Annotated in this window: 58 protein-coding genes and 2 tRNA genes (2 of these 60 only partly in view); 28 read left to right on the top strand and 32 right to left on the bottom strand. The window is 67.9% G+C overall.

The annotated features are described in order from the left end of the window. The 7 genes in view from MRBLWO14_RS14305 to MRBLWO14_RS14275 are tightly spaced (at most 43 nt apart) and all read left to right on the top strand, a layout consistent with a single transcriptional unit that may run on beyond the window. A protein-coding gene (locus tag MRBLWO14_RS14305) for a polyprenyl synthetase family protein (protein WP_341933789.1) crosses the window boundary here: on the top strand, window positions 1-159 show its final stretch. The gene continues 933 nt to the left of window position 1, outside the view; the window shows 159 of its 1092 coding nt (coding positions 934-1092); the start codon falls outside the window, past its left edge; its stop codon occupies window positions 157-159. Further along, window positions 156-1061 (top strand): squalene/phytoene synthase family protein, encoded by a 906-nt coding sequence (locus tag MRBLWO14_RS14300; RefSeq protein ID WP_341933788.1) that lies wholly within the window; start codon window positions 156-158, stop codon window positions 1059-1061. The genes MRBLWO14_RS14305 and MRBLWO14_RS14300 overlap by 4 nt, the downstream gene beginning before the upstream one ends. Further along, entirely contained in the window at window positions 1058-2653 is a 1596-nt protein-coding gene (crtI, locus tag MRBLWO14_RS14295; RefSeq protein ID WP_341933787.1) for a phytoene desaturase family protein, read from the top strand. Before MRBLWO14_RS14300 ends, crtI begins: the two co-directional genes overlap by 4 nt. After that, a complete protein-coding gene (locus MRBLWO14_RS14290) occupies window positions 2653-2997 on the top strand; it encodes a lycopene cyclase domain-containing protein (RefSeq protein ID WP_341933786.1) in 345 nt (114 codons plus the stop codon). The genes crtI and MRBLWO14_RS14290 overlap by 1 nt, the downstream gene beginning before the upstream one ends. After that, the gene (locus MRBLWO14_RS14285; protein WP_341933785.1) at window positions 2994-3338 is read left to right on the top strand and encodes a lycopene cyclase domain-containing protein; all 345 of its coding nucleotides are present in this window, start codon (window positions 2994-2996) and stop codon (window positions 3336-3338) included. Before MRBLWO14_RS14290 ends, MRBLWO14_RS14285 begins: the two co-directional genes overlap by 4 nt. Beyond that, window positions 3335-4213 (top strand): prenyltransferase, encoded by an 879-nt coding sequence (locus tag MRBLWO14_RS14280; protein ID WP_341933784.1) that lies wholly within the window; start codon window positions 3335-3337, stop codon window positions 4211-4213. Before MRBLWO14_RS14285 ends, MRBLWO14_RS14280 begins: the two co-directional genes overlap by 4 nt. A 43-nt stretch (window positions 4214-4256) precedes the next feature. Then, window positions 4257-6473, top strand: a complete 2217-nt coding sequence (locus tag MRBLWO14_RS14275; protein WP_341933783.1) for an MMPL family transporter — start codon at window positions 4257-4259, stop codon at window positions 6471-6473. A gap of 11 nt (window positions 6474-6484) precedes the next feature. Here the strand turns inward: MRBLWO14_RS14275 and MRBLWO14_RS14270 are convergent. The 4 genes from MRBLWO14_RS14270 to MRBLWO14_RS14255 form a co-directional block, all read right to left on the bottom strand. Further along, window positions 6485-6558, bottom strand: a tRNA-Arg gene (locus MRBLWO14_RS14270). Between the two features lie 35 nt (window positions 6559-6593). Beyond that, a complete protein-coding gene (locus MRBLWO14_RS14265) occupies window positions 6594-7091 on the bottom strand; it encodes an HNH endonuclease (protein ID WP_251587150.1) in 498 nt (165 codons plus the stop codon). 325 nt (window positions 7092-7416) lie between these two features. After that, window positions 7417-8289 (bottom strand): M23 family metallopeptidase, encoded by an 873-nt coding sequence (locus MRBLWO14_RS14260; RefSeq protein ID WP_341933782.1) that lies wholly within the window; start codon window positions 8287-8289, stop codon window positions 7417-7419. 204 nt (window positions 8290-8493) lie between these two features. After that, window positions 8494-9195 (bottom strand): metal-dependent transcriptional regulator, encoded by a 702-nt coding sequence (locus tag MRBLWO14_RS14255; protein WP_096713836.1) that lies wholly within the window; start codon window positions 9193-9195, stop codon window positions 8494-8496. Window positions 9196-9294: 99 nt separating this feature from the next. Between MRBLWO14_RS14255 and serC the strand changes: the two genes are divergently transcribed. Further along, entirely contained in the window at window positions 9295-10407 is a 1113-nt protein-coding gene (gene serC, locus MRBLWO14_RS14250; RefSeq protein ID WP_341933781.1) for a phosphoserine transaminase, read from the top strand. Window positions 10408-10473: 66 nt separating this feature from the next. Here the strand turns inward: serC and MRBLWO14_RS14245 are convergent, their stop codons facing one another. Together MRBLWO14_RS14245 and MRBLWO14_RS14240 are read right to left on the bottom strand one after the other, a co-directional pair. Then, entirely contained in the window at window positions 10474-11157 is a 684-nt protein-coding gene (locus tag MRBLWO14_RS14245) for a DUF3027 domain-containing protein (RefSeq protein ID WP_341933780.1), read from the bottom strand. Beyond that, window positions 11141-11521 (bottom strand): cold shock domain-containing protein, encoded by a 381-nt coding sequence (locus tag MRBLWO14_RS14240; protein ID WP_341933779.1) that lies wholly within the window; start codon window positions 11519-11521, stop codon window positions 11141-11143. Before MRBLWO14_RS14240 ends, MRBLWO14_RS14245 begins: the two co-directional genes overlap by 17 nt. 157 nt (window positions 11522-11678) lie before the next feature. Here MRBLWO14_RS14240 and MRBLWO14_RS14235 point away from each other — a divergent pair, with 157 nt between their 5' ends. From MRBLWO14_RS14235 to MRBLWO14_RS14210, 6 genes are all read left to right on the top strand, one after another. Then, window positions 11679-11954, top strand: a complete 276-nt coding sequence (locus MRBLWO14_RS14235; protein WP_341933778.1) for a multidrug ABC transporter ATPase — start codon at window positions 11679-11681, stop codon at window positions 11952-11954. A gap of 10 nt (window positions 11955-11964) precedes the next feature. Beyond that, window positions 11965-13674 carry a helicase-associated domain-containing protein gene (locus MRBLWO14_RS14230; protein ID WP_341933777.1) on the top strand — a complete coding sequence of 570 codons (1710 nt, stop codon included), beginning with the start codon at window positions 11965-11967 and terminating at the stop codon, window positions 13672-13674. A gap of 11 nt (window positions 13675-13685) precedes the next feature. Further along, complete coding sequence (locus tag MRBLWO14_RS14225; protein ID WP_341933776.1) at window positions 13686-15326, top strand: DNA repair helicase XPB; 1641 nt, start codon at window positions 13686-13688, stop codon at window positions 15324-15326. Window positions 15327-15382: 56 nt separating this feature from the next. Beyond that, window positions 15383-16069, top strand: a complete 687-nt coding sequence (locus tag MRBLWO14_RS14220; RefSeq protein ID WP_096714949.1) for a response regulator transcription factor — start codon at window positions 15383-15385, stop codon at window positions 16067-16069. A 51-nt stretch (window positions 16070-16120) separates the two neighbouring features. Next, the gene (locus MRBLWO14_RS14215; protein ID WP_341933775.1) at window positions 16121-17824 is read left to right on the top strand and encodes a HAMP domain-containing sensor histidine kinase; all 1704 of its coding nucleotides are present in this window, start codon (window positions 16121-16123) and stop codon (window positions 17822-17824) included. Window positions 17825-17945: 121 nt separating this feature from the next. Continuing rightward, window positions 17946-18233 (top strand): WXG100 family type VII secretion target, encoded by a 288-nt coding sequence (locus MRBLWO14_RS14210; protein ID WP_341933774.1) that lies wholly within the window; start codon window positions 17946-17948, stop codon window positions 18231-18233. Between the two features lie 68 nt (window positions 18234-18301). Here the strand turns inward: MRBLWO14_RS14210 and groL are convergent, their stop codons facing one another. The 4 genes from groL to MRBLWO14_RS14190 all read right to left on the bottom strand — a co-directional run bounded on the left by groL (window position 18302) and on the right by MRBLWO14_RS14190 (window position 21937). After that, complete coding sequence (gene groL, locus MRBLWO14_RS14205; RefSeq protein WP_341933773.1) at window positions 18302-19921, bottom strand: chaperonin GroEL; 1620 nt, start codon at window positions 19919-19921, stop codon at window positions 18302-18304. A gap of 111 nt (window positions 19922-20032) precedes the next feature. Continuing rightward, window positions 20033-20608, bottom strand: coding sequence for a LytR C-terminal domain-containing protein (locus tag MRBLWO14_RS14200; protein ID WP_341933772.1), 576 nt, complete (start codon window positions 20606-20608; stop codon window positions 20033-20035). A 69-nt stretch (window positions 20609-20677) separates the two neighbouring features. Continuing rightward, on the bottom strand, window positions 20678-20935 hold the full coding sequence (locus tag MRBLWO14_RS14195) for a DUF3263 domain-containing protein (protein WP_341933771.1): 258 nt from the start codon (window positions 20933-20935) through the stop codon (window positions 20678-20680). A 9-nt stretch (window positions 20936-20944) separates the two neighbouring features. After that, window positions 20945-21937 carry a DUF2332 domain-containing protein gene (locus MRBLWO14_RS14190; RefSeq protein WP_341933770.1) on the bottom strand — a complete coding sequence of 331 codons (993 nt, stop codon included), beginning with the start codon at window positions 21935-21937 and terminating at the stop codon, window positions 20945-20947. Window positions 21938-22007: 70 nt separating this feature from the next. Between MRBLWO14_RS14190 and msrB the strand changes: the two genes are divergently transcribed. Both msrB and MRBLWO14_RS14180 read left to right on the top strand, forming a co-directional pair. Beyond that, window positions 22008-22412: a peptide-methionine (R)-S-oxide reductase MsrB gene (gene msrB, locus MRBLWO14_RS14185; RefSeq protein ID WP_341933769.1), complete on the top strand. Its 405-nt coding sequence runs from the start codon at window positions 22008-22010 to the stop codon at window positions 22410-22412. After that, the gene (locus tag MRBLWO14_RS14180; RefSeq protein ID WP_341933768.1) at window positions 22409-22975 is read left to right on the top strand and encodes a nitroreductase family protein; all 567 of its coding nucleotides are present in this window, start codon (window positions 22409-22411) and stop codon (window positions 22973-22975) included. Before msrB ends, MRBLWO14_RS14180 begins: the two co-directional genes overlap by 4 nt. Here the strand turns inward: MRBLWO14_RS14180 and MRBLWO14_RS14175 are convergent, their stop codons facing one another. Next, window positions 22976-23914: a DMT family transporter gene (locus MRBLWO14_RS14175; protein ID WP_341933767.1), complete on the bottom strand. Its 939-nt coding sequence runs from the start codon at window positions 23912-23914 to the stop codon at window positions 22976-22978. 69 nt (window positions 23915-23983) lie between these two features. On the opposite strand from MRBLWO14_RS14175, the gene MRBLWO14_RS14170 reads away from it, so the two are divergent. From MRBLWO14_RS14170 to MRBLWO14_RS14150, 5 genes are all read left to right on the top strand, one after another. Further along, window positions 23984-24610, top strand: a complete 627-nt coding sequence (locus MRBLWO14_RS14170; protein ID WP_341933766.1) for an SOS response-associated peptidase family protein — start codon at window positions 23984-23986, stop codon at window positions 24608-24610. 123 nt (window positions 24611-24733) lie between these two features. Continuing rightward, complete coding sequence (locus MRBLWO14_RS14165) at window positions 24734-25645, top strand: ATP-binding cassette domain-containing protein (RefSeq protein ID WP_341933765.1); 912 nt, start codon at window positions 24734-24736, stop codon at window positions 25643-25645. Continuing rightward, window positions 25642-26451: an ABC transporter permease gene (locus tag MRBLWO14_RS14160; protein ID WP_341933764.1), complete on the top strand. Its 810-nt coding sequence runs from the start codon at window positions 25642-25644 to the stop codon at window positions 26449-26451. The genes MRBLWO14_RS14165 and MRBLWO14_RS14160 overlap by 4 nt, the downstream gene beginning before the upstream one ends. A gap of 25 nt (window positions 26452-26476) precedes the next feature. Continuing rightward, window positions 26477-27742, top strand: a complete 1266-nt coding sequence (locus MRBLWO14_RS14155; protein ID WP_341933763.1) for a histidine kinase — start codon at window positions 26477-26479, stop codon at window positions 27740-27742. Then, complete coding sequence (locus MRBLWO14_RS14150; RefSeq protein ID WP_341933762.1) at window positions 27739-28440, top strand: response regulator transcription factor; 702 nt, start codon at window positions 27739-27741, stop codon at window positions 28438-28440. Before MRBLWO14_RS14155 ends, MRBLWO14_RS14150 begins: the two co-directional genes overlap by 4 nt. Before the next feature lie 66 nt (window positions 28441-28506). On the opposite strand, the gene MRBLWO14_RS14145 is transcribed toward MRBLWO14_RS14150, so the two are convergent. From MRBLWO14_RS14145 to MRBLWO14_RS14125, 5 genes are all read right to left on the bottom strand, one after another. After that, window positions 28507-29460, bottom strand: a complete 954-nt coding sequence (locus MRBLWO14_RS14145; protein WP_341933761.1) for an aldo/keto reductase — start codon at window positions 29458-29460, stop codon at window positions 28507-28509. Between the two features lie 290 nt (window positions 29461-29750). Beyond that, window positions 29751-30221 carry a hypothetical protein gene (locus tag MRBLWO14_RS14140; protein WP_341933760.1) on the bottom strand — a complete coding sequence of 157 codons (471 nt, stop codon included), beginning with the start codon at window positions 30219-30221 and terminating at the stop codon, window positions 29751-29753. Continuing rightward, window positions 30214-30603 (bottom strand): helix-turn-helix domain-containing protein, encoded by a 390-nt coding sequence (locus MRBLWO14_RS14135; protein ID WP_341933759.1) that lies wholly within the window; start codon window positions 30601-30603, stop codon window positions 30214-30216. The genes MRBLWO14_RS14140 and MRBLWO14_RS14135 overlap by 8 nt, the downstream gene beginning before the upstream one ends. Continuing rightward, window positions 30563-31264 (bottom strand): hypothetical protein, encoded by a 702-nt coding sequence (locus MRBLWO14_RS14130; protein ID WP_341933758.1) that lies wholly within the window; start codon window positions 31262-31264, stop codon window positions 30563-30565. The genes MRBLWO14_RS14135 and MRBLWO14_RS14130 overlap by 41 nt, the downstream gene beginning before the upstream one ends. Then, the gene (locus MRBLWO14_RS14125) at window positions 31261-34041 is read right to left on the bottom strand and encodes a phage tail tape measure protein (RefSeq protein ID WP_341933757.1); all 2781 of its coding nucleotides are present in this window, start codon (window positions 34039-34041) and stop codon (window positions 31261-31263) included. The genes MRBLWO14_RS14130 and MRBLWO14_RS14125 overlap by 4 nt, the downstream gene beginning before the upstream one ends. Window positions 34042-34576: 535 nt before the next feature. Here MRBLWO14_RS14125 and MRBLWO14_RS14120 point away from each other — a divergent pair. Together MRBLWO14_RS14120 and MRBLWO14_RS14115 are read left to right on the top strand one after the other, a co-directional pair. After that, the gene (locus MRBLWO14_RS14120; protein WP_341933756.1) at window positions 34577-35107 is read left to right on the top strand and encodes a hypothetical protein; all 531 of its coding nucleotides are present in this window, start codon (window positions 34577-34579) and stop codon (window positions 35105-35107) included. A gap of 98 nt (window positions 35108-35205) precedes the next feature. Continuing rightward, entirely contained in the window at window positions 35206-36300 is a 1095-nt protein-coding gene (locus MRBLWO14_RS14115; protein WP_341933755.1) for a three-Cys-motif partner protein TcmP, read from the top strand. Here MRBLWO14_RS14115 and MRBLWO14_RS14110 read toward each other — a convergent pair. The 6 genes from MRBLWO14_RS14110 to MRBLWO14_RS14085 all read right to left on the bottom strand — a co-directional run bounded on the left by MRBLWO14_RS14110 (window position 36297) and on the right by MRBLWO14_RS14085 (window position 41117). Then, the gene (locus MRBLWO14_RS14110) at window positions 36297-37052 is read right to left on the bottom strand and encodes a phage Gp37/Gp68 family protein (protein ID WP_341933754.1); all 756 of its coding nucleotides are present in this window, start codon (window positions 37050-37052) and stop codon (window positions 36297-36299) included. The genes MRBLWO14_RS14115 and MRBLWO14_RS14110 overlap by 4 nt on opposite strands. A 153-nt stretch (window positions 37053-37205) precedes the next feature. After that, the gene (locus MRBLWO14_RS14105) at window positions 37206-37481 is read right to left on the bottom strand and encodes a hypothetical protein (RefSeq protein WP_341933753.1); all 276 of its coding nucleotides are present in this window, start codon (window positions 37479-37481) and stop codon (window positions 37206-37208) included. Beyond that, window positions 37478-38350, bottom strand: a complete 873-nt coding sequence (locus MRBLWO14_RS14100; protein ID WP_341933752.1) for a hypothetical protein — start codon at window positions 38348-38350, stop codon at window positions 37478-37480. The genes MRBLWO14_RS14105 and MRBLWO14_RS14100 overlap by 4 nt, the downstream gene beginning before the upstream one ends. Before the next feature lie 400 nt (window positions 38351-38750). Further along, window positions 38751-39062 carry a hypothetical protein gene (locus MRBLWO14_RS14095; protein ID WP_341933751.1) on the bottom strand — a complete coding sequence of 104 codons (312 nt, stop codon included), beginning with the start codon at window positions 39060-39062 and terminating at the stop codon, window positions 38751-38753. Between the two features lie 1390 nt (window positions 39063-40452). Continuing rightward, complete coding sequence (locus tag MRBLWO14_RS14090; RefSeq protein ID WP_341933750.1) at window positions 40453-40917, bottom strand: ImmA/IrrE family metallo-endopeptidase; 465 nt, start codon at window positions 40915-40917, stop codon at window positions 40453-40455. Then, window positions 40917-41117 (bottom strand): helix-turn-helix domain-containing protein, encoded by a 201-nt coding sequence (locus tag MRBLWO14_RS14085; protein WP_341933749.1) that lies wholly within the window; start codon window positions 41115-41117, stop codon window positions 40917-40919. Before MRBLWO14_RS14085 ends, MRBLWO14_RS14090 begins: the two co-directional genes overlap by 1 nt. Window positions 41118-41372: 255 nt before the next feature. On the opposite strand from MRBLWO14_RS14085, the gene MRBLWO14_RS14080 reads away from it, so the two are divergent. Next, window positions 41373-41921, top strand: a complete 549-nt coding sequence (locus MRBLWO14_RS14080; RefSeq protein ID WP_341933748.1) for a hypothetical protein — start codon at window positions 41373-41375, stop codon at window positions 41919-41921. A 76-nt stretch (window positions 41922-41997) separates the two neighbouring features. After that, window positions 41998-43137, top strand: a complete 1140-nt coding sequence (locus MRBLWO14_RS14075) for a tyrosine-type recombinase/integrase (RefSeq protein ID WP_341933747.1) — start codon at window positions 41998-42000, stop codon at window positions 43135-43137. Window positions 43138-43208: 71 nt separating this feature from the next. Here the strand turns inward: MRBLWO14_RS14075 and MRBLWO14_RS14070 are convergent. Both MRBLWO14_RS14070 and MRBLWO14_RS14065 read right to left on the bottom strand, forming a co-directional pair. After that, window positions 43209-43281: transfer RNA gene (locus tag MRBLWO14_RS14070), tRNA-Thr, on the bottom strand. Window positions 43282-43323: 42 nt separating this feature from the next. After that, window positions 43324-44274 carry a thioredoxin domain-containing protein gene (locus tag MRBLWO14_RS14065; protein ID WP_341933746.1) on the bottom strand — a complete coding sequence of 317 codons (951 nt, stop codon included), beginning with the start codon at window positions 44272-44274 and terminating at the stop codon, window positions 43324-43326. A 232-nt stretch (window positions 44275-44506) separates the two neighbouring features. Between MRBLWO14_RS14065 and ugpC the strand changes: the two genes are divergently transcribed. After that, window positions 44507-45610: a sn-glycerol-3-phosphate ABC transporter ATP-binding protein UgpC gene (gene ugpC / locus MRBLWO14_RS14060; RefSeq protein WP_341933745.1), complete on the top strand. Its 1104-nt coding sequence runs from the start codon at window positions 44507-44509 to the stop codon at window positions 45608-45610. Between the two features lie 85 nt (window positions 45611-45695). Continuing rightward, window positions 45696-46997 carry a DUF4032 domain-containing protein gene (locus tag MRBLWO14_RS14055; protein ID WP_341933744.1) on the top strand — a complete coding sequence of 434 codons (1302 nt, stop codon included), beginning with the start codon at window positions 45696-45698 and terminating at the stop codon, window positions 46995-46997. 10 nt (window positions 46998-47007) lie between these two features. On the opposite strand, the gene MRBLWO14_RS14050 is transcribed toward MRBLWO14_RS14055, so the two are convergent. From MRBLWO14_RS14050 to MRBLWO14_RS14025, 6 genes are all read right to left on the bottom strand, one after another. Then, window positions 47008-47649, bottom strand: a complete 642-nt coding sequence (locus tag MRBLWO14_RS14050) for an NAD(P)H-binding protein (RefSeq protein ID WP_341933743.1) — start codon at window positions 47647-47649, stop codon at window positions 47008-47010. Window positions 47650-47660: 11 nt separating this feature from the next. Continuing rightward, window positions 47661-48665: a 23S rRNA (guanosine(2251)-2'-O)-methyltransferase RlmB gene (rlmB, locus tag MRBLWO14_RS14045; protein ID WP_341933742.1), complete on the bottom strand. Its 1005-nt coding sequence runs from the start codon at window positions 48663-48665 to the stop codon at window positions 47661-47663. Next, the gene (cysS, locus tag MRBLWO14_RS14040; protein ID WP_341933741.1) at window positions 48658-50061 is read right to left on the bottom strand and encodes a cysteine--tRNA ligase; all 1404 of its coding nucleotides are present in this window, start codon (window positions 50059-50061) and stop codon (window positions 48658-48660) included. The genes rlmB and cysS overlap by 8 nt, the downstream gene beginning before the upstream one ends. A 54-nt stretch (window positions 50062-50115) precedes the next feature. After that, complete coding sequence (locus MRBLWO14_RS14035; RefSeq protein ID WP_341933740.1) at window positions 50116-50709, bottom strand: short chain dehydrogenase; 594 nt, start codon at window positions 50707-50709, stop codon at window positions 50116-50118. After that, window positions 50706-51938, bottom strand: coding sequence for a 2-C-methyl-D-erythritol 4-phosphate cytidylyltransferase (gene ispD, locus MRBLWO14_RS14030; RefSeq protein WP_341933739.1), 1233 nt, complete (start codon window positions 51936-51938; stop codon window positions 50706-50708). The genes MRBLWO14_RS14035 and ispD overlap by 4 nt, the downstream gene beginning before the upstream one ends. 70 nt (window positions 51939-52008) lie before the next feature. After that, window positions 52009-52491: a CarD family transcriptional regulator gene (locus MRBLWO14_RS14025; protein ID WP_050722636.1), complete on the bottom strand. Its 483-nt coding sequence runs from the start codon at window positions 52489-52491 to the stop codon at window positions 52009-52011. Window positions 52492-52626: 135 nt separating this feature from the next. On the opposite strand from MRBLWO14_RS14025, the gene MRBLWO14_RS14020 reads away from it, so the two are divergent. After that, window positions 52627-53163: a DNA modification methylase gene (locus MRBLWO14_RS14020; RefSeq protein WP_341933738.1), complete on the top strand. Its 537-nt coding sequence runs from the start codon at window positions 52627-52629 to the stop codon at window positions 53161-53163. Between the two features lie 63 nt (window positions 53164-53226). Here the strand turns inward: MRBLWO14_RS14020 and MRBLWO14_RS14015 are convergent, their stop codons facing one another. Both MRBLWO14_RS14015 and MRBLWO14_RS14010 read right to left on the bottom strand, forming a co-directional pair. Further along, window positions 53227-53910 (bottom strand): response regulator transcription factor, encoded by a 684-nt coding sequence (locus tag MRBLWO14_RS14015; protein WP_096714925.1) that lies wholly within the window; start codon window positions 53908-53910, stop codon window positions 53227-53229. Beyond that, window positions 53907-54924 carry the 3' portion of an ATP-binding protein gene (locus tag MRBLWO14_RS14010; protein WP_341933737.1) on the bottom strand. 200 nt of this gene lie beyond the right edge of the window, so only the last 1018 of its 1218 coding nucleotides appear in the window; its start codon lies off the right edge, out of view — the gene reads right to left on this strand; it ends in the stop codon at window positions 53907-53909. The genes MRBLWO14_RS14015 and MRBLWO14_RS14010 overlap by 4 nt, the downstream gene beginning before the upstream one ends.

Genomic DNA, 54924 nt, shown 5'->3' with positions numbered 1-54924 from the left:
GCCTGCGGGGCCGAAGCCTTCGTCACCGACCTCGTCGGCGATCAGCTCGACGCCGTGCACACCCTGCTCGCCGACGCGCAGCTGACGGGTGAGATCGGAGCGGATGCCGCGCACACGATCCTCTCGACGGTCTCCCGCCTCGAGGGTCGCCGCGCATGACCGCGATCCCGAGCGGGCAGGGCGACGAGAGCCTCGGCCGCTTCAGCCGCGCCGCCGACACGGCATCCACCGAGGTCATCCGCACCTATTCCACGTCCTTCGGACTCGCGACGAAGCTGCTCGGCGCTCGTCACCGTCAGCACGTGCGGAACATCTACGCCATGGTGCGCATCGCCGATGAGATCGTCGACGGAGTGGCCGCGCAGGCCGGACTGGACAGCTCCGCGCAGACCGAGGCGCTCGCGTCGTATGTCGCGGCGACCCACCGCTCGATGGCCGTGGGCTACAGCACCGACCTGATCCTGCATGCGTTCGCCAGGACCGCGCGCGAGTGCGGGATCGGCGAGGATCTGACGCAGCCGTTCTTCGACTCCATGGCCGCCGACATCGCGAGCGCTGCCGACTTCACCGCCTACGACGCCGAGGCCCACGAGCGCTACGTGTACGGCTCCGCCGAGGTCGTGGGGCTGATGTGCCTGCGTGTCTTCCTCCGCGAGGAGTCGCGCACCGAGGAGGAGCTGGCAGTCCTCACCCACGGCGCCAGGCAGCTCGGCGCCGCCTTCCAGAACGTGAACTTCCTCCGCGACCTCGCCGACGACACCGATCGCCTGCAGCGCGGGTACCTCGGCGGCTCGGGGCGCCTCACCGATTCCGACCGCGACGAATGGGTACGCACCGTGACCGTTCAGCTCGACGACGCCCGTCGATCGATCCCCCTGCTCCCGAAGGACGCCCGCGCTGCCGTGCGCAGTGCCCTCGCGCTCTTCGAGGCGCTCATGCGGCGCGTGGCCAGGACTCCGGCCGCGCAGCTGTACGAGCGTCGTGTCCGCGTGCCGGACCCGGTCAAGGCTCTGCTCGCCGCGCGAGCCGTCGCCGTCACGGCTCTGGAGCGTGACCGATGAGCCGCGTCGCCGTCATCGGCGGAGGAGTGGCCGGTCTCGCGACAGCGGGCCTTCTCGCCCGCGACGGACACGAGGTGACGGTCTACGAGAAGAACTCGCGCATCGGCGGCCGAGCCGGCACGATCGAGCGCGACGGCTTCCGCTTCGACTCCGGCCCCTCGTGGTATCTGATGCCCGAGGTGTTCGACCACTTCTTCGCGATGATGGGATCGTCGACCGAGGAGCAGCTCGATCTCACCCTGCTCGACCCCGGCTACCGGGTGTTCCAGGAGCCGGGCACCGACGGCCCCTCCCAACCGATCACCGTGCCCAGTGGCCGCGCAGAGGTCGCGAAGCTGTTCGAGGCGCGCGAGCCGGGTTCTGCGGCTCGTCTGGACGAGTATCTCGATTCCGCGCACCACGCCCGCGACATGGCCGAGCGGTACTTCCTGTACAACCCGTTCACGAAGTGGAGCACGCTCGCCACGAAGGAGGTGCTCGGCGCCGGTCCGCGTCTCGCGACACTGCTCGGGACGCGTCTGGAGTCCTTCGCCGCCCGGCGCTTCCAGGATCCGATCCTGCGTCAGCTGCTCGGATACCCCGCCGTCTTCCTCGGCACGGACCCGCGCAGCGCGCCGGCGATGTACCACCTGATGAGCGCACTCGACCTCGACGAGGGCGTGAGCTATCCGCAGGGCGGGTTCTGGCGGGTCGTCGAACGCATCGCGCACCTGGCCGAGCAGGCGGGCGTCACGGTCGTCAAGGATGCCGACGTGACGGCGATCCGCACCGCACGACGCTCCGGCACGACCGCAGCCACGGGCGTCGAGTGGCGGGATGCCGACGGCACCGCCCACGTCGCCGAGGCCGACATCGTGGTCTCGGCCGCCGACCTCCACCACACCGAGACCGTCCTGCTCCCGCCCGAACTCCGGACGTACCCGGAGAGCTGGTGGCAGCGTCGCACGAGCGGTCCCGGAGCGGTGCTCGTGATGCTGGGCGTGCGAGGCGAGCTCCCGCAGCTCCCGCACCATTCCCTGTTCTTCACGGACGACTGGGATGCGAACTTCGACGCGATCTTCGGCGACAGCCCGGCTGTCCCCTCCCCCGCGTCGACCTACGTCTGCCGGCCGAGCGCGAGCGACGACAGCGTCGCCCCGGAGGGCCACGAGAACCTGTTCGTGCTGGTCCCCGTCCCCGCCGACGTCGAACTGGGCGGCGGCGGTTCCGACGGATCGGGCTCGCCGGCGATCGAACGTGCCGCCGACGAGGCGATCGACCTCATCTCGACCTGGGCCGGCGTCCCCGACCTGCGCGACCGCATCGTCGTGCGCGAGACGAAGGGGCCGGCGGACTTCCGCGACGATTACAACTCGTGGCGCGGAGGGATGCTCGGCCCGGCTCACATCCTGTCGCAGAGCGCCATGTTCCGCGCGCAGAACGTCTCGCGCAAGGTCTCGGGCCTTTACTACGCGGGCGGCACGACAGCACCGGGCGTCGGCGTACCCATGTGCCTCATCAGCGCCGAGATCGTGTTGAAGCGCATCCGCGGCGACCATTCCGGGGGGCCGCTTCCGCTGCCGTCCGCCGCGCCCGTCGAGGACGCCGTGTGATGGGCGTCGTCTACCTCGCGAGCCTGCTCGTGTCGCTCGGCTGCATGCTCCTGCTCGATCGGCGGTTCCGGCTCTTCTTCTGGAGGGACGCGCTCTCGGCATCCGTCGTCACGGTCGTCGGCCTCGTGTTCTTCCTCGTCTGGGATGTCGCGGGTATCGCCGGGGGCATCTTCTTCCGCGGCGAAGGGGCGATCGCCACGGGGATCGTGCTCGCTCCCGAAATGCCGCTCGAGGAGCCCGTCTTCCTCGTCTTCCTCGTCGTCTGCACGATGATCCTCTACACCGGCGCCGTGCGCGTGCTCGGCGCCCTCCGCCGACGCCGGCGAGCGGAGCGGGCGTCATGACCTACCTGCAGCTCGCAGCCTGGTTCGTCGGTGCAGCCGCGATCGCGGCCGTGGTCCTCATGGTCCTCACGCCTCGCGCGCGGCGTCCGCACGCCGCCGCCCTGGCGATCGCCGCCGTCGCCCTGATCGTGCTCACCGCGGTGTTCGACAGCATCATGATCGCGAGCGGGCTCTTCCACTACTCCCCCGACCATCTGCTCGGGGTGCACATCGGGCTCGCCCCGCTCGAGGACTTCGCCTACCCGGTCGCGGGCGCGCTGCTGCTGCCGGCTCTGTGGGCCCTCCTCAGGGCGCGACGGGACCACGGGTCCGCGAACAGCTCAGGGGAGGCCGACGCATGACCTCCACGACGCTCGGGAGCGACGTCCGCCAGATCGTGCTCTCCTCCAGACCCATCAGCTGGATCAACACGGCGTTCCCGTTCGCCGCCGCCTACCTGCTGGCCACGCGCGAGATCGACCTCACGCTGGTCCTCGGGACGCTGTACTTCCTCGTTCCGTACAACCTCGCGATGTACGGCATCAACGACGTGTTCGACTACGCGTCCGACCTCGCGAACCCGCGCAAGGGCGGCATCGAGGGAGCGCTGCTCTCCCCTCGCATCCACCGGGCGACGCTGTGGGCCGCCGCGGTCACGAACGTGCCCTTCCTCGTCTACCTCTTCGCCGTCGGCAACCCGGCATCCTGGATCTGGCTCATCGTGAGCGTCTTCGCCGTGATCGCCTACTCCGCCCCCGGTCTGCGGTTCAAGGAGCGCCCGTTCCTCGACTCCACGACGTCGAGCCTGCACTTCGTGACGCCGGCGATCGTCGGACTCGCCATCGCCGAGGCCTCCGTGACGCCGACCCTCGTGATCGTGCTCGTCGGGTTCTTCCTGTGGGGCATGGCCGCGCACGCCTTCGGAGCGGTGCAGGACATCGCTCCCGACCGCGAGGCCGGCATCGGATCGATCGCCACGGTCATCGGAGCGCGATCCACGGTGCGCCTCGCGATCGTCCTGTGGTCGCTCGCCGGGATCGCCATGCTGTTCACCTCCTGGCCCGGTCCTCTCGCCGCCGTGCTCGCGGTGCCGTACATCGTGAACGCAGCCCCCTGGTGGTCGGTGACCGACGAGACGTCCGCCGGGACCAACCGCGCCTGGCGCCGCTTCATCGCCCTCAACTACATCGCGGGCTTCCTGGCGACGATGATCCTCATCCTCGCCTGGGTCTCCTGACCCGCGCGATCACGTCCACCGAGTCCTTCCCGAAGGGAGACCGATGTCCGGTCCTGAGCACGCCGCGGCCCCGAGCACGGCGGAACGGAAAGCGCCGCCGCGAGAGACGCGGGAGCGGACGAGGCGCCACTCCTGGGCGCGCGTGCTGATCCCCGTCGCCCTGATCCTCGTCTGGCTCGTCGGCGCGGGACTCGGCGGCCCCCTGTTCGGCAAGGTCGACGAGGTGTCGTCGAACGACCAGACGAGCTACCTGCCCGAGTCCTCGGACGCGACCCGGGTGCAGCAGCTGCTCGGAGAGTTCAGCGACAGCGACGCCATCCCGGCCATCGCCGTCTTCGTGGCCGACGGCGAGCTGTCCACCACACAGCTCGACACGATCGCGGATGCCGTCGCCGATGCGCCGTCGGTCGACGGCGTCGGCGACGACGTGTCACCGGCCCTCCCCTCGGACGACCGCCTGGCCGTGCAGGCGTTCATCCCGATCGATGAGGATGCCGAACTCGCCGACACCGTCTCGGCGCTCGGCGACATGCTCCGCTCCGCCGCCCCGGACGGCGTCACCGTGTACATCACGGGCCCCGCCGGCTTCAGCGCCGACCTGGTCGCGGGCTTCGCCGGCATCGACGGACTGCTGCTGGGCGTCGCCCTCCTCGCGGTGCTCGTGATCCTCGTGCTCGTGTACCGGTCGCTGCTGCTGCCGATCGTGGTGCTGTCGACCAGCCTGTTCGCCCTCTGCGTCGCTCTCCTGGTCGTCTGGTGGCTTGCGAAGTTCGAGGTGCTGCTGCTCAGCGGCCAGACGCAGGGCATCCTGTTCATCCTCGTGATCGGCGCAGCCACCGACTACGCCCTCCTCTTCGTCGCCCGATTCCGTGAGGAGCTCCGGGTCGCGCAGGACAAGGGCGCTGCTCTCCTCGCCGCCTGGAAGGGCTCGGTCGAACCGATCGTCGCCTCGGGCGGCACGGTGATCGCGGGGCTGCTCTGCCTGCTGCTCAGCGACCTCAAGTCGAACAGCACGCTCGGCCCGGTGGCGGCGATCGGCATCGTGTTCGCGATGCTCGCGGCGCTGACGCTCCTCCCGGCCCTCCTGCTGCTGTTCGGTCGCGCGGTGTTCTGGCCGCGTCGTCCGCGATTCGAGCCGGAGGTCGTCGCCGAAGAGCACGGTATGCGCACCACGGGCCTCTGGGCGCGCCTCGCCGGACTCATCACGAAGCGACCGCGGGTGATCTGGATCCTCACGACTCTCGTACTGCTGGCCGGAGCGTCCGGCGTGCTGCAGCTCGACGCCTCCGGGGTTCCTCAGTCGGATCTCGTGCTCGGATCGTCGGAGGCGCGCGACGGTCAAGTGGCTCTCGGCGAGCACTTCCCCGGTGGCTCGGGCAGCCCGGTCTCGGTGGTGGTGAGCGAGGATCGGCTCCAAGACGCTGCCGACGTGATGCTCGCCGACGACGGCATCGACGGCGTCTCGGTCACCGCCGCCGATTCGCCCAGCGGCTCGGCGCCCGTGACCGCCGACGGGATCACGGCGGTCGGACCGCCGGGGACCCCTGCGCCGGCGCCGACCGTCGTCGACGGGAACGTGCTCCTGCAGGGGACGCTGACGGATGCCGCCGACTCGGATGCCGCGGGCGACACCGTGCGCGACCTCCGCTCGTCGCTGCACGAGCTCGACGCGCTCGTCGGAGGAGTGACGGCCACGGCCATCGACACGAACGACGCCTCCATCCACGACCGGAATCTCATCATCCCGGTGATCCTCGTCGTGATCATGCTGATCCTCATGCTGCTGCTGCGGTCGATCCTCGCGCCGGTGCTCCTCATCATCACCACCGTGCTGTCCTTCGGCACAGCGATGGGCGTGTCGGCACTGGTCTTCTCCGGAGTCTTCGACTTCCCCGGCGCCGACCCGGCCGTGCCTCTCTACGGCTTCGTGTTCCTCGTCGCGCTCGGCATCGACTACAACATCTTCCTCATGACGCGGGTGCGCGAAGAGTCGCTGGCACACGGCACGCGGGAAGGTGTACTGCGAGGGCTGTCGATCACGGGCGGGGTCATCACGTCGGCCGGACTCGTGCTGGCCGCGACGTTCGCCGCTCTGTCGGTGATCCCGATCCTGTTCCTCGTGCAGCTCGCGTTCATCGTGGCGTTCGGCGTGCTGCTCGACACGTTCGTCGTGAGATCGCTGCTCGTGCCGGCGCTCGCCTACGACCTCGGGCGTGTGATCTGGTGGCCGTCGAAGCTCTGGCGGCGCGGTCGCCCGTGACGACCGGAGAGTGCCCTCGACTGGATTCGAACCAGCGACCTGCCCTTTAGGAGAGGGCTGCTCTATCCTGCTGAGCTACGAAGGCGTGGGCTCCAGTCTACGGGAACGGTCTCGTCCGGCTCACGCGGCGAGCGCGAGGTACGGCTCCCAGCGCGGATCGCTTCGCTCGCTCCCCCGCACCGTCCAGGCGGTGCCGTGCGGCGGTCGCGGCGTGATCCGCAGTTCCCAGCGCATCTCCTGCGGCGTGCGGTCGCTCTTGACGTTGTTGCAGCGCAGGCAGCAGGCGACGAGGTTCTCCCACGAGTCCGCTCCGCCTCGCGAACGCGGCAGCACGTGGTCGATCGTCGAGGCGGCCTTTCCGCAGTAGCCGCAGCGGTGGTTGTCGCGCCGCAGCACTCCGCGCCGGGTCACCGGCACCCGTCGGCTGGACGGGACGCGCACGTATCTCGACAGGATGATGACGGCCGGCCGATCGTAGACCCCGTGACTGCCCCAGACGGGATCGTCCTCGACGTGCTCGATCACGGTGGCCTTGTCGTTCATGACCAGGACCAGTGCTCTCTTGAACGACACGATGGCCAGAGGCTCGTATCCCGCGTTCAGTACCAGTGTGCGCATCAGCATCCTCTCGATCCGCCGGGACGGCTTCCCGGCACTCTCGACTCACACGAGGTCGCGCGGACGCGAGCGTTCGCAGGGACGAAAAAAGGCGCTGTCTAGTGACAGCGCCTTCTTCGCACGGCAGCACCGTGGTGTCCCTGCGGCCGATGCTGAAGGACATGACGACCGAGGGCATCCATGGTGCGGATGCTCGGTATTCGGTCCATCAGCTTCTCCCGCCTGTGCGACAACGGGTTCAGGCTAACCCATCGAGCGGGGTGCGCGGCCCAACTCCGGGTGAACGCTCGGAGGCGTGTCCGGTGAGGGGCGAAGCGGTGACGGCTCAGCCGGCGTTCGCGGCGAGCCAGGCGATCGGCTCGAGGAGGCCGCCGTTGACCCACACCTCGAAGTGGAGGTGGTTGGCGGTCGAGCGGCCGGTGCTGCCGACGAAGCCGATGAGCTGGCCTGCGGCCACGCTCTCGCCGGCCTGGACCTGGCGGGATCCGTACGTCATGTGGCCGTAGGTCGTCTGCACACGCTGGCCGCCCACGACGCTGTCGATCATGACGGCGACGCCGTATCCGCCGATGCTCTCAGCGGACTGGCGTACGACGCCCGCGGCGGCGGCGTAGATCGGCGTGCCCTGCGGCGCGAGCATGTCGGCGCCGTTGTGCGCGCCGCCGACGGTTCGGCTGACACTGTACGAGCCCTGCGGGAGCGGATAGCGGACCTCACCCGAACCGGGCGAGACGAGCGCGTAGGCGCCGATGTCGAAGGTGCGACCACCGGTCGAGGCGGATGCCGTGGAAGCGGCTGCGGCGGCGCGGGCCGCTGCGGCCTCCTCCGCCTTCTTCTTCTCGATCTCGTCGGGCGTGGTGGCGGTGAACGTTCCGCGGTCGAGCGGGGCCGACGTGGCCTGCGAGGCGACGACGAGCGACTGCGCGTCGACGGCGGCCATCTGCTGCACGGTCGTCGCGGCGTTCTCGGCCGGCTTCGACGCCGCGTAGGCGGGGAGCGCGACAGCGGCGACCAGGGCGCCCACTGCTCCGAAGATGGCGACGGATCGCAGCGGCTTCACCACGGTCCGCGCGCTGACCCGTGCGGTCGTGCGACGGGCGAGGGGTCGATCTTCAGGTGTGTTCGCGGACTGGATGTCTTTGACCAAAACGTGATCCTCCTGCGCCTGCACGCTCGGGTAGCGCTGGCTCGTCGGCACTCTGCTCTCGTGGCACGAATGTAGCTCGGGTACTTTGTGCGTTCTTACCGGGAGGACGACGAGCCTGGAAGGCGAATCCTCTCGGCTATCGTCAGCGGGCTTCTTCGCCGACGACTTCACCGAGGTTACCGGAAGATAACGATCCTGTCACCCTGCCAACCTGGCAATCGTCGGGGAGCAGAAGAATCCCCGGTCAGAGCGGATTCAGACCGGCTCGCCGACGAGGAAGATGTGGGAGGCGAGCTCGACCGGGAGCTCGAGGCCCTCGTCCTTGCCCTCCATCTGGATCAGCACGTAGCCCTCGTTGAACCGGTAGTCGCCCTTCGCTCCGGGCACGACTCCGGCGTCGCGGAGCTGCTCCAGCAGCTCGGGGTCGACCTGCGCCGGCTCGGCGAGACGACGCACCGTGCCCTCGATGGGAGCACCGGCCGCGTTGAGCTTCTGCACGAGGCCGATGACGCCCTCGTCGAACGTCCGAGCGGGGGCGTCGCCGAGCTGGTCGAGCCCGGGGATCGGGTTGCCGTAGGGCGACTCCGTCGGGTGCCCGAGGAGCTCGACGAGGCGGCGCTCGACCTGCTCGCTCATGACGTGCTCCCACCGGCAGGCCTCGTCGTGCACGAACGCCCAGTCGAGACCGATGACGTCGGAGAGCAGCCGCTCGGCGAGACGGTGCTTGCGCATGACGTCGACCGCCTTGCGCCGCCCCGACTCCGTGAGTTCCAGCGTGCGGTCCTCCGACACCACCACGAGGCCGTCGCGCTCCATGCGTCCCACCGTCTGCGAGACGGTCGGACCCGAGTGACCGAGGCGCTCGGAGATGCGTGCGCGCAGCGGGACGATGTTCTCCTCCTCGAGCTCGAGGATGGTGCGGAGATACATCTCCGTGGTGTCGATCAAGTCGGTCATGTGGCCCTCCGGGTCTTCTTAGGCAAGCCTACATTCCCGCACCGACATCGGGGCGTCACGCGGGCGGTCAGGCGGGAGGCCACGCTCTAGACTCGACGCATGCCGATCGAGATTCCCCGTGACGTCCTGCCCGCCGACGGCCGCTTCGGATGCGGCCCCTCGAAGGTGCGGAGCGAGCAGCTCGACGCACTCCTCGCCGCCGGCCCCACGCTGCTCGGAACCTCGCACCGCCAGGCGCCGGTGAAGAACCTCGTCGGCAGCGTGCGCGAGCGCCTCGCCGCTCTCTTCCGTCTGCCCGAGGGCTACGAGATCATCACCGGCAACGGCGGGTCGACCGCCTTCTGGGATGCCGCGGCCTTCGGCCTCATCGAGCGGCGCAGCCAGAACATCGTGTTCGGCGAGTTCGGCGGCAAGTTCGCCGCCGCAGCCGCCGCGCCCTGGCTGGACGCACCGGACGTGCGCAAGGCGGAGCCGGGGTCCCGCGCGGCTGCCGAGGTCGTCGACGGCGTGGACGTCTACGCATGGCCGCACAACGAGACGTCGACCGGCGTCTCCGCTCCGATCACGCGCGTCGCCGCCGACGGCGCCCTCACCGTCATCGACGCCACGAGCGCCGCCGGAGGCATCGACTTCGATGCAGCGCAGGCCGACGTCTACTACTTCGCACCGCAGAAGAATCTCGGCTCCGACGGCGGACTGTGGTTCGCGGCTGTGTCCCCCGCCGCGATCGACCGCATCGAGCGGATCGCCGCCTCCGACCGCTACATCCCGGAGTTCCTGAGCCTGAAGAACGCCGTCGACAACTCGCGCCTCAACCAGACGCTCAACACCCCGGCGCTGACGACCCTGCACCTGCTCGACAGCCAGCTCGGGTGGATCCTCGGCAACGGCGGCCTCTCCTGGGCCGGTGCGCGCACGGCCGAGTCATCCGGCATCCTGTACGACTGGGCCACGGCATCCGATGTCGCCACCCCGTTCGTGACGGCAGAGGCCGACCGTTCCCCGGTCGTCGTCACGATCGATTTCGACGAGTCGATCGATGCGGCCGCCATCGCGAAGACGCTGCGGGCCAACGGCATCGTCGACACCGAGCCCTACCGCAAGCTGGGCCGCAACCAGCTCCGCGTCGCGACGTTCGTGTCGATCGAGCCGGACGACGTGCGGCAGCTCACCCGCGCACTCGACTACGTGCTCGAGCACCAGGGCGCCTGACGGCGCCAGCCACGATGAAGGGGACCGCGCGATCCGCGCGGTCCCCTTCGTCGTGCGGGGGGAAGATCACTCCTCGTCGTCAGAGGCGTCCTCATCGGAATCGTCGTCGTCCGAGTCGTCGTCGGAGTCGTCGTCGTCGGGGTCGTCGTCGGACTCGTCGAGCTCGTCGATGTCGACGCCGTCGAGGTCGCCGCCGTGCACAGGCCGCGGTTCGCTGGTCAGCTCGTCGTCGTCGAGATCATCGTCGTCATCGTCATCGTCATCGTCGTCGTCGTCGTCGAGGTCGTCGTCCTCGTCGGAGTCGTCCTCGAGGTCTTCGTCCTCGTCTTCGTCGACGTCGTCGAGGTCGTCGTCCTCGGCATCGTTCTCGGCGCTCGCATCGGCGTCGTTCTGCTCGGCAGCCGCAGCCGCGGCCTGCTCGGCCAGCTCGGCCTGGTGCGCCCGGTACTCGGCCAGTCGCTCGGCCCACGGCACCCACTCGGGCGCGAGGAGCGCGCCGTCTCCGGGCAGCAGTTCCGTCTCGAGCACCGTCGGCTCCTCGTCGTCGACGCGCGCGACGGTCACCGTCCAGTACCAGCCGGGGTAGCCGGCCAGCCGGTTCTCGAAGCGCAACGAGACCGAGCCGTCGTCCTCCACGAGGTACCCGGCCGCGGGGCCGATCGTCGACGCGGGCGTGATCTCACGCAACGCCGCGAGTGCGAGGTCGTGCGCGTCGAGCAGGCGCTCGTCGGCGTCAGGCTTCGAGGTCATCGGCTACCTTGCGGAGGACAGCCGCGATCTTGCGGCCGTGACCGGACGACGGGTAGCGGCCACGACGCAGGTCGCCGCCGATGCCGTCGAGGAGCTTCACGAGGTCCTCGATGATGATCGCCATGTCGTCGGCGGGCTTGCGCTTCGCCTTGGCAAGGCTCGGCGGAGCTTCGAGGACGCGCACCGAGAGCGCCTGCAGACCGCGCTTGCCGTCGGCGACACCGAACTCGACGCGCGCGCCGGCCTTGACGGCCGTGCCCGCGGGCATCGCGGAGGCGTGCAGGAAGACGTCCTGGCCGTCATCGGTGGCGATGAAGCCGAAACCCTTGTCTTCGTCGTAGAACCTGACCTTGCCGGTGGGCATGGGAGAAACCTCGCTGAGTCGGTGTGGAGCTGGACGGCCGCGCAGGATGCGACCGTCTCCAGCCTACCGGTGAGCGGGATCGGGCGCGGGGAGCACGGCGGAATGCAGTGGCCGCGCGCGAGGCCGAGTTTCCCGCTCAGCGACTAGGCTGAGCGGGATGAGCAGTCAGAGTCCCGAACCCGACGTGCCCGTGCGCCGCGTCGATCGCATTCTCGCGTTCACCGCGCTGGGGCTGGCCGCGGCATCCATCGTCTGCTTCTTCGCGATCATCATCGGCACAGCGACCGGCATGCACCAGGAGGACTTCGGCTCCGGCGTGTGGCCGGTCGTCGCGGCGATCCCCTACTGGGGCCTGCCCGCGGCGTTCGTGATGATCATCGTGCTGCTGGCGATGAGTTTCATCCGGAAGGGTCGCGCGGGATCGCGGCCCTGAGGCACCAGGCATGAGCACGCACGCCCGACCGCTGGCCGAACACCTGGCCGCGATGAGCGATGCCGACCTGGCCGAGCTGTTCGCGGCGCGCGGGGTGCGTCCCGACATCGGATGGCAGGACTTCTTCGACGCTGCCGAGGCTCTCCTCGAGCCGTCGTCGCTCGCCAAGGCCCTCCCCCGTCTCACGCTCTCGGAGGCGACGGCCCTTCGCCGGATCGCCGCGGGAGAGGAGGTCGCCGATTCCGCCGACCTGCACGCCCTGCAGCGCCTCGCGCTGGTGCGCCCCGACGGCGGAGTCGTTCCGCCCGTCGCCGCAGCCGTCTCGGAACGCCCCGCTCCCTCCGCACCCGCATCGGAACACCAGGAGACGGCCGGAGACAGTGCGGCAGCGCACGCCGCGGAGCGTGCGTTCACCACCGTCGCCACGGTCGCCGACCTGCTGCTCGCGGCCAAGGACCGGCCGTTCGCCCTGCTCGCGGGCGGCACGCTCAGCGCGGGCGAGAAGCGGCAGCTGACCGAGTCCGGCGTGGCGACCGATGCCGTCGACGACCTCGTGGCGATCGCGTCCACCGCGGGGCTCGTCGCGGTCGGGGATCGGCGGCTGCACACCACGGGGGGAGCCGACGTCTGGCTCCGCTCCTCTGTCTCGCAGCGGTGGAGCGAGCTCGCCCGCGCGTTCCGCGATGCGCTCCCCCGCGGTGTCCGCTCGGATGAGGGCGGGTGGATCCCGCTCTCGGCCTGGGCGCAGGCCCACCCGTGGGATCCCGCCTGGCCCGAGCGCAGCACGGCACTGAGCGAACGCGCGCGGCTGCTCGGTCTCGTCGCCGACGACGGGACAGAGCCCGCCTGGGCGACTCCCCTGCGCGACGGGCTCGATGCCGATCCCGCCGCCCTCACGGCGCTGCTGCCCGCCGAGGTCGATCGGATCTTCCTCCAGAACGACCTCAGTGCGATCTCTCCCGGACCGCTCGCCCCCGCTCTCGACGTACGGCTGCGCACGGTCGCGGCGCGCGAGTCCGCAGCGCAGGCGTCGACGTACCGGTTCACGCCGGAGTCCGTCGCGCGAGCCCTCGTGGCCGGGGAGACCGAGGAGTCGCTCGTCGACTTCCTCGAGAGCATCTCGCTCACCGGCATCCCGCAGCCGCTCCGCTATCTCGTCGCCCAGACCGCCCAGCGTCACGGACTCGTCCGCGTGTCGACGGACTCCGAGACCGGACGCACGCGGATCGAGAGCGCTGATCCGCACCTCATCGAGGCCATCGCGGTCGACCAGGCGCTGCGACCGCTCGGCCTCGCCACTCACGTCGGCTCACTCACCACCCGCGTCAGTCGCGACACGGTCTACTGGGCGCTCACGGACGCCCGTTACCCCGCGACCCTCGTCGACGAGGACGGCACCGTCCTCACCGGCGAACGGCACGCGGCCGCACCGAGCCCGGCGGATGACGCACCCGACTACACGTCGCTCATCGCCGCGCTCCGCTCCCACCAGGGGCCGGATGCCGACGCCGCCTGGCTGGACCGAGAGCTGGAGGCGGCGGTGCGCGCGAAGGCCGTGCTCCAGGTGACCGTGGGGATGCCGGACGGCAGCACGCGCGAGCTCCTGCTGGAGGCCACCGGTCTCGGCGGCGGGCGGCTGCGCGGGCGCGACAAGGCGGCGGACGTCGAACGCACGCTGCCGGTGTCGAGCATCCGCGCCGCGACCGTGATCGCCCAGTAAACTGGACAGCTATGTCTGATGGCCCCCTGATCGTGCAGAGCGATCGCACCGTGCTGCTCGAGGTCGCCCACGCCGATGCCGAGAGCGCCCGCCACGAGCTGGCGATCTTCGCCGAACTCGAACGCGCTCCCGAGCACATCCACACCTACCGGATCACCCGTCTCGGGCTCTGGAACGCCCGGGCCGCAGGACACAGCGCCGAGGACATGCTCGAGACCCTCGACCGGTGGTCGCGCTTCCCGGTGCCGCCCTCCGTCGCCGTCGACCTGCGCGAGACGGTCAACCGCTACGGACGCCTCGTGATCGAGCGCGACGACGAGGGGACGCTGATCCTCCGGTCGACCGACCCCGCCGTGCTCGCCCAGGTCGCGAACAACAAGCGCATCCAACCGCTGCTGATCGGTCACCCGAGCCCCGACACCTACGTGGTCGACGCGTGGGCGCGCGGCCAGATCAAGCAGGAGCTGCTGAAGATCGGCTGGCCGGCCGAAGACCTCGCGGGGTACACCCCCGGCACTCCGCACGAGATCGAGCTGGACGAGGGCACGTGGCAGATCCGTCCGTACCAGCAGGATGCGGTCGATGCGTTCTCGAAGGACGGATCGGGCGTCGTCGTACTGCCCTGTGGCGCGGGCAAGACCATCGTCGGCGCCGGCGCCATGGCCGCGACCAAGACCACCACGCTGATCCTCGTCACGAACACCGTGTCCGCGCGCCAGTGGCGCGACGAACTGCTGAAGCGCACCAGCCTCACCCCCGAGGAGATCGGCGAGTACTCCGGTCAGGCCAAGGAGGTCAAGCCGGTCACGATCGCGACGTACCAGATCCTCACGGCCAAGCGGAAAGGCCAGTACGCGCACCTCGCGCTGCTCGACGCGCTCGACTGGGGCCTCATCGTGTACGACGAGGTGCACCTGCTCCCGGCACCCGTGTTCAAGCTCACCGCCGACCTGCAGGCACGCCGTCGCATCGGTCTGACCGCGACTCTCGTGCGCGAGGACGGCCGTGAAGGCGACGTGTTCAGCCTCATCGGGCCCAAGCGCTTCGACGCACCCTGGAAGCAGATCGAGGCGCAGGGGTTCATCTCCCCCGCCGTCTGCTACGAGGTCCGCGTGGATCTGCCGCCGAGCGACCGGCTCGAGTACGCCGCGGCGACCGACGACGAGCGGTACCGCCTCGCGGCATCCGCCCCCGCGAAGATCGACGCCGTGCGCGAGCTCATCGCCAAGCACCCCGACGAGCAGATCCTCGTGATCGGTCAGTACCTCGATCAGCTGGACACGCTGTCCGAGGCGCTGAACGCCCCGCAGATTACGGGCGCGACGCCCGTCGACGAGCGCGAGGAGCTCTACCGGCAGTTCCGCGAGGGAGAGATCCAGCTGCTCGTCGTGTCGAAGGTCGCGAACTTCTCGATCGATCTGCCCGAGGCGTCCGTCGCGATCCAGGTCTCCGGATCCTTCGGCTCACGACAGGAGGAGGCTCAGCGCCTCGGGCGGCTCCTGCGACCCAAGCAGTCCGGGCACACCGCGAGCTTCTACACGCTCGTCGCCCGCGACACGGTCGACCAGGACTACGCGCAGAACCGCCAGCGTTTCCTCGCCGAGCAGGGCTACAGCTACACGATCATGGATGCGGATGCGATCGCGGCGTGACCGCCGCTCCGACGGATAATCAGCATCCGCATGGTCGGAGTCACCATAATGGGGACATGACTGATGCGCGCATCCTGGTCGTCGACGACGAACCCAACATCCGCGACCTCCTCTCCACGGGACTCAGCTTCGCCGGGTTCCAGGTCAAGACGGTCGCCAACGGCGCCGCGACGATCTCGGCGGTGCTGGAAGAGGAGCCGGACCTCATCATCCTCGACGTCATGCTGCCCGACATGAACGGCTTCAGCGTCACCAAGCGCCTGCGGGGCGCGGGTTTCACCGCCCCGATCCTGTTCCTCACCGCGAAGGACGGCACCGACGACAAGATCGAGGGCCTGAACGCCGGAGGCGACGACTACGTCACGAAGCCTTTCAGCCTCGACGAGATCGTCGCCCGCGCGCAGGCGATCCTGCGCCGCACGATGCAGGCTGACGAGGAGTCGATCATCCGTGCCGGCGAGCTGTCGATGGATCAGGACACCCACGACGTGCACGTCGGCAAGGAGCCGATCGAGCTCAGCCCGACCGAGTTCAAGCTGCTGCGCTACCTCATGCTCAACCCGAACCGGGTGCTGTCGAAGGCGCAGATCCTCGACCACGTGTGGGAGTACGACTTCAACGGCGATGCCGGCATCGTGGAGAGCTACATCTCGTACCTCCGTCGCAAGATCGACCCGCATACCGAGGAATCGGTCATCCAGACCAAGCGCGGCTTCGGCTACATGCTGAAGGTCGGCAAGTAGTCGTCGCCCTGGCGCCGACGACGCGCGCACCACGACCGGAGGGAGGGCCGCATGGCGCACAAGCCTGACGCGGTCACCCGCTGGTGGCGGGCCATCAGCCTGCGCGCGAAGGTCACGGGCGTCACGGTCGCGGTGCTCGCGCTCGGCCTCCTGCTCGCCGGGATCGGCACGGTCCCCATCCTGCGCAACTCGCTCGTCGGGAACATCGAGGCACAGCTTCCCGCGCTGGTCTCGGCCGACCTCGCGCCCCGCTACTTCGACATGTCGATCGAAGACGGCAAGACCGTCTACGCCCCTCGCGAATCCCCCAGGGACTTCTTCGTCGCGATCTACGACGGCGAGGGGGTACTGCAGACCACGACCGGGACGTCCGGGAACGGCGGGAAACCCCTCTTCCCCTCGACGTACACGCTGCTGGACGCGCAGAACGCCGGCGACGGTGTGTTCCCCCTCGGCGGCACGAAGGGCGAGGACTTCCGCGCGGCCGTCGCGCTGCTCCCGGGAGACGGCGACGGCGCACTGCGGATCCAGATGGTGGCGATGCCCCTCGACTACGCCGATCGCATCATCAGCCAGTTCTTCGGCATCTACATCACCGTCGCGCTCGTGACGATCCTCATCGCAGCGCTCCTCACCCGGGGGCTCGTGACGCTGACCTTCCGTCGCCTGGGCCAGGTCGAGTCGACCGCCATGTCCATCGCGAAGGGCGACTTCAGCCAGCGCCTGACCGACCTCGAGCCGACCACCGAGGTCGGGCGTCTCAACACGGCGATCAACACGATGCTCGACCGGGTCGACGGGTCGCTCGCCCAGCGCGACCGCACCGTGCAGCACATGCGGCGCTTCATCGGCGACGCCAGCCATGAGCTGCGCACGCCCCTCGTGAGCGTGCGCGGCTACGCCGAGCTGTACCGCATGGGCGCGATCAAGGGCGAGGAGGACACGGCTCGCGCCATGGAGCGCATCGAGAAAGAGGCCATCCGCATGGGCGTGCTGGTCGAGGACCTTCTGGCCCTCGCCCGTCTCGACGAGGAGCGCGAGCCCGAGATCGAGGCGCTCGATCTGCGCCCGATCGCGCGCGATGCCGCCCTGGATCTCCGCGCTGCCGCTCCTGGCCGCACGGTCACCGTGGTCGACCGCACGGTGGACGCGCCGCTCATCGACGTCACGACGCGGTCGACGCCGGTCGTCCCCGAGCCACAGACTCCCGCACCGCGCGGTGGTCTCTCCCGCGCCACGCTCGGACGCCTGCGCCGACGGCCGCGCACCTCCGCCGTCCCCCAGGTAGCCGGGATCGACTTCACGGAGGCCACGGACGTGCCGGTCCGCACGCCCCCGATCGTGTTGGGCGAGGAGAACAAGGTGCGGCAGGTCGTGACGAACCTGCTCGGTAACGCGCGGCGGTTCTCGCCTGCCGACAGCCCGCTCGAGATCGTCGTCGACGCGGACCGCGTGCGCGGAACCGGGAGCATCTCGATCGTCGATCACGGAGAGGGCATCCCCCCGCAGATCCGTGATCAGATCTTCGAGCGGTTCTGGCGGGCCGACACCTCGCGCGCTCGGGAGACGGGCGGGTCCGGTCTCGGACTGGCGATCGTCGCGTCGATCATGAAGGCGCTCCGCGGCGGTGTCGCCGTGTCGGAGACGCCGGGCGGTGGAGCGACCTTCACGATCACTCTGCCGCTGGCCCCCTCGCGTGCGACGCCGGCGCACCTGCTCGAGGACACGCAGCCGATCGACCCGCTCGCCCTCTGACCACTCCTCCACCGCGGGGCCGGTGCGCGGATTGTGCACAGCGCGGGTGATCGGTGGGCCGGACGCCGGATGCCGCACGCGCTGCGCTCCTATCGTCGGAATCCCATCGAGAGGAGATTCCATGTCCGTCATCACCGTCGACACCGAGGCCGTGGGTGCGGCCCACACGGCTGCGCTCGCCACCATGGAGCGTCTGCACGTCGAGGCCGCCACCCTCATGAGCCAGCTCACACAGCTGCAGTCGTCATGGGTCGGGAACGCGTCGAACGCGTTCCAGTCCTGCGTGGAGCAGTGGCGAGGAGCCCAGATCGGCCTCGAGCAGACGCTCGAGTCCATCGGGCACTCGCTGGGCAGCGCCGCCGCCCAGTACGCCGAGGCCGATCAGTTCTCGGCGAGCCTGTTCCGCTGACCGCCCCCCATGAAGGAAAAGAGACGCCCCGACCGTGAGGTCGGGGCGTCTCTGTCAGTGCGTCCGGATCAGAAGTCCATGCCACCCGTCGGGTCGCCGGCCGGAGCCGAGACCTTCTCGGGCTTGTCGGCGACGACGGCCTCGGTCGTCAGGAACAGACCGGCGATCGACGCCGCGTTCTGCAGAGCCGAGCGGGTCACCTTGGCCGGGTCGATGATGCCCTGTGCGAACATGTCGCCGTACTCGCCGGTCGCGGCGTTGAGGCCCTGACCTGCGGGGAGCTCGGAGACCTTGTTCGCGACGACACCGGGCTCGAGACCGGCGTTCAGCGCGATCTGCTTGAGCGGAGCCTCGATCGCGACGCGGACGATGTTCGCGCCGGTCGCCTCGTCGCCCGAGAGCGTGAGAGCGTCGAGGGCCTTGGTGCCCGACTGGATGAGTGCGACGCCACCGCCGGGGACGATGCCCTCTTCGACGGCTGCCTTCGCGTTGCGGACGGCGTCCTCGATGCGGTGCTTGCGCTCCTTGAGCTCGACCTCGGTCGCGGCACCCGCCTTGATGACGGCGACGCCACCGGCGAGCTTCGCGAGGCGCTCCTGCAGCTTCTCACGGTCGTAGTCGCTGTCGGTGTTCTCGATCTCACGACGGATCTGCGTGACGCGACCCTCGATCTGGTCGGCCTCGCCGGCACCCTCGACGATCGTGGTCTCGTCCTTGGTGACGATGACCTTGCGCGCACGGCCGAGCAGGTCGAGCGTGGCGTTCTCGAGCTTCAGGCCCACCTCTTCGGTGATGACCTGGCCGCCCGTGAGGATCGCGATGTCCTGCAGCTGGGCCTTGCGACGGTCGCCGAAGCCGGGAGCCTTGACGGCGACCGACTTGAAGATGCCCTTGAGCTTGTTGAGCACGAGGGTCGCGAGAGCCTCGCCCTCGACGTCCTCGGCGATGATGACGAGCTCCTTGCCGTCCTGGATCACCTTGTCGACGATGGGCAGAAGGTCCTTGATGTTCGAGATCTTCTGGTTCGCGATGAGGATGTACGGGTCCTCGAAGACGGCCTCCTGGCGCTCCGGGTCCGTGACGAAGTACGGGTTCAGGTAGCCCTTGTCGAAGCGCATGCCCTCGGTGAGCTCGAGCTCGGTGCCGAAGGTCTGCGACTCCTCGACCGTGACGACGCCTTCCTTGCCGACCTTGTCGATCGCCTCGGCGATGAGCTCGCCGATGGCCGGGTCAGCGGCCGAGATCGATGCGGTCGCGGCGATCTGCTCCTTGGAGTCGATCTCCTTCGCGCTGGCGAGCAGCTCCTCGGTGATGGCCGTGACGGCCTTCTCGATGCCGCGCTTGAGCGAGATGGGGTCGGAACCGGCTGCGACGTTGCGCAGGCCCTCGCGGACGAGCGCCTGGGCGAGGACGGTCGCGGTGGTGGTGCCGTCACCGGCGACGTCGTCGGTCTTCTTGGCGACCTCCTTGACGAGCTCCGCGCCGATCTTCTCGTACGGGTCGTCCAGCTCGATCTCCTTGGCGATCGACACACCGTCGTTCGTGATCGTGGGGGCGCCCCACTTCTTCTCGAGCACGACGTTGCGACCGCGCGGGCCGAGCGTCACCTTGACGGCGTCGGCGAGGATGTTGAGGCCGCGCTCGAGGCCGCGACGGGCCTCCTCATCGAAAGCGATGATCTTTGCCATGAGTTTTGTCGTCCCTCCTGGACGTAGACGTTGGGTTTAGCACTCAGAGTGAGAGAGTGCTAACGCCATTCTGGCACTCGACCCCATCGAGTGCAAGCCGCTGCGGAGGGACTACGGAGCCGGGGTCTCGGTGGCCGCCGGCGGGTTCGACGACCGGTCGAGACCGATCACGACCGTGAGCTGCTTCTGGTCCGTGTCGTTCATGTCGGCGTAGAAGTCGCTCTGCTGCACGTCGGCTCCGCCGATGACGCCGGCGAGGCCGATCGCGGCGAGCTCGTCCTCGTCCGCGACGTAGTAGACGGTCGTCGTGGAGAAGTCCTGGCTCGTGCTGTCGCTCGCGAACACCACGTCCGCCGACCACCCGGTGTTGATGAGGGTGTCGCGCATCTGGTCGTCGAGGCCCTCGTCGGCCGTCGCGTTGAGGATGAGCACCGAGTAGGTGGTGTCGACGACCCCGGTCTCCTCGGGGGTCGGGGTGGCGGTCGGGACAGCCTCGGGGAAGAGGCTGATGCGCCCCATGACGACCAGCGAGCCGAAGATCCCGCCGATGATGAGCACGAGCGCGGCGACGAAGGACCACAGGAGGACGATCCAGCCGTTCATCCCCGGCGCTTCGGCGCGGTGCGCACCCACGCGTCCTGAGGTGCGGGGGACGTCGTCGAATCGATCGCGGTTCGGCTTAGACACCCCTCGATGCTAACGGCACCGCGCTGTGTAACCGCGTCGGCGGCCGTTCAGCGCGTGGCGCGGCCTGGATCAGCCGACGAATCCGGGGGTGCGCGCGGAGCGCTGGACGGCTCGGCGGTCGCGGATCCTGCGCAGGCGGCCGACGAGCATGGGGTCGAACTCCAGAGCGGCCTCGGAGTCGATCAGCCGCCCGAGGAGCTGGTAGTAGCGAGCCGCGCTCATCCCGAGCTGCGCGCGGATGACCTCTTCCTTGGCGCCCCCGTGCCGGGGCCAGGCGGTCTCGAGGGCGAGGATCAGACGATCCCGTTCCGTGAGCTCTCCGCGCATGCGCTCAGACTACGTCGGCTCGCCTCCGTCGCCCGCGCGCCACTCCCACCATCGTCCGAGTGGATCGGCCGCCGATCGAACCCGGCCGTCGAGGGCGACGACGAAGCCCGGCCACTCCTCGTGCGCGACGGGCGGCTCCCAGATGTCGAGCAGCGCGGGCGGATCGATCGTCACCCAGCGCGCGGGCAGGGCGCGGATGCGGTCGACGAGCGCCGTCCGCGTCGCACGCGGGATGTGCACCATCACGCCGGGAGTCGTGATCACGAGCGTCGCGTCGGAGGGCGCGGCCCGCACGAGCTCGTCGAGGCGTTCGAGGGCGTCGCCCTGCAGCAGCTCAGGCGGATCGGCGGAGACGATGTCGAGTGCGGCCTCGACACGCTCCTCCCGCCCCTCCTCCCCCGGCCAGACGAGTGAGCGCAGCCAGCGCCGATCGCGGGCGTCGCGGGCGTCGAGCGGCGCCAGGTCGACACCGCCGCGCCACACCACGTGCGGCATCCGGAGCGCGGGCATCTCGCCGTCGACGCGGCTCTCCAGCACCACCGACGACGGTCCGTCGGCGGGGTCGAGTGCCGCCCGCACGCGACCGTCCCCGTCGACGAAGCGGTAGGAGTAGCGGTCGGGGTAGAGGCAGAGTCCGGCGGACGCGCCGATCTCGAGCAGGGCGACCGGCCCGTCGATCTCGGAGAGCACCGGGAGCAGTGCGGCGAGGCGCAGCGGCTCGTTCGTCTGCAGCCGCCGATCGGCGCACTCCGCCACGATCTCGTCGGCGTGGGCCGTCACGAAGCCGCGCCAGGTGTCGAACGGGTCGGTGCCGGCGCCCAGCATCCTGGTGACCGCGAAGACGAGCGGCGGCTGCCGTCGGGTCTCGGGGATCCTCCCGAGGATGTCGGAGAGCTCCGGATCGCCGGCCACCCCTGCTGCCCATTCGGCGTACAGCTCGCTGCGGCCGGGGGCCTCCTGCTCGGCGAAGCGCGCGTATCGCTCCCGCACGGCATCCGTCATATGACCATCATGCCGTGGCGCCGTCACCCCCTGGACACGAGAGAATGGGGGAAGACCCTCAGGAGGACCGATGTCGTACAGCGTGGACAAGACCGAAGACGAGTGGCGCGAAGAGCTGGGTGCCGACCAGTACGCCGTGCTGCGTGAAGCGGCGACCGAGCGCGCCTGGACCGGCGAGCTGCTCGACGAGAGCCGCGCCGGCCTCTACACCTGCGGCGCCTGCGGGGCCGAGCTGTTCAAGAGCGGCACGAAGTTCGACTCCGGATGCGGCTGGCCGAGCTTCTACGAGTCGATCCGCCCCGACGCGGTGCAGCTGATCGAGGACACGAGCCTCGGCATGGTCCGCACCGAGGTGCGCTGCGCGAACTGCGGCTCGCACCTGGGCCACGTGTTCCCCGACGGTTTCGGCACCCCGACCGGCGACCGCTACTGCATGAACTCGATCGCACTGAACTTCACCCCCGACGAGTCGTGAGCGCGCTCGACGCCGTCCGCTCTCGTCAGTCCTGGTCGAAGGTCACCGCCGAGGCGCCCTCCCGCGAGGAGCTGCTGCACCTCGTCGCCGCGGCGGGGCGCGTCGCCGATCATTCTTCGTTGCGCCCCTGGCGTCTCATCGAGATGCGCGGGGAGGACCGCGAGGTACTTGGCGCCGCGATCGCGAAGGCGCAGGGCGACTCCTCGCCGTCGACCAAGCCGCTGCGGGCGCCGCTGCTGATCGCGGTGGTCGCCAGCTACCGCAAGAGCGACAAGGTGCCGCGCTGGGAGCAGGAGGCCGTGGCGTCCGGTGTCGCCCACGTGCTGAGCCTGCTGCTCGACGAGGCGGGCTGGGGTGTCATCTGGCGCACCGGGCACTACACCCGTGCCAAGGCCGTTGCGAAGGCGCACGGACTCGACAAGAACGAGGAGCTGCTCGGCTGGCTGTACGTCGGCGGCAAGCCGGTGGGCAAGAAGCCGGGCCGGCGCAAAGCCGTCGAGGCACGCAAGCTCGTCACCCGCATGCCGAAGCCCAAGCCGAAGAAGCGCGACGAGAAGAAGTAGTCAGCGGCGACGACGCGGCAGCGCGACCACCACGGATCCGACGGCCACCACGACCATCCCGACGATCTGCCACAGCGCGGGCCCGGCGGCTGCGGGCCAGATGAGGTCGATCACGACGGATGCCGCGAGCTGGCCCAGCACCGACCCGAGACCCATCAGCAGCACGCCCGTGTGCGCGACGATGAAGGCGCCGAGCAGGATGTAGGCGAAGCCGAGGAACCCGCCGAGGTACAGCCAGGGCTCGGCGGGCGGTGCGGCGGGCAGGCCGCGGATCGCGACGCTCACGGCTGCGGCGAGGAGCAGGGCGACCGTGCCCGCGACGAAACTCATGAACGTCGCGATGAGCGGTGACTGCACCCGCTGCGCGAGGCGTCCGTTCGTCGCCGCCTGCCACGCGATGCCGACACCGGCGGCGAAGGGAAGCAGCAGCATCCACAGCGGTGCGGTCGCGAGCACGTCGCCGCTGAGCGAGATGCCCACCGCGGCGAGCGCCAGCGCTCCGCCGAGCACGCGCCCCGGTGTGACAGCGACCACGCCGGCCGGTCCGAAGCCGATCCGGTCGAGGACGAGACCGTGGAGAGTCTGCCCCGCCACCACGCCGACCGTGAAGAGCGAGACGCCGAGGACCCCGGCCGTCACCCCCTGCGTCGAGACGGTGAGGGCGCCGCAGGCGCCGCCTAGCAGCATCCAGAACGGGATCGTGCGCTGTCGGATGCCGTCGCGCAGTCGCCCCACGCCCAGACGTGCGGAAGGGATGCAGACGATCACGACGACGAGGGCCGCGAGTCCGACCGAGAACGAGAGGAGTCCGGCGACGATGCCGTTGTCGACCTTGACGCCGAGGACGCCGTTGATGCGTGCCTGCACGGCCGTCATGACGCCGATCGCGACTGCTCCGCCGAGCGCGACGGGGGCGGGCAGACGGCGGTCGGGGGTCACCTGTCGACCCTACCCGAGCGCGCGAGACCGGCCCGTGCCGATGTCGGTGGTGCGGCGTACGCTGGCGGCATGTGCGCGAGCTACGGACTTGATCCCCGATTCACCGACGCGGAGCTGCTGACCGCCGCTGACGAAGCCGTGCTCGACGGTCTGCGGGCGTGGGCGGATGAGAACGCCGGCGAGACCGTGCGCCCCACGGGCAAGAACCTCCGCAACCTCAATCCGATCGTGGTGCAGCCCGACGCGGCGCCCATCCTGGAGCCCGCATGGTGGGGCTTCCTGGTCGGCGGCGAGCCGTCGAAGTTCCCGTCGATCAACACGAGGTCCGAGCGCCTGCAGGACCGCCCCGGCGGTCTGAAGACCCGCGCCCTGGTCCCCGCCACGAGCTGGTACGAGATGAAGAAGCCCGAGCGCGTGTGGCACGAGTTCCTCGTCGACGACGGCGCACTCTTCGGCATGGCGGCGGTGACGCAACGCGGCCGCACCGCGGACGGCACGTGGTTCACCTGCTACTCGATCGTCATGCGTCCTGCACCCGAGGGTCTCGCCGACATCCACGATCGGATGCCGCTCCTCATCCCCGCATCACTGAGCCACGACTGGCTGACGGCCGAGCCGACGAGAGAGATCATCGACGAGGCGATCGCCGCGTCCGACGAGGTCGCCGCCCGCGTGACGGCCCGTCCACGCGACTGATCGCCTCATCCCGCCGGCTGTCACGGTATCGTCCTCCGGTGCCACAGGTCGGCGGACGGCGATCCCGCTTTCGGTACCACGGGAGGACGCGACCGAGCGACCGTCGGCCGTAGCGTCGGAGGCATGATCACAGCAGAGGGCCTCACGAAGAGGTTCGGAGACAAGACAGCCGTCCAGGACGTGTCGTTCACGGTCAAGCCGGGCACGGTCACAGGATTCCTCGGCCCCAACGGCGCGGGCAAGTCCACGACCATGCGCCTCATCGTGGGCCTCGACCGCCCGACCTCGGGTACCGCGACGGTGGCCGGACGGGAATACCGCAAGCTGCGCGCCCCGCTCACCGAGGTCGGCGTGCTGCTCGACGCGAAGGCCGTGCACACGGGCCGCACCGCCCGCAATCATCTTCGGGCCATGGCGGCGACCCACGGCATCCCCGCCTCTCGCGTGGACGAGGTCATCGAGCTCGCGGGCATCGGCTCGGTCGCCCGCAAGCGCGCCGGGAAGTTCTCGCTCGGCATGGGCCAGCGGCTCGGCATCGCGTCAGCCCTGCTCGGCGATCCGCACACGCTGATCCTCGACGAGCCGGTCAACGGGCTCGACCCCGAGGGCGTGCGCTGGGTGCGTCAGTTCGTGCGGCACGCCGCCTCGGAGGGACGCACCGTACTGCTCTCCAGCCACCTCATGAGCGAGATGGCGCAGACCGCCGATCACGTGATCGTGATGGGCCGTGGTCAGGTGCTCGCCGACGCTCCTCTGGACGAGCTCGTCCGCGCGTGGACGCGCAACACCGTGCGAGTGCGCACTCCGCGCGCCGCCGACCTCGCCGCCGCCGTCGGCGGTCCGGACGTCGAGATCGTCAGCACCGCGCCCGACCTCCTCGATGTCGTCGGCCTGCCGGCATCGCGCATCGGCGACCTGGCCGCGGACCGCGGCATCCCTCTCCACGAACTCACACCGACCACCGGCTCGCTCGAAGACGCCTACCTCGCCCTGACCGGCGACGCGGTCGAGTACCGGACCAAGGAGATCTCATGACCACCCAGGCTCCCGCCCTCACACGTCAGCGCGTCGCCACCGGGCACCGACTGTCGTTCCTCCGCGAGGTGCGCGGCGAGTGGATCAAGCTCGCCACCCTCCGGTCCACGTGGTGGTCGATCGCGATCGCCGCCGTGCTCACGGTGGGCATCGCCGCTCTCATCGCGCAAGCCATGAACGGGCCGGGTTTCGAGCCCATCCAGGCCGTCGTGATGCCGATCCAGTTCTCCATGCTCCTCGCGGGCATCCTCGGCGCGATCTCGGTGACCGGCGAGTACTCGACCGGCATGATCCGTTCGACGCTCACCGCCAACCCCCGCCGCGGGTCGGCGCTGCTCGCGAAGGCCTTCGTCGTCGCCCTGTTCCTCTTCGTCTCGTCGCTGATCGTCTTCTCGGCCGCTGCCGTCGCGGTGTCGCTGATCGTGGGCGCGCGTGATCAGAGCATCGACTGGAGCGATCCCGCCGGATCGATCCTGCCGATCGTGGTCGCGTCGCTGGCGATGGCCGTCTTCGCGCTCATCGGAGTCGCCTTCGGTTTCCTCCTCCGCTCGGGCGCCGGCGCCATCGCGGCGACGGTGGGTCTCCTGTTCGTGCTCCCGATCGTCGCCACCTTCTTCCTGATGGCGGGTGAGTCCTGGGCCTGGGTCATCGACGCATCCGAGTACCTGCCGGTCGCCGCGGCGCAGAGCGCGATCCTCCCCGAGGGTGCTGCGCTCGAGGGCCCTGTCGCCTACCTCACCCTCGGCGCCTGGACGTTCGGCGGGCTGCTCCTCGCGTGGGTGCTGCTTCGCACGCGGGACGCGTGATCGCGCCCCCGCGTAGAGTTCCCCGGTGACCAGTACGCGCAGCCGCAGCTCCGTCCGCGAGGACGAGGAGCTGCGGCTGCCGCGTCCTCCCGGCGTCCTCCGCCGGTTCGGGGCGCGGCACCCGGTCCTGGCCGATGTGCTGATCACACTCTTCTGCCTCGCGCTCTCCCTCCTCCCCGCGTCGCCTTTCGACCGCACCGCTGACGGCCCATCGGCCGTCGTCTTCGCGGCCATCGCGCCGATCGCGATCATCGCGGCCTGCGTCACCCTGATGTGGCGGCGGATCGCGCCGCTCGTGCCCTTCGTCGCCTCGGTCGGCGTCGAGGCGATCCTGCTCTTCGCCGACCAACCGGCGGGCACCCCGCTCCTGTTCGTGACGTGCTACTCGCTCGCGGTGTACCGCTCGTCACGCGCCGCCTGGACCGGCCTCGGCGTCGCCCTCGCCGCGATCGTCGCGCTCGCGACTCCCCTGGTGCTCACCGGCGTGATCGCGCTGCAGATCGGTCTCAACACGGCGCTGACCGTCGTCGTGCTCGGTCTCATCGGCACTCTCATCGGCGTGAACGTCGGCGGTCGCAAACGGTACATCGCCGCCGTGATCGACCGTTCCCGCCAGCTCCTCGTCGAGCGTGATCAGCAGGCGCAACTCGCTGCGGCATCCGAGCGGGCGCGCATCGCGCGGGAGATGCACGACATCGTGTCGCACTCGCTCACCGTGATCGTCGCCCTGTCGGAGGGCGCTGCGGCGACGTCCGATCGGGAGCAGGCGGCTGCCGCGTCCACTGCTGCGGCCACGACCGCGCGTGACGCCCTCACGGAGATGCGGGCCATGCTGGGCGTGCTTCGCGATGCGGAGGCCACCGCTCCTCTGGCGCCGGCGGCACCGGTGGATCCGCGGGAGACGGTCGCGACCGCGCAACGCGCCGGTTTCCCGGTCACACTCACGGAGTCCGGCACGTCCGCCCTCTCCCCCGCTGTCGCGCATGCGGTGGGGCGCATCGTGCAGGAGGGGGTCACCAACGCCATGCGTCACGCGCCGTCGGCGACGTCGATCGCCGCGCGCATCGTTCACACCCCGGGGAGCGTCATCGTCGAGATCCTCAACGACGGCGCCACCGGGGCTGCCGGCACCTCGGGCTTCGGGCTCCGCGGCCTCGCCGAACGAGCCGCGCATGTGCACGGCACCTTCGTCTCGGAACCCGCCGCGGGGGGACGATGGAGGCTGCGCGCCGAGCTGCCCGTCGACCACACCCCCGACCCCGTCGCACCCGCCCCGGAGGAGCCATCATGACCGACCCGATCTCGATCCTGCTCGTCGACGACCAGGAGCTCATCCGCCTCGGCTTCCGCATGGTGCTGGAGGCGGAAGCCGACATGGTGGTGGTGGGTGAGGCCGGGGACGGGCATGCCGCGATCGCGCAGACCGCGGCCCTGCATCCGGACCTGGTGCTCATGGACATCCGCATGCCGGGCCTCGACGGGATCGCGGCGACCGAGGCGATCGTACGCGAGCACCCGGACAGCAGGGTGCTCGTGCTGACGACGTTCGACCTCGACGAGTACGCGTTCGGCGCCATCCGCGCCGGTGCCAGCGGTTTCTTGCTCAAGGACGCGCACCGTCAGGAGATGATCGCAGCCGTTCGCGCCGTGCACCGGGGCGATGCGGCCCTGGCGCCGAGCGTCACGCGCAGGCTGCTCCAGCACGTGGCCCCGCAGCTCGACGGCGCGCCGGACGCCTCACCCGCGCCCTCGCCCGCCGACGATCCGACGACGGCGCTCACCGAGCGGGAGCGCGACGTGTTCCTGGAGATGGCGCGCGGCCTCACGAACGCCGAGATCGCCCAGGAGCTCTACGTGAGCGAGTCGACCGTGAAGACCCATGTCGGGCGCGTGCTGTCGAAACTGGGGGCTCGAGACCGTATCCACGCCGTGATCCTCGCGCACCGGCTGGGTCTCGTGAGCGACGATTCGCTCCCCGGGGAGCACTGACGAGCTGAGGCACCGAGACGCAGAAGCGCCGACGTCCGCAGACGCCGGCGCTTCAGTGCAGGATGATCAGGATGCCGAGGGCGTCCATTCCGAGACGCGGTTCAGTGCGGCGACCTCGTCGTCGGTGAGCTCCAGACGGCCGCCTGCCAGCAGGTCGGGGACCTGCTCGACGGTGCGCGCGCTGGCGATCGGCGCGACGACCGTGGGCTGGGCGCGCAGCCAGGCCAGCGAGGTCGCCGCGATCGAGGCGCCGTGGGCGTGACCGATCTCCTCGAGTGCGTCGATGATGCGCAGCCCCGCTTCGGTCGCGTACTTCGCGGCGCCGCCGGCGCGGGGCGACGACTGGCCGGCGGCATCCGTGGAGCGGTACTTGCCGGTGAGGAATCCGCTCGCGAGCGAGTAGTAGGGAACGAGGCCGAGGGCGAACTCCTCGGCCACCGGGATGATCTGCTCCTCGACGTCGTTGCGATGCACGAGGTTGTAGTGCGGCTGCACCGCGACCGGACGTGGGACGCCGATCCGGTCCGAGATGTCGATCCATTCGCGGATGCGGTCGGCGGAGTAGTTCGAGACCGCGATGTTCCGGACGAGGCCGTCGGCGACGAGGCGACCGAACGCCTCGACCGTCTCGTCGAGCGGGGTGTCGGCGTCGTCGAAGTGCGCGTAGTAGAGGTCGATCGCGTCGACGCCGAGGCGGCGCAGCGATGCCTCGGCGGCCGCGCGCACATTCGCACCGGCGAGGCCCGAGAAGTCCGGGTGCTGGCTGACCTTGGTCGCGACGACCACACCTTCGGGCTTCCGCGAGGCGAGCCACTCGCCGATGATCGTCTCGCTCTCTCCGCCCGAGTTGCCCGGCACCCAGGCACTGTACGAATCGGCGGTGTCGACGAAATCCCCTCCCCCGTCGACGAAGGCGTCGAGCACGGCGAAAGAGGTGTCGCGGTCGGCGGTCCAGCCGAACACGTTGCCGCCGAGCGAGAGCGGGAAGACGGTCAGGTCACTGTTTCCGATGCGAGTCATACTCCGAGACAACCGCGGTCGCCCGCCGCGTATTTCGCGTGTGACGCCGAAAGTCGGACTGCGGAGACATCGCCCGAGGAGAGAGCCGACTACGGGACTCGAACCCGTAACCCCCGTCTCATTTGAGCGCAGATCGGCGTCGCCATGATTCGAGCGGATCAGATCCTGCAGCCCCGGAATCACGCGGGACTTGGCCGGATCCAGCTTCGGCGGAGCTAGTGCTCCATCGTCCGCCATGTCACGAGCATCATGACTAAATCATGACTGCGAGCGATCAGATCCGAGGCTGGTCAGGAAGAGCTGCACCCGGCTAGCCAGTCGTGCACATCAGTCAGAGTGTCAGGAACATTGCGCCCTGCGATCTCTTCTTCCCACTTGGCGCGGCTATTGAGCGCTGGCTCGCGGAGTAGAGATGCTCGGACAGTCGCGAAGTCTGCCCAGACAGCGCCGTTCCAAGTCAACGGCCAGGTCGTTGGCCACGTGAGCCCTGCGAGCGGCTTGACGATGATCGCTGCCCCGTGCGCGACGGCGTTTCGACCGATCCGAAGCCCGACGATCAAGCGCCCGGCAGGATCCTGGTTTCGACGAGACTTGTAGCCCTCGTTCTTGGAGAGCTGTTCGTCGAGAGCGCACACCCAGAAAAGCGCGGTGCCGACCGAGGACAGCGCTTCTTGGAGATCCTCTGATCCAGAGGTGGGAATCGCGCCCCGGATGGCGCTCAAAGCAGCTCTGACAGGCATCGACAGTTCGTCTTCATCCATGAGTCGATCGTGGCAGGTTCGCGCGAGAAGTCGGGTAGCTCTCAACGTCCGTGCGAGCGTAACGGACCACTCGCCCCACTTTCCGGAAAGCAGGACCTCGCTGGCTCGCGCGCCAGTTGGCGAGAGTCTTCTCGCTGACTCGGAGCAGTGCCGCTGCTTCCACTGGGGTGAGCCAACCGTCGCGTTCACCAGGTGAGCCCCTTGAACTGTCGCGCCTTGCTGATGGACCTGTCGCCGCGGCGCGGTGCGACGCGTCGTAGGTGGCCGTCTGCGACGGCTGCGAGGTGTCACGGAGGACCTCGGCGACACCTCGCAATGTTTCGATCAGGGGCTGCAGTTCCTCACGAATGATCTGCCGGATGCGGTTCTCGATGGTTTCCATGCTTCAACGAAACGTCAGGCAGGGGCACCGTTTCCAGTGTCTCGTCGTAATCGGGGAACCGATGCCACGTCATTGTCCGGATGCCGCCCGGCTCGAGCAACGTGGCCTGCAGCTCACCGCCGAAGGGTGTACCGGGCTTGCCCTGGGCGATTAGCTCCTCCTGCTCCTGTCGCAGTCGATAGGCGAAGGCGATCTTCTCCTCGGGGCCGACTGGGACATCGGGCGCGAAGGTCTGAGGGCCGGGCTTCGCGATGAACCTTGCTCCCTGGAATCGCTCGGATTCGAAGTTCCGCCCGCCCATCGACGAATAGATGTAGGACACGGCCTTATCTGAGCCTGTCGGAAACCCGAAGTGATGCAGGGTTGATGACCCAGCGTCACCGTGACGTTCTGCCACATCTGCCCGGATATTCCTTAGCGTCTCAGTCGCGAAGGAGTCGATGTCGTCAATGTCGCGCACCTGCGGATGCTGGGTGACAAAGGCGTACCAGGCTGAGGCCACCTCGGCAGTGCCCGTCGCCGCCATCACCATGTTCAGATGCGGAATCGGCCAGACCTTCTGCTGATACCTCGCCGGCACGTCATCGTCGCCGCGGACCACAAGTGTGTCCGCCACCAGCTCCACCCATTCTTCGTACTGTGTCACCAACAAGAGACTCATCGCCAGATCTCCTTCGCTTCTTCTTTGGAATCGATCGTGACCCTCATCACGATTCCTTCGCTATCTGCCGCTGCGGCGAGCGAAGGCATACTTGAGTGACCAGAGCCCAGCGAGGCCCTCCAGTCGTCGATAGCCGAGAATCCGCCCGCGCGGATTACGTCGTCAGCCGTCAACACGTACTCACCGTTAGATAGGCGGGCCTCGATCGAGTCTGAGGTGCCAGTGCCTGGCCCCCTCACGGGTCCACCGGTCGAGTACGCCGAGACAGTCTTGCCGCCCACGGAGAACGACTGGTTGCCTTCGGTATCGACGTGAATCTTCACCCGACGCCCGTTGTTCAAGGTGATGAACCGGTCCAGTTTGCTCTGCGCTTCCGCCGTCTCGACGAGAGCCTTGAATTCCTTCTCGGTCGGCAACTGAAAGATGCGGTCAGCGAGCGCGTTGACTTCGTCTGCGTTGTAACCTGCAGCGACAGCGGAATCGACGAATGCTTGTCGCTGCGCCGCGAGCGTGTCGGCGTACTTGATTGCCGCATCGTCCGCAGACATCGTCGCAAGATCTTGCTCAAATTGGGCCTCAGCGGCGTCCTGCGCCGCCCTGGCGACGTCAACAAGCGCAGCCGCATTAGCCGACCCAGAGGCCGTCAGCTCGTCCAGTGAGGTGCCATTCTCCTTCGCCTGCTCGGCAATCCCCTCGAGAGCTCCCAGCCAGCGCGCGTTCGCAGTAACCGCGTCCTGGCTGACGCCATTGGACTCGGCGATCTTGTCGATGAGAGAAGTCAGGCTGCCGTTGAGTTCATCGACGGCGCCAGCTTGCTGCAAGTAGGCCTCGCCCGCCGTCTGCGATGCGTCGGCAGCAGTCACGTCGGCTTCTGCCGCTTGTTCAGCGAGGCGGATCGACTCCTCGATGCTCAAGTTTTCACCCTTCACTGCATCCACGATGGCGTTGATGCGGGACTCCGCCATCGTGGCGTCAGCGACGCCCCATCCGAACTTCTCCATCAGCGTCTCGCTGTCGGAATCGGTAATCTCCTTCTGCAGAGCCTGCAGCTCACGAAGTGCGTCCGCGTTGCCCACCACAGCATCCGTTACGGTACCCAGGCCCACTCCCAGCTTTGTCGCCTGGTCGTACACAGAATCTCCTCCAAGGTCGAACATGCCCCAGAGCTTCTGATTCGCGGAGAGCGCCTCCTTTGCCATCTCTCGCGTTGCTCCCGTGACCTTATGCGTCCCCTCCGCGAGCGTGTCGGCGTACGCCTCAGCCTTGGCGCGAGCTTCAGCTTGAGCGGACGCCACGGCGCCCACGACTGCGACCAGGGCAGTCAGCGCGATGATGGCTCCTCCGCCGATCAGCCCGAGGCTGCGCCACGAGATCTTCAGGGTTTCGAGCGAGTTCTTCAGATCCGCAAGCTTCGGGACGGCGTTCAACGCTGTCCCTGCGACCAGGGCAATGGAACCAACTGCAGCACCCATCACAGCGATGATCCCCTGGACGGGCTCCGGAAGATCGGCAAGGAACGATGCGAACTCAGAAACGCCCTGTGCCGCTCCGGAGACAGCAGGCAGGAAAACTGACCCGAAGTCGATCGCGGCATCCCGTACGGCGTTCGCGGCGATCTGCACTTGCGACTCGACTGTCTCGTACCGCTTCGCGGCCTCGATGGCGAGCGCGTTGTTCTCGTCGAACGCATGGTTGCCGTCCGCCATCGCTTCCGAGAACTGATTCGCCGCAGCGGAAGACCGAAGCAGGGCGTCGCGCATTCGCACCTCAGTGATGCCAAGCTCGCCCAGAATGCCAATCGTGGACTTTCCTTGGGATTCTGCGTTAGCGAGGCCCTTGACGAACAGCGCGAGAGCTGCGGCCGGATCCGACTTCCACTTGGCCGCGAAGTCCTGCGCCGAGACTCCTGCTGTCTGCGAGAACATTTCTAGGCGCTCGCCACCCTCTTCGACAGAAGCTGCGATATCGATCATGACCTTGGACATGGCCGAGCCGCCGGCTTCGGCTTCGATGCCGACCGACGAGAGCGCTGTGGCGAGGCCGAGCACGTCACCTTCGCTCAGCCCGATCTGCTTTCCTGCACCGGCAAGGCGCATCGACATCTCGAGGATCTCGGACTCAGTGGTGGCATAGTTGTTGCCGAGGCCAACGAGCGCGGATCCAAGGTTGTCGACCTGATCCTGCGACGTGCCCATGATGTTCGTGAAGCGAGCGAGCGCGGTCGCCGCGTCGTTGGCGGAGAGATTCGTCGTCTCGCCGAGGTCAATCATCGTCCGCGTGAAAGCAACTACGTTCGGCGTCTCGATTCCGAGCTGCCCCGCAGCTTCGGCAACAGCCGCGATCTCATCGTGGGATGCCGGGAGCGCCGATGTGAGCCCCCGCAGCCCGGCCTCCACACGCGACAGCTCCTCTGGCGTTCCGTCCACAGTCTTTGTGACCCCGGCCCACGCAGACTGCCAGTCCATAGCCGCCTTGACTGACAGCGCCGTGACAGCGGTGAGCGCAGCACCCGTGAGAACAAGTCCCTGTCCGACGCGCTCGAAAGCCTGTCGCTTCTGCTCGAGCTTCTCCTGCTCGGTACCGACCGTCCGTGTGGCGCGCGCCGCCGCCAGCATCCCCTGCTCGTAGTCGGAAACCTGCGCGAGCAACTTTACTTTGATGACGCGTTCACTCATTTTGATCCTTTTCTGTCGAGACGACGGCTGGCGGCAGTGCTTGGCACCCGCCAGCGCATCGCACGCGGGGACGCCCGCGGCCCACGTGCGGAGGAAGCTCATCACCGCAGTCGACGCAGTACCGTTTATTCGTTCTCGGTAGCGGCTTATTGACGGCGATCGTTTTTCGGGGATTTGATTTCGGTGTTGATCTACGTCGCGGAGCGCTCAGAGACATCTGACGCTGCTGCGCCAAGAGCGTCGACTTGATATCGCCAACCGCGGATCCTGTAGGCGACTCCGTACCCGCCCCATGACTGATCTCGTACATGAGAGTTCGTAGCAATCCCGCGGCAGAAGCTGTACCGCTCTCGTCGACTGTCTCAGCGAGCCGCAACGCCACGGCGCGCTGCCATCCATCGACGCCAAGGCTCTCAAGTTCAGCCGAAACCTCGTCAGTGACCGACATGGCCCTCCCCTCAACTCGGGATTTCTTGCGGGGAGAGAAAAGTCGACTCCCCGGCGGTCCAGCTCGGAGAGGGGCAAGGGGGTGTCCCCCACCCCTTGATGCCGACGTGTCGTCGCCGACCGGCGCGGCACGACGCGTCGCACGGGCCGGCGAACGCGACACGACGCCAACCTGTGGTTGTGTTCTCTCATGTGGTCATCACTCGCCATCCCTGTGTCGTTCGGTCCACACGAGGGAGACTGGATTCAGATCGCGCTCACGGCCGTCTCGATCATCGCCTCGTCCGCGGTCGCAGTGTTGGCATATAGGAACGGGAAGAGGGCTACGTCGATCGCAGAAGAGGCAGCCGAACGTGACCAGGACCATCGGGACCGTGAGCTGCGCGCCCGACAGAGGGCAGAGCGTGCGGCTGTGTCGCTTGCCATGATGAGAGCACTCGCTGCACAGGAACTCCTGCTCCGCCCGGACCTCATGCAATGGCAGACGAGCTTCGCCGACGTCGAGAAGGAGGCGTTCGCCCAGTTGATGGAAGCGCGGGCACAGATCGACGTGTACAGTGCGGCCACCGAGGAACCCCCGCTTCGCGATTGGTTCGATGACGCTGTGGGGAACATTCAGTCAACCGCTCAGAAGGGCAGCCCGTACCGCCAAACGGCTCTAGGCCTTATCCGCGACGCCCGTCGCGGCATAGCCGCGTGGGATCGGATCCAGGTGAACTAGGCCTCCGCTGCGCGACACGTCGCGACCTGGCTCGAGCGACTGGAGGGATCCGGTACTCTGCCGAGCAGGCTTATTCCATCGAGTTGATCGGAGCAGCGTTGCCCAAAGAAACGATCTGGGACTTGGCACCACACACGGGTGCTAAGCATGAGATCCTGACTGGCTACCTGAAGGCCTGGTTCCCTGTGCTTGCACGCTACCGAGGCCGGATCGTTCTGCTTGACGCCTTCGCTGGGCCAGGAAGCTACAGCAATGGCGAGCCTGGATCACCGCTTCTTGCGATTCGGACACTCCTTGGACACTCCTACCTTGACGAGATGATCGCCAACTGCGAGATCTTGATGATCTTCAATGAGCACGATAAGAAGCGCTTCAAGGCGCTCGAATCAGCAATCGAGAATGAGCAATCGACGTATGCAAATTGGCCCGAGAATCTCCGGGTGCATGCAGTCAACGAGAACTTCGTGAATCTTGCCGAGGATATCCTCGAGCAGCTCGATGGCGCTCAACTAGCGCCTACGTTCGCGTTCCTTGATCCGTTTGGGTACCGCGATGTTCCGATGGATCTGATCGCGCGCCTTCTGGCCTATAAGAGATGTGAACTGTTCATCTATTTCGACTACAACAGCGTCTCCCGCTTCGCGACAGCCGGCAACGTAGACGATGCCCTCACTGCACTGTACGGAACCGATGAATTCAAAGACGCTCCACCCGCGGGGGATCCCGATCGCCCTGGCTTTCTACTCGCGCTGTACGAGCGTCAACTTCGCGAGGTGTGCGGGTTTGAGCACGTCCAGAGCTTTGCGATGCTGAACAACCAAAACAAGATTAACAACTACATGATCTTCTGCACGCGCAGCCTAAAGGGGCTCAACACCATGAAGACGGCCATGTGGAAGGTAGATCCGATGGGAGAGTATCGCTTCGCCGACCGTCTGGCGAACAAACCCGTGCTTTTTGGGCTAACGGACCCTGACATGAGTCCGCTTCGAGACGCGCTACTGGACGTTTTCGGTGGCCAAAGCGTTCGCATCGAGGACATCGAAGAGTTCGTGATCGCAGAGACTCCGTACCTTCAGAGCCACATCAAGCGAAGGACGCTGGTTCCGATGATCGATGAGGGCTGGGCCAGATCTTCAAACATGCGTCGAGGCCAGTTCCCCCCTGGGACAATTGTCACCTTTGCAGGCTAGGAGGCCAGCCGACCGTCTTTCGCGACGGGAAGTTCATCCCAGGTGCGCCCGTCAAGAAGTCTGCCATGTTGCTTCGGCGTGCGACCGCCCCACTGCTTGAAGAAGAACGGCACGTCTGCGGCGGCGCACTGATCACGAATGTCGGCCACCCATGCCTCATCCATCGGACGCGCATTGACGCCAGACTCGCCACCCGCGATGACCCAGTCAATGCCTTCGAGATTCATACCAGGAAGTGCCGATATCAGCGGCTCACAGGAGAGGAACCTCACCGCAGCGGGTACGCGGCGCAGGTGTTCGATCCGGTTCAAGACCGCGGGCTCTTCCACCGAGACGCCGACCCAAACGTTCTCCGGCCACGGTAGCTCGGGCGCTAGGCGAGCGAGCCGCAACGCCCGCTTCGTCAAGATCTGGTAGGTGTGTTGCGGGGTGCTTGCCATCACCTCGAAGACCTGTTGGATGTACGCCAGCGGCACCTTGGCATGGAAAAGATCACTCATCGAGTTGACGAAGACGGTCGCCGGCTTTGTCCATCGGTACGGCTGAGCAAGCACCTGTGGATGGAGGGCTATTCCGAAACCTGGTCCCGAACTGATCGGATTGCCATCTGTTTGATACTTGGGCGCGCCCATGGCTTTGAGACGCTTAGCCATCGTCAGCGCATAGCAGTTATCGCATCCTGCAGACACCCGATCACACCCCGTCACAGGGTTCCAGGTCATCTCAGTCCACTCAATAGAAGACTTGGCCATGACACCGTTCCTCTCAAAACTGATGGTACGCGGGAATCAATGCCAGCCGCCGTGCCCCACGCCCAGACCGGCTGGCTCGCCAGACCTCAACGATTCCTGGCGAGCCGGCACTAGTCCGAAAGTAGAACAAAGGTCCGACAGTGCTGGACTCTCCTATTGAGTCGCAGCGATCGACGCAGGGTGCGGCTCGTAGTCGGGATGCCCGGCGAAGTGATGCCAGGGACGAGTTTCCGGCCCGAGGTAGACACCGGACAGCGGGTCGCGAGGTTGCGATCCGTCCGGGGTGTAACTCTCTCGGTTCAGGAAGTGGCCAGTCACATCGTGGTTGTGGTCGTAGTCGGCCAGTTGCCGTTCGCGACGTTCATCCGGTGATTCGCTCTGCAGCCGCGCCTGGCGCTCGGCCCACGTCTCCGCGACAGACACGCTCATCGAGCAGCTCCCAGCGCCGCCTCGAGGCTACTGGTGCGCCGCTCTCCCCATCGCTCGAGGCGGTTCAGGCGTCGACTTGCTTCGGTGCTCGCAGCCGCATTGCCCCGCCTCCGCTCCTGGGCCGGCGAGGCGTCCAGTCCGTACTCCTGGCGGATGTAGTGCACGGCCACCCCGACTTCGAGCACGCTTGCGCTTCCGCCCCCGAAGCGGCGCTGCAGGTGCTCGGCGTACGCCCATGCGATGTCAGTGTAGGCGTGTGCGCGGTATGCCTTTGCGAGGGCCACTCGGTCGGGCTCGGGGGCGATCTCGCTGAGGCGCTTGTGCACCTGACGCGCGACGCTCGTCTTCACCTGGTCCAGCTCGGTCCCCGGTGTCTCAAGGCGGTCGCGCGGGGACTTGGCGTAGAGGTACTCCGGTGCGAAGGCTTCGATCGCGAGCACTGTCGCGATGTCCGAAGTCTCGAGAATCTGCGTGAGCCCGCGCCCGGACTCGAGCAGTGCTCTCGCCGCCGCCCACCGTTCCTGGCTGAGCAGGATCGCGGCCGGCGTCGACACGTCGCGCTTCGGTCGGATGGCATCGAAGGTCGCCTTGATCGTGTTCTCAGCGACAGGGATCTCTCCGGCAAGAGCAATGGCGCGTGCCTCGAGCGCCTTCTCGCTCTCCTGCCGGACGCGCTGTACCTCAATGGCGAGCATCCGATCGGCTTCGGGGGTGCGGCGGGTGCGGTCGATCATGTGGGAGAACCGCTGCTCGGCGTCTCGCTGTGCGGCCCCCGCGTTGAACGTTGTCCGTGTGATCTCTCCGAGTTCGTTCGCGATCTGTTCGATGCGCTCGGTCGCTCGGTTGAAGTAGTAGAGGTCAGTGGGCATGGGATGTCCTTCCATCGATTTTGCTGGCGGGGCTGGTTGGCCCCATGGATACGAAAAAGAACCCCCGCGAATGCACCGTGAAGCGATGAGCTGCTGAGCCTGTCGCCGGGTGCATTCGCGGGGGTGATGCCCCTCCGTGCCTACGAACACGGTGAGGGGTGCGGTGGGGGCGTCGCCGTGCCCTTTACCCATCGCAAGAATGAGGGAGCAGCGGTCGTTCGTAGGCCTGAGCATCCGCGACCCGGCGAGGCTATGCGGTGTGCTCGGTGGAGTCCTGGTCGGGCTTCCACGACGGCGCGTGATTGGTGCGTTCAGATACACGAAAGGCGCGTACCGGGAGTTACCCAGTTCGCGCCTGCGGCATCAGCCTACCAGACGCATCGACAGCCCGACAGCCTTTCTAGAGATTCCTCTGATCTACGTGCTTCGCGAACGCCATGATGATTTCTCTGTCATGATCACTTATTGCGCGTTCTGTGCAGTACCGCCGGGCTGCTAGCTGAGTAACGGGTGGCGTCGCGTTTCCGCGACCGCCGTTCCGATGCCGAGCGTCGCGCTCTACTTCGAGCAGCTCCGATTCCCGCACCCGGCCTGCCAGGACGATCAGCCCGTCTCGGCGCACATAGCGCCGGATCGAATCGACCGTGACGCCGATCCGGGCTGCAGCATCAGCGAACGTCAGCCAGTTCTCCGGTTCCTTCGCCTGTTTCACGCCACCACTCCGCGGCGCTTCACCCGCTCCAGCCATTCAACATCATCCTTCCTCGATTCGTACTCGGCGATCGTGATGCCGTGTTCTCGACACCACTTCGCCTTCTGCTCCTCAACGGTCAGTCGTATGCGGGTGACCCGGTGTGGTGCCCGACGAGGCTTTGACGAATCACGACGAGCACGACGACGTGGTGCGGACCTGGGGGCGATGGGCACCGCATCAGGGAGCCACGGTTCGGCTCGCAGCCATTCGTTCGGCCACCTGATCCGTTCGACGGGCTGTCCCCTGACCTCGGCGGCATAGAGGCGCGCAGCACACATGATCTCTTTGAAGCTCGACAGCTTTCGCGCTCGCATGAACGCACCCTCGGCTCTCCGCCTGTCACGCCGTCGCGGGAAGACGCCCCAGAAGGCCTCGAACTCAGAGAAGTCCAGTTCCCCCAGGTCAAGTGTCTCTGCATCAGTCAAAATGGCTCCCCTGCTCGAAGCCAAGGAGGAGGCACCTGTCCCCCACCTGCTCTTCTGTAGTCACCCATGAAGGCCTGTATGGCACCGTCTGCCGCCCTCGCGGTCATCCCGTCGATCTCAGCGTCCGAACACGCCCAGGGCTCTCCGATCGTGGCGACCATGTGCCGGAGGTATCTCCGTTGCCTTTCCGTAGCTGAGGCATCTGGGCGCGATCGGTCGCCCGACCGATCTACCGGGTGTTTCATGGACGGTTCACTAAGGACGGTTAGGGCCTCGCTGGCGATGCGGGGTGGGGCCTCGTCAGCGATACCCCTAGGGGCCTCGCTGGCGATACCCCATGGCCCTTCAATGAATTCCCCGGCGCGCTCCGTTGGATCGAACGCCACATGATCGGCTGAGCCGACATTGTGCGACCTGGATCGGTCACACCCCGGCGGGCAGCGCAACGTGACTTCGTACCGGTTCGGGCGAAGATGGTTGAGCATTGAAGCCGTACCACCGTCCTGCACGTAACGCCGGATCTCCCCCAGCTCTTCGAGTCGAGAGATCGCTTTCTGCACATTTCCTCTGCTCACCCCGGCGTACTTGGTCAACGTAGCGACGGAAGGCCAAGAGCCTCCATCGCCGTCGTGGTTTGCGATACCGAGCAGGACGACCTTCGGGGTACCCACTGCCCGCGAGTGGTGCAGAGCAATCGTCATGGATTCAATGCTCATTTGGTACCTCGCCGTTGGCTTCTGTGCTCGGCCGCTGCTGCGTGTTCGATGAGGCTGAGAGCGACAGCTCGTGCGAGGTCCGGTGTCAGGTCACTCGCCTTGGGCGCCTCGAGACGCACCGCGGGCATGCCGTCGAAGCGACCGGATACCCTAACCTCGATCCGGCCGGCTGGGCAGTAGAAAGTTCGCACTACCGCTCCCTTCTCGTCACACGGCGCACAGCGGCGCCTTGTTCATAGTTCGCTTGTGCTGGTCCCAGCGGGTCTTGATGACGTCCTCCATGACGCCAAAGCAGTCGGCGAAGAACGCGGTTTTACAGCCGCCATAGGCATCGAGATAAGCGGTCCACTCGTCATCGGGGACTAGGAAAACGGCAGCCCATTCGTTTGCCTGAACCTCGTTCTCGGGGGTACTGTCCTCATGCCCGAACACGGCGTGTCCCACTTCGTGAGCCAGGACGCTGGTCATCTCGCTGGGCGACAGATCGACGTCTATCCATATCTCTCGCGTTTGATGGCAATGTAGGCCGAGCTTGCCCGGGGGGAGATCCGCGACGTGGATCCGCAGCCCGAGATCCTGCGTGATCGAGACAAGCTCGCTGAAGCGCTCGTCCACCTTGAGTCGTCTCCACCGCTGGCCAAACCCGATGTATCGGGGATCGGAGTACTTCATCAGGCCGTCTCGACCCTTCCCGCATCGATGAAAGCCTCAACTTGCGAACGGTCGTAGCGAATCATGCGGCCGATCTTGGTATACGCGGGTCCAACCTTTCGCCAACGCCAGTCGGCGAGCTGTTGGACGGTTACTCCGAGCCACTCGGCGACCGATACCGGCGTCAGAAGCTCGATGCGTGATGGGGTTGCTGTGGTCATGGCACATCCTTTCGATTGGTTCGGTGATCGGTTTCCGGGGCGCGTGCACTGAACGGGTACCCTGCGCGGTCCGGATCTTCACCCCGCGAGCAGGTGGAGCGACTACGTCTCTCGACATTGCCGCTCCGGTGATCCCAGTCCGAGGCTTATCCCTATTGAATTCTGAAGGTGAGCCAGTTGTTGTTTACCTGACCCAGATTGAGTCTCACATATCTGAGCCGACTATTCAACTCCTGGCTCATGTACGCTGTTTCCATGACCAGACCGAGCAACACGCCTAACCCCGCAACCATCACCACACCCGGGGCGTACGAGGCGTTGAAGCCGCAGCGGCGGTCCAGCGCAACCGAGTTCCTGATCATCGCTGGCGGGCTGAACATCATGAGCGGATTTGGCGGACGCGTCAGCAGCTCCGATGCAGTCGGACCGTACGATCTGACCTTCTACTGCTCTTACGACCCCGCATCGCAGCGGTACGAGGTTGAAGAGCTGACCGCGACCCGGGTCGCTGATGGTGCGCCGATTTCCAACGCGGGCCTGCAGTCCGTTTCCGTCCGAGAAGCGATCAAACAGACAGTGGGAGACACTGTCTGGGCGACAGACCCCGCATGGCGCCCGAGCGACTCCCGAAGCCGCCCCAAGAGCGATGATGAGTACGGCGATGCCGTCAGAGAGTACGTATACGCGCGCCTGTTCGGGCTCGCACCACTCGAGCACGTCGCGAAAGTCTACGGAGTGAGTCAGAGCACAGCCACCCGAGTGATCGCCGAGGCGAGACGCAGGGGGTACTCGACAGATGGCTAGAGCATGGATCACAGATAGGTGGACTCGCTCACCGATCGACCCAACAACGAAGGAACCGCGCGATCCAAAGACCGCCGTGTACGGCAAAGGCGCCCGGTGGCGAGTCGACTGGTACGAAGAGCAGAACGACGGCGGGAGGAAACAGCGGGCGAAGTCGTTCCGAACTAAGCCGCTCGCGGAAGACTTCCTCGCAAGTGTTGAGCACGATATCCGCTCTGGCACCTACCAACGCCCGGAAGACGGCCGGCGCACCGTGAGAGACGTCGCGGGACTGTGGCTGTCATCCAAACGCAGACTGAAGGCGAGCACCGCACGCGCGTACGCGAACGATCTTCGCATTTGGATCTACCCGACGTGGGGTGCGAAGAAGCTTGCGACGATCACGCGAAATGACGTCGAGCAATGGCTTACGGCGCTGCTAGACGGCACCGCAGATCGGGACTACGCACCGGATTACACAACAGATCGTGGAAGACTCAGCCCCTCACGCGTACGGCGACTTCACGCGGTGCTCGCTGCATCGTTCGCGTACGCCGTGGATCACGGGTGGATGCGATCGAACCCCGCGCGCGGCGTCGAACTCCCTCGCATCGTCGATACCGACCAGGTCTTTTTGAGCATCGATGAACTGGAGGCCCTCGCCAACGCGGCCACGACACCGACCGACCGCGGACTGATTCTGTTCATGGGATATGGCGGGATCCGCATCGGCGAGGGCGCGGCGCTCACCGTCGCGGATCTCGATCTACAGGCGCGACGGGCGACGATCCGCGCCACGGTCACCGATGGCCCGGACGGCAAGCCGACTCTCGGCCCGCCTAAGAATGGGAAGAGCCGCACAGTTGGCGTTCCGCGGTTCCTGGTGAAAGAGCTAAGTGCACTCACCGCGAACGCAGCTCCGAGTGATCCCGTGTTCCGCACGAAGACCGGCGTACGGATCAATCTGCACAACTGGCGATCACGGCCATGGTCGGATGCTGTTGAAGGTGCCGGGCTCGGGGATCTCGGACTGACTCCGCACAAGCTGCGCCACACTGCAGCAAGCTTGGCAATCGCGGCAGGAGCCGACGTAAAGGTGATCCAGAACATGCTCGGTCACGCCGACGCCACGGAGACCCTCAACACCTACGGCCATTTGTGGCCCGATCGTCTCGACGAAGTCACGGAGCGAATCGAGACTGCCCGGCGCAAGGCAATGAAATCCAAGGCATCATGACAGAATCATGACCGCACACCAAAAACATATAGCCCCTCACCTGGAAAGACCAGGTGAGGGGCTGTTTTCAGAGCCGACTACGGGACTCGAACCCGTAACCCCCGTATTACAAGTACGGTGCGCTACCAATTGCGCCAAGTCGGCGGACGCCACCCAGCTTAGCGAGGGGCGGCGTCTGCGAACGAACTACGGCGTCGCGGTCGGAGTGGGCGTCGGGGTCGGCGACGGCGTCGCGGCCTCCTGCGACGCATCGTTCGACACGGTCAGCACGAACTGCGAGAACTCGACCGGGTCATCGAGGGCGCCGACGTAGGCCTCCCCGTTCACGACGATCATGGGCGCCGATGAGAGCACGAGGTCGTCGGATCCGACGAGCGGACCCTCGAGTGCACGCGACGTGGCCTCCTTGGCCCAGGTGACGTAGTCCTGGTCCTCGATGCAGGAGCGCACCGTCTTGATCTTGTCCGACCCCACGGCGCCGGCGATGTCAGCGAGCTCCGAGTCGGAGTAGCCGTCGGTGTTGACCTCGGGCTGGTCCTCGAGGAGGTCGTGGTTGAACGCGTAGAACTGCGCAGGCGAGTGCGTGGCGACGCAGGCCGCAGCGCCCGCTGCGCGCAGCGAGTACTTGGTGCCGTTGGAGCTCGCCGTCAGCAGCGCCACCGGATGGTACGTGACCGTCGCTGCCCCCTCGGTGATCCAGTTCACGAGCTGGCGCGCGTTCGCACGCTCGAACTCGCCGGCATCGGGCGACAGGTAGTCGACGTAGACGTGGATGTCGACCGAGCTCGACGTCGTGGGCTGCGGAGCGGGAGTCGTCGCGGCACCGGCATCCGTCTCATCGGGACTGGGCGTCGCGGGGACCTCGTCGGAGACCGCGGTGGCACTGACGTCGGAGACGAGGATGCCGTCGTTGTCCATGCCGCCCGGTGAGAGCTGCGGCTTCGAGATCTGCGCCGACACCGCGAGCGTCACCGCGGTACCGATCGCTCCGACAGCGACCACGGCGATCGCGCCGATGATGATCCGTCGCATGATGCGCGCCCTCGACTGCTGGGCGTGCACCTTCTGTGCCTTCTCCCGCACGACCTCGCGTGAAGTGCGAGATGTGGGGACGTTCGGCGTCTCGTCGCTCGACATCGTTCCTCTTGACAGTCCGGGGAGGGGCAGGGTGGCCCCCGATCGCCGTTCGGGAGGCGATCGCCGCGGATGCGCGGCCGAGATCGATGCTAACCAGCCAGGCTGAGAAATACCCAGACGCCCTGGATTCTGACATACTGATCCCGACCCGATGAGGGGTCACGGCGGGTCGAACCGCCGCTCTATCACTACGGATCGTCCGGCACGTACCTGCCGGTGAAGGAGAAACACAATGGCATCTGTGACTTTCGACGAGGCCACCCGCCTCTACCCGGGCGGCACCCGCCCGGCCGTCGACAAGCTCAACCTCGAGGTCGGAGACGGCGAGTTCCTCGTCCTGGTCGGCCCCTCGGGTTGCGGTAAGTCCACCTCCCTCCGCATGCTCGCCGGCCTCGAAGAGGTCAACGCCGGCCGCATCCTCATCGGTGACCGCGACGTCACCGACGTGCCGCCGAAGGATCGCGACATCGCGATGGTGTTCCAGAACTACGCGCTGTACCCGCACATGACGGTCGCCGAGAACATGGGCTTCGCGCTCAAGATCGCCGGCGTCGGCAAGGAGGAGCGGGCCTCCCGCGTCCTCGAGGCGGCGAAGCTCCTCGACCTCGAGCAGTACCTGACCCGCAAGCCGAAGGCCCTCTCGGGTGGTCAGCGTCAGCGTGTCGCCATGGGTCGCGCCATCGTGCGTCAGCCGCAGGTGTTCCTCATGGACGAGCCGCTGTCGAACCTCGACGCCAAGCTGCGCGTGCAGACGCGTACGCAGATCGCGTCGCTGCAGCGCCGCCTCGGTGTCACCACGGTCTACGTCACGCACGACCAGACCGAGGCTCTGACCATGGGCGACCGCATCGCCGTGCTCAAGGACGGCCTGCTCCAGCAGGTCGGCTCGCCGCGCGACCTGTACGAGAAGCCGAACAACGTGTTCGTCGCCGGCTTCATCGGCTCGCCCGCCATGAACCTGTTCTCGGCCGACCTGGCCGACGGCGGCGTGCTCTTCGGCACCGAGACCGTCCCGCTCGACCGCGACACCGTGGGTCGTGCCAACGGCTCGCAGGTCACCGTGGGTGTGCGCCCCGAGGACATCACGGTCGGTCCGGCCGACGGCAAGGGCCTCTCGGTCGTCGTCGATCTCGTCGAGGAGCTCGGCGCCGACGGTTACCTCTACGGCCACACCGACATCAACGGCAAGCGCACCGACCTCGTCGCACGCGTCGACGGCCGCAACCACCCGAACGCGGGCGAGACCGTGACCCTGGCCGCGAACCCCGGCCACGTGCACGCCTTCGACCTCGAGTCGGGCGACCGCCTGAACGACAAGCCGATCGTCTCCGCCTGATCGGAACCGCTGACGCGGCGCGGGCAGACTTCGGTCGCCCGCGCCGCTTCTGTTTCCCGACCTCCCTCTCGTCGACAGGAGAGCCATGCCGCAGGCGCTGCGCATCACCGCGAGTTCGGTCGACCCCGGGCTCCTGTCGCTGCCCTGGTCGACCCCGCTGGGCGCCTGGCCGTCCGAGCACATCGTCTCCCTCCCAAAGGGGCTCTCGCGTCACCTCGTGCGCTTCGCCGACCTGTCGGGCAAGGTCGTCGCGGTCAAGGAGACGACCGAGGAGATGGCTCGCCGCGAGTACGAGATGCTCGGCAACCTCGCCCGCCTCGACGTGCCCTGCGTGAGCCGCGTCGCGGCGATCGCCGGTCGCAGCGACGCCTCGGGTGAACCGCTCCCGGCGGCGCTGGTCACCTCGCATCTGCGCTTCTCGATGCCGTACCGTGCGCTGTTCACGCGGGTGCTCCGCCCCGACACCGCGAACCGTCTCGTCGACGCGCTGGCCGTGCTCCTCGTGCGCCTGCACAACGTCGGCTTCTACTGGGGCGACGTCTCGCTGTCGAACACCCTGTTCCGCCGGGACGCCGGAGCGTTCGCCGCCTACCTCGTCGACGCCGAGACCGGCGAGCTGCACGAGGAGGGGCTCACCGACGGGCAGCGTGCCTACGACCTCGACCTCGCCCGCACGAACATCGCCGGCGAGATCATGGACCTCGCGGCCGGCGGCCGGCTCGAACGCGGAGTGGATGCCGTCGCCATCGCCGACGGCATCGTGTCGTCGTACCGCTCGCTGTGGGCGGAGCTGACCGCGCAGGAATCGTTCTCCGCGGCAGAGACCTGGCGCATCACCGAGCGCGTCGAGCGCCTCAACGCGCTGGGTTTCGACATCGACGAGATGTCGATGTCGACGACCTCCGACGGAACCGTCGTGGAGATCCAGCCGAAGGTCGTGGATGCCGGGCACCACCAGCGACGGCTCATCCGCCTCACCGGGCTCGACGTCGAGGAGAACCAGGCCAGACGGCTGCTGAACGACCTCGACGAGTTCCGCGCCCGCTCGACCAAGCAGTGGTCGGACGAGGAGATGTACGCCCACGAATGGCTCACCCGGGTGTTCGAACCCGTCGTGCGAGCGATCCCCTACGAGCTGCGTGCCAAGCTCGAGCCCGCCGAGGTCTTCCACCAGGTGCTCGAGCACCGCTGGTATCTGTCTCAGGCGCAGGGCCGCTCTGTCCCGCTTGCCGAGGTGCTCACGAGCTACATCAACGAGGTGCTCCGCCACCGCCGCGACGAGGCCACGATCATGGGCCCGCCGACCGAGACCATGAGCCTGCCGGTCGTGACGGGGTCGACGGCGGTCGCCGACGACGACGAGATCGACTGGCGCGACCTGGTCTGACGGGGCCGGGTCAGTAGCCGACCGTGAACCGCTCGCGGCGGTGGTTGCCCTGTTCGATCTCGTCGACGACCGCGACCGCGAAATCCGCGCCGGAGATGAAGGACTGCCCCTCGGCGTCGCGCACCAGCACGTCTCCCCCGTCGCGGTAGCGGCCGGTGCGCTCGCCCTCCGCCCAGGGCCCGAAGACCTCGGCCGGGTGGATGAAGAACCAGTCGAGATCGGCATCCGACTGTTCCAGCAGCGCGAGCGAATCGATGCCGACCTGTGCCTCGTGCCTGTACTCCTCGGGGAAGTCCAGGTCGAAGAGCCGCGGGCCGTGCGGAGCGACGAGGCTGCCGCCAGCGCCGCCGACGACCCCGAGGCGGGTCGAGGTGTCGGCGAGCTCCGCGATGACGTTGCGCAGGGCCTCCAGCACCCGGTCGGTCATGTCGCCGCGCGGCGAGAGCGCCGAGACCACGGCATCCGCGCCGTCGAAGGCGTTGGCGAGCGAGGCGGGGTCGAGCACCGACCCCTGCACGTACGACACGCCCTCGACCGGGGCGGCGGGCTCGGAGCGGGAGATCGCGATGACCTCGTGACCGCGGCTCACCGCCTCGGTCACGATGTGCGCGCCGGCGTAGCCGGTTCCTCCGAGGACGACGATGCGAGCCATGGTGCCTCTCCCTATTTGGCGTTGCGGATGGTGGAGACCTGGTAGAGCGCGACGGAGGTCGCGATGCCGGCGTTGAGGGACTCGGTCACCGCCGAGATCGGGATCGACACGATCTGGTCGCAGGTCTCGGCGACGAGGCGCGACAGCCCCTTGCCCTCGGACCCGGTGACGATCACGACCGGACGATCGGCGAGCTGCAGGTCGGGGAGCAGCACGTCGCCGTCTCCGTCGAGTCCGAGCACGAACACGCCCTGCTTCTTGAACTCCTTGAGCTGCGTGGTAAGGTTCGACGCGAGCGCGACGGGCACGCGCGCGGCCGCGCCGGCGCTCGTCTTCCAGGCCGCCGAGTTCACGCCGGCCGAGCGGCGCTGCGGCAGGATGATGCCGTGACCGCCGAAAGCGCCGGTGGAGCGGATGATCGCTCCGAGGTTGCGCGGGTCGGTGATGCCGTCGAGCGCCACGAAGAGCGGGACCTCGCCCTTGTCGATGACCTGCTCCAGGAGGTCCTGCGGGTGCGCGTACTCGTACGGCGGGACCTTGATCGCGACGCCCTGGTGCACGCCGTCGAACCCGGCCATGCGGTCCAGCTCCTGGCGCGTGACCTCGAGCACCGGGATGCCGCGGTTCGTAGCGATCGACAGCATCTCCTTGACGCGGTCGTCCATCTCGACGCGCTGCGCGATGTAGAACGCCGTCGCGGGGATCCGGGCACGCAGCGCCTCGAGCACGGAGTTACGGCCGGTGACCGTCTCGGTGTCGGTGGTGTTGTCCTTGACGCGCGATGAACGGTTCGGGTTTCCGCCGGACGCCTGACGCCCGCCGGGCTTGCCCCGTCCCCCGGCAGCGGCGTAGCGCTCTGCCGCTGCCTTGCGCTTGCCCGCCGGGTGCCACGCGCGGTCCTCCGCCTTCGGCGTCGGTCCGCGTCCTTCGAGCGAGCTGCGACCCTTTCCGCCGGAGCCCTTGGTGGGGCCCTTCTTCTTTCCCTTGCCCGCTGAGGGGTTGCCTGGCTTAGCCATCGATACTCCAATGAGTTCCGGCCGGAGTGTCCTCCAGCGTGATTCCTGCGGCGGCGATCGCGTCACGGATGCGATCCGCCGCCGCCCAGTCCTTGTCAGCGCGCGCCTGCGCACGCTGTGTGATCATCTCCTGCACGAGCGCGTCGAGCGCCGTCGCGTGCGCCGTGGAGGCGGTCGACGCCGACGACGGCACGAGCCCCAGCACCGAGGTCATCGCGAGCACCTCGCGAGCGGCGCCGAGCGCGGCATCCGTGTCTCCGGAGTCGAGCGCGGAGTTGCCGGCCCGCACGGTCTCGTGCAGCACCGCGAGCGCCTGCGGGACGCCGAGGTCGTCGTCCATCGCCTCCGCGAAGGCCGCGGGGATGCTCTGCGCCGCCATGAATCCGATGCCGCCGCCGGCGACTCGGCCGACGCGCTGCAGGAAGCCGCCGATCCGGCCGAGAGCGGCCTCCGCCTCGCTCCACGACGACTCGGAGAGGTCGAGGCTCGAGCGGTAGTGGGCCGCGGCGAGCGCGTAACGGACGACGAGCGGGTCGTGCTCCCGCAGGACGTCGGCTGCGAGGGTGAAGTTGCCGAGCGACTTCGACATCTTCTGACCGCCGACGGTCACGAGACCGTTGTGCACCCAGTAGTTCGCGAAGCCGAGGCCGGCCGCGGTCGACTGGGCGAGCTCGTTCTCGTGGTGCGGGAACCGGAGGTCCAGTCCCCCGCCGTGGATGTCGAAGGAGTCGCCGAGATAGCGACGCGACATGGCCGAGCACTCGATGTGCCAGCCGGGTCGGCCGGCGCCCCAGGGCGAGTGCCACACGGCATCCTGCGGCTCGTCCGGCTTGGCGCCCTTCCACAGCGCGAAGTCCTGCGGCGCTCGCTTGCCCCGGGGGTCCGCGTCCTCCGCGGCCTCCATCGCGTCGACCGACTGGTTCGTGAGCGCGCCGTAGGTCGGCCAGGAGTGCACGTCGAAGTAGACGTCGCCGGATCCGTCCGGAGCCGGGTACGCGTGTCCGCGCTCGATGAGCGTCGCGATGAGCTCCTGCATCTGCGGGACGGATGCCGTGGCGCGCGGCTCGTACGTGGGCGGCAGGATGCCGATCGCCGAGTACGCGCGGCTGAACTCCTGCTCCATCCGGTACGCCAGCGCCCACCAGGGCTCGGCGTCGGTCGCGTTCGCGAGCACCTTGTCGTCGATGTCGGTGACGTTGCGCACGAACGTGACGCGGCCGTGTCGGAGCTCGAGCCAGCGGCGCAGGAGGTCGAAGCTCAGCGCGGCGCGGACGTGCCCGATGTGAGGTCCCGACTGCACGGTGGGTCCGCACACGTACATCGTGATGTTCTCGCGATCGAGAGGCACGAAGTCACGCAGCCGCTGTTCGCGGGTGTCGTAGAGGCGCAGAGTCACCGGTCAAGCCTACCGGGCGGGGTGATCGCGAACCCGGGAGTCCGTCACGCACGGTCAGTCGACGGCGAGCACGCGCCCGGTCTGCACCCCGAGCACGCTCTTCGCGAAGGCCTGCCCGACCCGGTGCGACGAGACGGGGACGAAGCCCGGGAACGACGCGTGGTACGACGGGGCGTCCTCCAGCACGGAGGGACTCACGGCGTTGATGCGGATCCCGCGCGGCAGCTCGGTCGCGGCGGCCAGCACGAAGGACTCGAGAGCGCCGTTGACGAGCGACGCGGCCGCGCCGGTCGCGATGGGCTCGCGGGCGAGGATGCCCGACGTCAGCGTGAACGACCCTCCGTCGCGCACGAAGGGCGTGCCGATCCGCACGACGTCGAGCTGTGCGAGCACCTTGCTGCGGAAAGCCGACTCGTAGTCGTCCCTGCTCAGGTCGGCGAGCGGGCGGAAGGCGACGCTCCCGAGCGCGACGATCACGGCATCCACCTCTCCCACCTCCGAGAACAGGCGCTCGATGGACGCCGGGTCGGTGGCGTCGACGGGATGGTCGCCGCTGCGCGACGCCTCGATCACGTCGTGCCCTCCGAGGGCGGCGACGGCCGTGCGGCCGACGGATCCGTGGGCTCCGATGACGAGGACCCTCATCATGACTCCTTCCCGGCACGGCGGCCGTTGCTGTGGATCAGGGCGATCGCCGTGACCGAGATGCCCTCGCCGCGTCCCGTGAACCCGAGACCGTCTGTGGTCGTGGCCGTGATCGACACGGGAGCGCCGCCGAGAGCGGCCGAGAGCACCCGTTCGGCCTCGACGCGGCGTGCGCTGAAACGCGGCCGGTTTCCCTGGAACTGCGCCGAGACGTTGCCGATCTCGAAGCCGGCGTCGGCGAGCAGTTCGCGCGTCCGCGCGAGGAAGACCGCGGCGTGCGCACCGGCGTACTCGGGATGGGCCGTGCCGAAGTGCTCTCCGATGTCGCCGAGCCCGGCGGCCCCCAGGAGCGCATCGACGATGGCGTGCGCCACGGCGTCGCCGTCGCTGTGACCGGACAGCGGCTGCTCGCCCTGCCACTCGAGTCCGGCGAGCCAGAGATCCCCCTCGCCCCCGAACGCATGGACGTCGGTGCCGATGCCGACACGGGTCGCGACGGGACGCTGCGCGTCGGGCTCCGACGCCGACGGCGCGGACTCGGCGAGCAGATGTCTGGCCCGCTCCAGGTCTGCCGGTGTGGTGATCTTGAACCCCCGCGCCGATCCGGTGATGTGCCGTACCCCGTGGCCGGCCGCGGCGAAGAGAGCGGCATCGTCGGTGTACTCGATGCCGTCGGCGACCGCCCGCTCGTAGGCGCGTTCGAGGAGCGCGCGCGGGAAGCCCTGCGGCGTCTGCGCCGCGGCGAGCTCGGAGCGATCGATGGGCCCGACCACGGCATCCCCGTCCACCCGCTTGAGGGTGTCGACGACCGGGAGCGTCGGCAGGATGCCGGTCTCGGCGTCGACGGCGCCCCGCACCGCGTCGATGACCTCGGGCGGAGTCAGGGCGCGGGCCGCGTCGTGGACGAGCACGGTGCGCACGTCGCCCCACAGCGCCGCGAGTCCGGCGGCGACGGACTGCTGACGGGTGTCGCCTCCCGTGACGACGCGGCCGAGGTCGGAGCGGTCTCCTGCGGCCGCGCGCAGCTCGGTCTCGGCGTCTCCCTCGAATCCCGCTGGTGCGACGACCACGATCTGGGCCGGCGCTGCGGCGAAGACGCCGTCGAGCGCGTGGCGCAGGATCGAGTGCGCGTCGATCCCGACGAACGCCTTGGGAGCCCCGCCGTCGAGGCGGGTGCCGGAGCCGGCGGCCACGACGATGATCGCGGTGTCCGGGACAGGTATCAGGGTCACGCCCTTCACGTTACCGGCGCCGAACGACGGAAGGCGGATGCCGAAGCATCCGCCTTCCGTCGAAGAGCACTCAGGAGGCGAGGACCTCGTCGAGCAGTGCGCCCGCCTTGTCCTCGTCGATCTTCTCGGCCAGTGCGAGCTCGGAGATGAGGATCTGCCTGGCCTTCGCCAGCATCCGCTTCTCTCCGGCCGACAGGCCGCGATCCTGATCACGGCGCCACAGGTCGCGCACGACCTCGCTCACCTTGATGACATCACCCGAAGCGAGCTTCTCGAGGTTCGCCTTGTAGCGGCGCGACCAGTTGGTCGGCTCCTCCGTGAACGGCGCGCGCAGGACCTCGAAGACATGGTCGAGACCCTCCTTGCCGATCACATCGCGAACTCCCACGAGATCGACGTTCTCAGCGGGCACCTCGATGATGAGGTCCCCCTGGGTGACGTTGAGCTTCAGGTACTTCTTCGTCTCGCCCTTGATGATGCGCTCCTTGACCTCGATGATGGTCGCAGCGCCATGGTGCGGATAGACGACGGTCTCGCCAACCTCAAAAAGCATAAAAACGTGTCCTTTCGGCAACCTCAAGGATACCACAGGGGATATGCGCTAAGGTTCGCGCCTCCTGGTCCACGGGGGCCTCTCCGCATACGCATAGAATGGATGCGGATATCCCGTCGGACCTCAGGAGGACCCGTGAAATCGCGCCTTGTTGCGTCTGCCGCCATCAGCGCCCTCGTTCTGCTCGGCGCCACGGGCTGCACCTTCATCACGCCGCAGTCGACGGAGATCCAGTACTCCGCCTCCGACGGCGTGAACGTCTCCGACACCGACGGCCCGCTCGACGTGCGCAACGCGTTCATCGTGGCCAACGACGAGGGAACGGTGGGCAACTTCATCGGAGCCGTCGTCAACCCGACCTCCGACAAGGCGACGCTCACGATCACGATCGCCGGCATCGACCCGCTCACGGTGACCGTGCCCGCGGGCAAGACGATCAGCTTCGGCACGAAGGACGAGGATCCGCTGCGCATCGTCGGCCTCGACACCAAGCCGGGCGCGACCATCGAGATGCACTTCCAGTCCGGAGACGGCGCCGGCACGAAGACCCAGGTGCCCGTCCTCGACGGCAAGCTCCCCTACTACGCCGACCTCGTGCCCGACGCGGCCGAGAGCACGCCGACGCCGACCCCCACGCCGAGCGACACCGCGGCGCCGGCTCCCGAGGAGTGAGTCGATCGCGAACGTCCGAGAGGCCGGCACCCCGCGGGGTGCCGGCCTCTCGCGTTCCCGGCCTCAGCCCTCGAAGCGATAGCCGAGACCGCGCACGGTGACGAGCATGACGGGCTCGCCCGGGTTCTCCTCGATGCGGGACCGGATGCGCTTGATGTGCACGTCGAGCGTCTTGGTGTCGCCGAAGTAGTCGCTGCCCCACACGCGGTCGATGAGCTGCCCGCGGGTCAGCACCCGGCCGGAGTTGCGCATCAGCACCTCGAGCAGCTCGAACTCCTTGAGCGGCATGTTGATCTGCTGGCCGGCGACCGAGACGGTGTGCCGATCGATGTCGAGACTCACGCGCCCGCCCTCGAGCACGCGCTCGTCGAGCTCGCTCTCGGCCTGCACGACGCGGCGCAGCACCGCACGCATGCGGGCGAGCAGCTCGCGCGACGAGTACGGCTTCGTGATGTAGTCGTCGGCGCCGAGCTCGAGCCCCACCACGATGTCGACCTCGGAATCCTTGGCCGTGAGCATGATGATCGGCACCGCCGAGGTCGAGCGGATCTGCCGACACACCTCGGTGCCCGGCATCCCGGGAAGCATGAGGTCGAGCAGCACGACGTCGGCGCCGCGCTCGCGGAACGCCGTGAGGGCGCCTGGGCCGTCTTCGGCGATCTCCACCTCGTAGCCCTCACGGCGCAGCAGGTACGCGAGCGGGTCGGCCAGGTCGGGTTCGTCTTCGACGAGAAGGATGCGGGTCATTCGTTCTCTCCGTTTCGGACGCGTGCTGCGGCCTTCGCGGCCTTGCGCTCGCGCTTCTTCTTGCTCTTCTTGCCCTGATCCAGCCCCGAGGGGGCGTCGATCATGGGAAGCCGGATGGTGAAGGTCGATCCCCGTCCGGGCCTCGACCACAACAGCACCTCGCCGCCGTGCCGCTGCGTCGCATGTTTGACGATCGACAGCCCGAGGCCCGTGCCGCCCGTGCGGCGCGACCGCGCCTCGTCCGCGCGGTAGAAGCGCTCGAAGATGCGCTCGCGGTCGGCCTCCGCGATGCCGATGCCCTGGTCGGACACGGCGACCTCGACGACCTCGCCGTCGGCCTTCACCCCCACGCCGACGCGCGATCCCCGCGGCGAGTAGGCCACGGCGTTGGCGATGAGGTTGCCGAAGGCCTCGATGAGGATCTGCGAGTCGCCGCGCACCCACACGCCCCGGTCGCCGCCGCGGGCGATCTCGACACCGCCCGAGTCGGCCTGCACGACGTGCGCCTCGATCGCCGACGCCAGCACCTCGTCGATCGACACCGACCGCGCATCGGAGAGGGCGTCGTCGGCTTGGAGGCGGGACAGGCTCATGATGCGCCCGGTGAGCTGGCCCAGTCGTGCCGCCTCGGCGGAGATCCGGCTGGCGAAGTGCCGCACCTGGGCGGGGTCGTCCGACGCCGACTCGATCGCCTCGGCGAGGAGCGTGACCGCACCGACCGGGGTCTTCAGCTCGTGGCTCGTGTTCGCGACGAAGTCGCGGCGCATCTGGTCGAGGCGCTCCTGCTCCGTGACGTCGCGGATCACGAGCAGCGACATGCGTGGACTGATTGCGCTGGCGCGCGCCGAGACGAGTCGTGGGTCGAGGCTGAGCCCTCCCCGCGTGAGCCTCAGCGACTCGGTGGCCGGCGCGCCGTCCGCGCGCACGCTGCGCACGAGCTGTCTGAGCTCCGGGTTCTCCAGGGGCGCCCCGACCTCGATGCCGAAGCGCGCGGCGGGCTTCGAGGCCGCGAGG

The organism is Microbacterium sp. LWO14-1.2 (assembly GCF_038397715.1).
Classification (GTDB): Bacteria; Actinomycetota; Actinomycetes; order Actinomycetales; family Microbacteriaceae; genus Microbacterium.
Note: the sequence above shows the minus strand (reverse complement) of the source record. Positions and strands in the feature narration are given on the sequence as shown.

Bases quoted from the DNA above. Each gene is read 5' to 3' on its own strand.
- MRBLWO14_RS14300 (WP_341933788.1), top strand. From the start codon at position 156: ATGACCGCGATCCCGAGCGGGCAGGGCGACGAGAGCCTCGGCCGCTTC.
- crtI (WP_341933787.1), top strand. From the start codon at position 1,058: ATGAGCCGCGTCGCCGTCATCGGCGGAGGAGTGGCCGGTCTCGCGACA.
- MRBLWO14_RS14290 (WP_341933786.1), top strand. From the start codon at position 2,653: ATGGGCGTCGTCTACCTCGCGAGCCTGCTCGTGTCGCTCGGCTGCATG.
- MRBLWO14_RS14285 (WP_341933785.1), top strand. From the start codon at position 2,994: ATGACCTACCTGCAGCTCGCAGCCTGGTTCGTCGGTGCAGCCGCGATC.
- MRBLWO14_RS14280 (WP_341933784.1), top strand. From the start codon at position 3,335: ATGACCTCCACGACGCTCGGGAGCGACGTCCGCCAGATCGTGCTCTCC.
- MRBLWO14_RS14275 (WP_341933783.1), top strand. From the start codon at position 4,257: ATGTCCGGTCCTGAGCACGCCGCGGCCCCGAGCACGGCGGAACGGAAA.
- MRBLWO14_RS14265 (WP_251587150.1), bottom strand. From the start codon at position 7,091: ATGCGCACACTGGTACTGAACGCGGGATACGAGCCTCTGGCCATCGTG.
- MRBLWO14_RS14255 (WP_096713836.1), bottom strand. From the start codon at position 9,195: ATGACCGACTTGATCGACACCACGGAGATGTATCTCCGCACCATCCTC.
- serC (WP_341933781.1), top strand. From the start codon at position 9,295: ATGCCGATCGAGATTCCCCGTGACGTCCTGCCCGCCGACGGCCGCTTC.
- MRBLWO14_RS14245 (WP_341933780.1), bottom strand. From the start codon at position 11,157: ATGACCTCGAAGCCTGACGCCGACGAGCGCCTGCTCGACGCGCACGAC.
- MRBLWO14_RS14240 (WP_341933779.1), bottom strand. From the start codon at position 11,521: ATGCCCACCGGCAAGGTCAGGTTCTACGACGAAGACAAGGGTTTCGGC.
- MRBLWO14_RS14235 (WP_341933778.1), top strand. From the start codon at position 11,679: ATGAGCAGTCAGAGTCCCGAACCCGACGTGCCCGTGCGCCGCGTCGAT.
- MRBLWO14_RS14230 (WP_341933777.1), top strand. From the start codon at position 11,965: ATGAGCACGCACGCCCGACCGCTGGCCGAACACCTGGCCGCGATGAGC.
- MRBLWO14_RS14225 (WP_341933776.1), top strand. From the start codon at position 13,686: ATGTCTGATGGCCCCCTGATCGTGCAGAGCGATCGCACCGTGCTGCTC.
- MRBLWO14_RS14220 (WP_096714949.1), top strand. From the start codon at position 15,383: ATGACTGATGCGCGCATCCTGGTCGTCGACGACGAACCCAACATCCGC.
- MRBLWO14_RS14215 (WP_341933775.1), top strand. From the start codon at position 16,121: ATGGCGCACAAGCCTGACGCGGTCACCCGCTGGTGGCGGGCCATCAGC.
- MRBLWO14_RS14210 (WP_341933774.1), top strand. From the start codon at position 17,946: ATGTCCGTCATCACCGTCGACACCGAGGCCGTGGGTGCGGCCCACACG.
- groL (WP_341933773.1), bottom strand. From the start codon at position 19,921: ATGGCAAAGATCATCGCTTTCGATGAGGAGGCCCGTCGCGGCCTCGAG.
- MRBLWO14_RS14195 (WP_341933771.1), bottom strand. From the start codon at position 20,935: ATGCGCGGAGAGCTCACGGAACGGGATCGTCTGATCCTCGCCCTCGAG.
- MRBLWO14_RS14190 (WP_341933770.1), bottom strand. From the start codon at position 21,937: ATGACGGATGCCGTGCGGGAGCGATACGCGCGCTTCGCCGAGCAGGAG.
- msrB (WP_341933769.1), top strand. From the start codon at position 22,008: ATGTCGTACAGCGTGGACAAGACCGAAGACGAGTGGCGCGAAGAGCTG.
- MRBLWO14_RS14170 (WP_341933766.1), top strand. From the start codon at position 23,984: ATGTGCGCGAGCTACGGACTTGATCCCCGATTCACCGACGCGGAGCTG.
- MRBLWO14_RS14165 (WP_341933765.1), top strand. From the start codon at position 24,734: ATGATCACAGCAGAGGGCCTCACGAAGAGGTTCGGAGACAAGACAGCC.
- MRBLWO14_RS14160 (WP_341933764.1), top strand. From the start codon at position 25,642: ATGACCACCCAGGCTCCCGCCCTCACACGTCAGCGCGTCGCCACCGGG.
- MRBLWO14_RS14150 (WP_341933762.1), top strand. From the start codon at position 27,739: ATGACCGACCCGATCTCGATCCTGCTCGTCGACGACCAGGAGCTCATC.
- MRBLWO14_RS14145 (WP_341933761.1), bottom strand. From the start codon at position 29,460: ATGACTCGCATCGGAAACAGTGACCTGACCGTCTTCCCGCTCTCGCTC.
- MRBLWO14_RS14140 (WP_341933760.1), bottom strand. From the start codon at position 30,221: ATGGATGAAGACGAACTGTCGATGCCTGTCAGAGCTGCTTTGAGCGCC.
- MRBLWO14_RS14135 (WP_341933759.1), bottom strand. From the start codon at position 30,603: ATGGAAACCATCGAGAACCGCATCCGGCAGATCATTCGTGAGGAACTG.
- MRBLWO14_RS14130 (WP_341933758.1), bottom strand. From the start codon at position 31,264: ATGAGTCTCTTGTTGGTGACACAGTACGAAGAATGGGTGGAGCTGGTG.
- MRBLWO14_RS14125 (WP_341933757.1), bottom strand. From the start codon at position 34,041: ATGAGCTTCCTCCGCACGTGGGCCGCGGGCGTCCCCGCGTGCGATGCG.
- MRBLWO14_RS14120 (WP_341933756.1), top strand. From the start codon at position 34,577: ATGTGGTCATCACTCGCCATCCCTGTGTCGTTCGGTCCACACGAGGGA.
- MRBLWO14_RS14110 (WP_341933754.1), bottom strand. From the start codon at position 37,052: ATGGCCAAGTCTTCTATTGAGTGGACTGAGATGACCTGGAACCCTGTG.
- MRBLWO14_RS14105 (WP_341933753.1), bottom strand. From the start codon at position 37,481: ATGAGCGTGTCTGTCGCGGAGACGTGGGCCGAGCGCCAGGCGCGGCTG.
- MRBLWO14_RS14100 (WP_341933752.1), bottom strand. From the start codon at position 38,350: ATGCCCACTGACCTCTACTACTTCAACCGAGCGACCGAGCGCATCGAA.
- MRBLWO14_RS14090 (WP_341933750.1), bottom strand. From the start codon at position 40,917: ATGAAGTACTCCGATCCCCGATACATCGGGTTTGGCCAGCGGTGGAGA.
- MRBLWO14_RS14085 (WP_341933749.1), bottom strand. From the start codon at position 41,117: ATGACCACAGCAACCCCATCACGCATCGAGCTTCTGACGCCGGTATCG.
- MRBLWO14_RS14080 (WP_341933748.1), top strand. From the start codon at position 41,373: ATGACCAGACCGAGCAACACGCCTAACCCCGCAACCATCACCACACCC.
- MRBLWO14_RS14065 (WP_341933746.1), bottom strand. From the start codon at position 44,274: ATGTCGAGCGACGAGACGCCGAACGTCCCCACATCTCGCACTTCACGC.
- ugpC (WP_341933745.1), top strand. From the start codon at position 44,507: ATGGCATCTGTGACTTTCGACGAGGCCACCCGCCTCTACCCGGGCGGC.
- MRBLWO14_RS14055 (WP_341933744.1), top strand. From the start codon at position 45,696: ATGCCGCAGGCGCTGCGCATCACCGCGAGTTCGGTCGACCCCGGGCTC.
- MRBLWO14_RS14050 (WP_341933743.1), bottom strand. From the start codon at position 47,649: ATGGCTCGCATCGTCGTCCTCGGAGGAACCGGCTACGCCGGCGCGCAC.
- rlmB (WP_341933742.1), bottom strand. From the start codon at position 48,665: ATGGCTAAGCCAGGCAACCCCTCAGCGGGCAAGGGAAAGAAGAAGGGC.
- MRBLWO14_RS14035 (WP_341933740.1), bottom strand. From the start codon at position 50,709: ATGATGAGGGTCCTCGTCATCGGAGCCCACGGATCCGTCGGCCGCACG.
- MRBLWO14_RS14025 (WP_050722636.1), bottom strand. From the start codon at position 52,491: ATGCTTTTTGAGGTTGGCGAGACCGTCGTCTATCCGCACCATGGCGCT.
- MRBLWO14_RS14015 (WP_096714925.1), bottom strand. From the start codon at position 53,910: ATGACCCGCATCCTTCTCGTCGAAGACGAACCCGACCTGGCCGACCCG.